General features: G+C 60.3%; 51 protein-coding genes (1 of these 51 running past the window's edge). 26 read left to right on the top strand and 25 right to left on the bottom strand.

Annotation, left to right across the window (positions count from 1 at the left end; all coding sequences use genetic code 11):
• Nucleotides 1–1,395, bottom strand: the 5' portion of a protein-coding gene (gene dnaK / locus ASD32_RS09725) for a molecular chaperone DnaK (protein ID WP_060637836.1). The gene continues 534 nt to the left of window position 1, outside the view; only the first 1,395 of its 1,929 coding nucleotides appear in the window; its start codon is at nt 1,393–1,395; its stop codon lies beyond the left edge, outside the window.
• Between the two features lie 441 nt (nt 1,396–1,836).
• Here dnaK and ASD32_RS09720 point away from each other — a divergent pair, with 441 nt between their 5' ends.
• From ASD32_RS09720 to ASD32_RS29515, 4 genes are all read left to right on the top strand, one after another.
• Nucleotides 1,837–2,556, top strand: coding sequence for a hypothetical protein (locus ASD32_RS09720; RefSeq protein WP_156383133.1), 720 nt, complete (start codon nt 1,837–1,839; stop codon nt 2,554–2,556).
• A 4-nt stretch (nt 2,557–2,560) separates the two neighbouring features.
• Nucleotides 2,561–2,932 (top strand): hypothetical protein, encoded by a 372-nt coding sequence (locus ASD32_RS29530; RefSeq protein WP_156383132.1) that lies wholly within the window; start codon nt 2,561–2,563, stop codon nt 2,930–2,932.
• 479 nt (nt 2,933–3,411) lie between these two features.
• The gene (locus ASD32_RS29520; RefSeq protein WP_156383130.1) at nt 3,412–3,780 is read left to right on the top strand and encodes a hypothetical protein; all 369 of its coding nucleotides are present in this window, start codon (nt 3,412–3,414) and stop codon (nt 3,778–3,780) included.
• 127 nt (nt 3,781–3,907) lie between these two features.
• Nucleotides 3,908–4,211, top strand: a 304-nt coding sequence (locus tag ASD32_RS29515; protein ID WP_210171103.1) for a hypothetical protein, incomplete at its 5' end; no start/stop codon positions are given.
• A gap of 75 nt (nt 4,212–4,286) precedes the next feature.
• On the opposite strand, the gene ASD32_RS09715 is transcribed toward ASD32_RS29515, so the two are convergent.
• Nucleotides 4,287–6,518, bottom strand: coding sequence for a transglycosylase domain-containing protein (locus ASD32_RS09715; RefSeq protein WP_060637834.1), 2,232 nt, complete (start codon nt 6,516–6,518; stop codon nt 4,287–4,289).
• A 402-nt stretch (nt 6,519–6,920) separates the two neighbouring features.
• On the opposite strand from ASD32_RS09715, the gene ASD32_RS30240 reads away from it, so the two are divergent.
• The 4 genes from ASD32_RS30240 to ASD32_RS09700 all read left to right on the top strand — a co-directional run bounded on the left by ASD32_RS30240 (nt 6,921) and on the right by ASD32_RS09700 (nt 8,126).
• Nucleotides 6,921–7,067, top strand: a complete 147-nt coding sequence (locus ASD32_RS30240; RefSeq protein WP_200953590.1) for a hypothetical protein — start codon at nt 6,921–6,923, stop codon at nt 7,065–7,067.
• 114 nt (nt 7,068–7,181) lie between these two features.
• On the top strand, nt 7,182–7,505 hold the full coding sequence (locus ASD32_RS09710; protein WP_060637833.1) for a hypothetical protein: 324 nt from the start codon (nt 7,182–7,184) through the stop codon (nt 7,503–7,505).
• Nucleotides 7,506–7,631: 126 nt separating this feature from the next.
• Nucleotides 7,632–7,829 carry a hypothetical protein gene (locus ASD32_RS09705; protein ID WP_156383127.1) on the top strand — a complete coding sequence of 66 codons (198 nt, stop codon included), beginning with the start codon at nt 7,632–7,634 and terminating at the stop codon, nt 7,827–7,829.
• 30 nt (nt 7,830–7,859) lie between these two features.
• A complete protein-coding gene (locus ASD32_RS09700) occupies nt 7,860–8,126 on the top strand; it encodes a DUF2934 domain-containing protein (protein ID WP_060637831.1) in 267 nt (88 codons plus the stop codon).
• A 56-nt stretch (nt 8,127–8,182) separates the two neighbouring features.
• Here the strand turns inward: ASD32_RS09700 and ASD32_RS30670 are convergent, their stop codons facing one another.
• Complete coding sequence (locus ASD32_RS30670) at nt 8,183–8,335, bottom strand: entericidin (protein ID WP_082546719.1); 153 nt, start codon at nt 8,333–8,335, stop codon at nt 8,183–8,185.
• Between the two features lie 396 nt (nt 8,336–8,731).
• On the opposite strand from ASD32_RS30670, the gene ASD32_RS09695 reads away from it, so the two are divergent.
• Complete coding sequence (locus tag ASD32_RS09695; protein WP_037103743.1) at nt 8,732–8,941, top strand: cold-shock protein; 210 nt, start codon at nt 8,732–8,734, stop codon at nt 8,939–8,941.
• 235 nt (nt 8,942–9,176) lie between these two features.
• A complete protein-coding gene (locus tag ASD32_RS09690; protein ID WP_060637830.1) occupies nt 9,177–9,665 on the top strand; it encodes a hypothetical protein in 489 nt (162 codons plus the stop codon).
• Nucleotides 9,666–9,678: 13 nt separating this feature from the next.
• Here the strand turns inward: ASD32_RS09690 and ASD32_RS09685 are convergent, their stop codons facing one another.
• From ASD32_RS09685 to ASD32_RS09675, 3 genes are all read right to left on the bottom strand, one after another.
• Nucleotides 9,679–10,641: a lysylphosphatidylglycerol synthase domain-containing protein gene (locus ASD32_RS09685; protein ID WP_060637829.1), complete on the bottom strand. Its 963-nt coding sequence runs from the start codon at nt 10,639–10,641 to the stop codon at nt 9,679–9,681.
• Between the two features lie 105 nt (nt 10,642–10,746).
• Nucleotides 10,747–12,135: a dipeptidase gene (locus tag ASD32_RS09680; RefSeq protein WP_060638143.1), complete on the bottom strand. Its 1,389-nt coding sequence runs from the start codon at nt 12,133–12,135 to the stop codon at nt 10,747–10,749.
• Between the two features lie 200 nt (nt 12,136–12,335).
• The gene (locus ASD32_RS09675) at nt 12,336–12,767 is read right to left on the bottom strand and encodes a MarR family transcriptional regulator (RefSeq protein ID WP_060637828.1); all 432 of its coding nucleotides are present in this window, start codon (nt 12,765–12,767) and stop codon (nt 12,336–12,338) included.
• A gap of 415 nt (nt 12,768–13,182) precedes the next feature.
• Between ASD32_RS09675 and polA the strand changes: the two genes are divergently transcribed.
• Complete coding sequence (polA, locus tag ASD32_RS09670) at nt 13,183–16,209, top strand: DNA polymerase I (RefSeq protein WP_060637827.1); 3,027 nt, start codon at nt 13,183–13,185, stop codon at nt 16,207–16,209.
• 54 nt (nt 16,210–16,263) lie between these two features.
• On the opposite strand, the gene ASD32_RS09665 is transcribed toward polA, so the two are convergent.
• From ASD32_RS09665 to ASD32_RS09625, 9 genes are all read right to left on the bottom strand, one after another.
• On the bottom strand, nt 16,264–16,905 hold the full coding sequence (locus ASD32_RS09665; protein ID WP_060637826.1) for a TetR family transcriptional regulator: 642 nt from the start codon (nt 16,903–16,905) through the stop codon (nt 16,264–16,266).
• Between the two features lie 50 nt (nt 16,906–16,955).
• Complete coding sequence (locus tag ASD32_RS09660; RefSeq protein WP_060637825.1) at nt 16,956–20,093, bottom strand: efflux RND transporter permease subunit; 3,138 nt, start codon at nt 20,091–20,093, stop codon at nt 16,956–16,958.
• 11 nt (nt 20,094–20,104) lie between these two features.
• A complete protein-coding gene (locus tag ASD32_RS09655; protein WP_082546741.1) occupies nt 20,105–21,394 on the bottom strand; it encodes an efflux RND transporter periplasmic adaptor subunit in 1,290 nt (429 codons plus the stop codon).
• A gap of 234 nt (nt 21,395–21,628) precedes the next feature.
• Nucleotides 21,629–22,633, bottom strand: coding sequence for an ABC transporter ATP-binding protein (locus ASD32_RS09650; protein WP_060637824.1), 1,005 nt, complete (start codon nt 22,631–22,633; stop codon nt 21,629–21,631).
• Between the two features lie 72 nt (nt 22,634–22,705).
• Nucleotides 22,706–23,761 (bottom strand): Gfo/Idh/MocA family oxidoreductase, encoded by a 1,056-nt coding sequence (locus tag ASD32_RS09645; protein ID WP_060637823.1) that lies wholly within the window; start codon nt 23,759–23,761, stop codon nt 22,706–22,708.
• A complete protein-coding gene (locus ASD32_RS09640; RefSeq protein ID WP_060637822.1) occupies nt 23,761–24,600 on the bottom strand; it encodes a carbohydrate ABC transporter permease in 840 nt (279 codons plus the stop codon). Before ASD32_RS09640 ends, ASD32_RS09645 begins: the two co-directional genes overlap by 1 nt.
• A 12-nt stretch (nt 24,601–24,612) precedes the next feature.
• A complete protein-coding gene (locus ASD32_RS09635) occupies nt 24,613–25,563 on the bottom strand; it encodes a sugar ABC transporter permease (protein ID WP_060637821.1) in 951 nt (316 codons plus the stop codon).
• Between the two features lie 287 nt (nt 25,564–25,850).
• Complete coding sequence (locus tag ASD32_RS09630; protein WP_060637820.1) at nt 25,851–27,110, bottom strand: ABC transporter substrate-binding protein; 1,260 nt, start codon at nt 27,108–27,110, stop codon at nt 25,851–25,853.
• 53 nt (nt 27,111–27,163) lie between these two features.
• Nucleotides 27,164–28,063, bottom strand: coding sequence for an N-acetylmuramic acid 6-phosphate etherase (locus ASD32_RS09625; RefSeq protein WP_060637819.1), 900 nt, complete (start codon nt 28,061–28,063; stop codon nt 27,164–27,166).
• 196 nt (nt 28,064–28,259) lie between these two features.
• On the opposite strand from ASD32_RS09625, the gene ASD32_RS09620 reads away from it, so the two are divergent.
• The 4 genes from ASD32_RS09620 to nagA are packed head-to-tail and all read left to right on the top strand — an operon-like array spanning nt 28,260 to nt 32,119.
• Nucleotides 28,260–29,138, top strand: a complete 879-nt coding sequence (locus tag ASD32_RS09620; RefSeq protein WP_060637818.1) for an N-acetylglucosamine kinase — start codon at nt 28,260–28,262, stop codon at nt 29,136–29,138.
• On the top strand, nt 29,135–29,899 hold the full coding sequence (locus ASD32_RS09615) for a GntR family transcriptional regulator (protein ID WP_060637817.1): 765 nt from the start codon (nt 29,135–29,137) through the stop codon (nt 29,897–29,899). Before ASD32_RS09620 ends, ASD32_RS09615 begins: the two co-directional genes overlap by 4 nt.
• A gap of 40 nt (nt 29,900–29,939) precedes the next feature.
• Nucleotides 29,940–30,962 (top strand): SIS domain-containing protein, encoded by a 1,023-nt coding sequence (locus ASD32_RS09610; protein ID WP_060638142.1) that lies wholly within the window; start codon nt 29,940–29,942, stop codon nt 30,960–30,962.
• A complete protein-coding gene (nagA, locus tag ASD32_RS09605; RefSeq protein WP_060637816.1) occupies nt 30,959–32,119 on the top strand; it encodes an N-acetylglucosamine-6-phosphate deacetylase in 1,161 nt (386 codons plus the stop codon). The genes ASD32_RS09610 and nagA overlap by 4 nt, the downstream gene beginning before the upstream one ends.
• Nucleotides 32,120–32,124: 5 nt before the next feature.
• On the opposite strand, the gene ASD32_RS09600 is transcribed toward nagA, so the two are convergent.
• The 3 genes from ASD32_RS09600 to ASD32_RS09590 are packed head-to-tail and all read right to left on the bottom strand — an operon-like array spanning nt 32,125 to nt 35,128.
• Nucleotides 32,125–32,853: a copper homeostasis protein CutC gene (locus ASD32_RS09600; protein ID WP_060637815.1), complete on the bottom strand. Its 729-nt coding sequence runs from the start codon at nt 32,851–32,853 to the stop codon at nt 32,125–32,127.
• Nucleotides 32,850–33,761 (bottom strand): ROK family protein, encoded by a 912-nt coding sequence (locus ASD32_RS09595; RefSeq protein ID WP_060637814.1) that lies wholly within the window; start codon nt 33,759–33,761, stop codon nt 32,850–32,852. Before ASD32_RS09595 ends, ASD32_RS09600 begins: the two co-directional genes overlap by 4 nt.
• A complete protein-coding gene (locus ASD32_RS09590; RefSeq protein WP_060638141.1) occupies nt 33,758–35,128 on the bottom strand; it encodes an amidase in 1,371 nt (456 codons plus the stop codon). Before ASD32_RS09590 ends, ASD32_RS09595 begins: the two co-directional genes overlap by 4 nt.
• A gap of 192 nt (nt 35,129–35,320) precedes the next feature.
• Between ASD32_RS09590 and ASD32_RS09585 the strand changes: the two genes are divergently transcribed.
• From ASD32_RS09585 to ASD32_RS09575, 3 genes are read left to right on the top strand one after another with little or no spacing between them, the layout of a single operon-like run.
• Nucleotides 35,321–36,067, top strand: a complete 747-nt coding sequence (locus ASD32_RS09585; protein ID WP_060637813.1) for a sulfate transporter family protein — start codon at nt 35,321–35,323, stop codon at nt 36,065–36,067.
• Between the two features lie 52 nt (nt 36,068–36,119).
• A complete protein-coding gene (locus tag ASD32_RS09580) occupies nt 36,120–36,764 on the top strand; it encodes a PAS domain-containing protein (protein ID WP_060637812.1) in 645 nt (214 codons plus the stop codon).
• On the top strand, nt 36,761–37,900 hold the full coding sequence (locus ASD32_RS09575) for an aminotransferase class I/II-fold pyridoxal phosphate-dependent enzyme (protein ID WP_060637811.1): 1,140 nt from the start codon (nt 36,761–36,763) through the stop codon (nt 37,898–37,900). Before ASD32_RS09580 ends, ASD32_RS09575 begins: the two co-directional genes overlap by 4 nt.
• A gap of 11 nt (nt 37,901–37,911) precedes the next feature.
• On the opposite strand, the gene ASD32_RS09570 is transcribed toward ASD32_RS09575, so the two are convergent.
• The 7 genes from ASD32_RS09570 to kdpF form a co-directional block, all read right to left on the bottom strand.
• Nucleotides 37,912–38,607, bottom strand: a complete 696-nt coding sequence (locus ASD32_RS09570) for a response regulator transcription factor (protein WP_060637810.1) — start codon at nt 38,605–38,607, stop codon at nt 37,912–37,914.
• Entirely contained in the window at nt 38,604–41,312 is a 2,709-nt protein-coding gene (locus ASD32_RS09565) for a sensor histidine kinase KdpD (RefSeq protein ID WP_060638140.1), read from the bottom strand. Before ASD32_RS09565 ends, ASD32_RS09570 begins: the two co-directional genes overlap by 4 nt.
• 161 nt (nt 41,313–41,473) lie before the next feature.
• Nucleotides 41,474–42,037, bottom strand: a complete 564-nt coding sequence (gene kdpC, locus ASD32_RS09560) for a potassium-transporting ATPase subunit KdpC (RefSeq protein WP_060637809.1) — start codon at nt 42,035–42,037, stop codon at nt 41,474–41,476.
• A gap of 12 nt (nt 42,038–42,049) precedes the next feature.
• Nucleotides 42,050–44,107, bottom strand: a complete 2,058-nt coding sequence (gene kdpB / locus ASD32_RS09555; RefSeq protein WP_060637808.1) for a potassium-transporting ATPase subunit KdpB — start codon at nt 44,105–44,107, stop codon at nt 42,050–42,052.
• A 45-nt stretch (nt 44,108–44,152) separates the two neighbouring features.
• Nucleotides 44,153–44,320: a hypothetical protein gene (locus ASD32_RS29510; protein ID WP_156383126.1), complete on the bottom strand. Its 168-nt coding sequence runs from the start codon at nt 44,318–44,320 to the stop codon at nt 44,153–44,155.
• A 9-nt stretch (nt 44,321–44,329) separates the two neighbouring features.
• Complete coding sequence (kdpA, locus tag ASD32_RS09550; RefSeq protein ID WP_060637807.1) at nt 44,330–46,033, bottom strand: potassium-transporting ATPase subunit KdpA; 1,704 nt, start codon at nt 46,031–46,033, stop codon at nt 44,330–44,332.
• Between the two features lie 27 nt (nt 46,034–46,060).
• The gene (gene kdpF, locus ASD32_RS09545) at nt 46,061–46,150 is read right to left on the bottom strand and encodes a K(+)-transporting ATPase subunit F (protein WP_037103661.1); all 90 of its coding nucleotides are present in this window, start codon (nt 46,148–46,150) and stop codon (nt 46,061–46,063) included.
• A gap of 556 nt (nt 46,151–46,706) precedes the next feature.
• On the opposite strand from kdpF, the gene ASD32_RS09540 reads away from it, so the two are divergent.
• From ASD32_RS09540 to ASD32_RS09505, 8 genes are all read left to right on the top strand, one after another.
• On the top strand, nt 46,707–50,342 hold the full coding sequence (locus ASD32_RS09540; protein WP_060637806.1) for a FecR domain-containing protein: 3,636 nt from the start codon (nt 46,707–46,709) through the stop codon (nt 50,340–50,342).
• On the top strand, nt 50,342–52,333 hold the full coding sequence (locus ASD32_RS09535) for an adenylate/guanylate cyclase domain-containing protein (protein WP_060637805.1): 1,992 nt from the start codon (nt 50,342–50,344) through the stop codon (nt 52,331–52,333). Before ASD32_RS09540 ends, ASD32_RS09535 begins: the two co-directional genes overlap by 1 nt.
• 258 nt (nt 52,334–52,591) lie before the next feature.
• The gene (locus ASD32_RS09530) at nt 52,592–53,035 is read left to right on the top strand and encodes a helix-turn-helix transcriptional regulator (RefSeq protein ID WP_060637804.1); all 444 of its coding nucleotides are present in this window, start codon (nt 52,592–52,594) and stop codon (nt 53,033–53,035) included.
• Nucleotides 53,036–53,040: 5 nt separating this feature from the next.
• Nucleotides 53,041–54,831, top strand: coding sequence for a hypothetical protein (locus ASD32_RS09525; RefSeq protein WP_060637803.1), 1,791 nt, complete (start codon nt 53,041–53,043; stop codon nt 54,829–54,831).
• 25 nt (nt 54,832–54,856) lie between these two features.
• Entirely contained in the window at nt 54,857–55,072 is a 216-nt protein-coding gene (locus ASD32_RS09520) for a hypothetical protein (RefSeq protein WP_060637802.1), read from the top strand.
• The gene (locus ASD32_RS09515; RefSeq protein ID WP_060637801.1) at nt 55,069–56,265 is read left to right on the top strand and encodes a YcaO-like family protein; all 1,197 of its coding nucleotides are present in this window, start codon (nt 55,069–55,071) and stop codon (nt 56,263–56,265) included. The genes ASD32_RS09520 and ASD32_RS09515 overlap by 4 nt, the downstream gene beginning before the upstream one ends.
• Nucleotides 56,262–57,002, top strand: a complete 741-nt coding sequence (locus ASD32_RS09510; protein ID WP_060637800.1) for a TfuA-like protein — start codon at nt 56,262–56,264, stop codon at nt 57,000–57,002. The genes ASD32_RS09515 and ASD32_RS09510 overlap by 4 nt, the downstream gene beginning before the upstream one ends.
• 77 nt (nt 57,003–57,079) lie before the next feature.
• On the top strand, nt 57,080–57,328 hold the full coding sequence (locus tag ASD32_RS09505) for a hypothetical protein (protein ID WP_060637799.1): 249 nt from the start codon (nt 57,080–57,082) through the stop codon (nt 57,326–57,328).
• Nucleotides 57,329–57,671 lie beyond the last annotated feature (343 nt).

Genomic DNA, 57,671 nt, shown 5'->3' with positions numbered 1-57,671 from the left:
CGGAACGCCACGCGGGGCCGGCGGAATGCCGACCAGGTCGAACTGGCCCAGCAGCTTGTTGTCCTGGGCCATTTCGCGCTCGCCCTGCGAAACGCGGATGGTCACGGCATTCTGGCTGTCTTCGGCCGTCGAGAAGGTCTGCGACTTCTTTGTCGGGATCGTCGTGTTACGCTCGATCAGGCGGGTGAACACGCCACCCAGAGTTTCGATGCCCAGCGACAGCGGCGTCACGTCGAGGAGCAGAACGTCCTTGACGTCGCCCTGCAGCACGCCGGCCTGAATGGCAGCGCCCATGGCAACCACTTCATCCGGGTTGACGCCCTTGTGCGGCTCCTTGCCGAACAGCTGCTTGACGACTTCCTGGACCTTCGGCATGCGGCTCATGCCGCCGACCAGAACGACTTCGTCGATCTCGGCTGCGGTAACGCCGGCATCCTTCAAGGCTGCCTTGCACGGAGCAACGGTGCGCTGAACCAGCTCGTCCACCAGGCTTTCGAACTTGGCGCGCGACAGTTTCATGGTCAGGTGCTTCGGACCGGTCGCATCCGCCGTGATGAACGGCAGGTTGATTTCGGTCTGCTGCGAGGACGACAGTTCGATCTTCGCCTTTTCGGCAGCTTCCTTGAGGCGCTGCAGAGCGAGCTTGTCGTTCTTCAGGTCGATGCCCTGGTCCTTCTTGAACTCGGCTGCGAGATATTCGACGAGACGCATGTCGAAGTCTTCACCGCCGAGGAAGGTGTCGCCGTTGGTCGACTTCACTTCGAAGACGCCGTCGCCGATCTCCAGAACGGAAATATCGAACGTACCACCACCCAAGTCGTAAACGGCGATGGTCTTGCCGTCCTTCTTGTCGAGGCCGTAGGCGAGGGCTGCTGCGGTCGGCTCGTTGATGATGCGCAGAACTTCGAGACCGGCAATGCGGCCGGCATCCTTGGTTGCCTGGCGCTGCGCGTCATTGAAGTAAGCGGGAACGGTGATGACGGCCTGCGTGACCTTTTCACCGAGATAGGATTCTGCGGTTTCCTTCATCTTCTGAAGGATCATGGCGGAGATCTGCGAGGGGGAATAACCCTTGCCCTGCGCTTCGACCCATGCATCGCCATTGTCGCCCTTGACGATCTTGTAAGGGACGAGGGCCTTGTCCTTTTCGACGAGCTTGTCGTCGTACCGGCGGCCGATCAGGCGCTTGACGGCAAACAGCGTGTTTTCCGGATTGGTGACGGCCTGGCGCTTGGCCGGCTGGCCCGCCAGACGCTCGCCATCATCGTTGAATGCAATGATCGACGGCGTGGTGCGTGCACCTTCCGCATTCTCAATGACCTTCGCGTCCTTGCCGTCCATGACGGAGACGCAGGAGTTGGTCGTTCCCAAGTCGATACCGATTACTTTAGCCATGTCGTTCTCTCCTTGCAGCGGACTGTCAGAACCCGGTCAGGCATTCATGCGACAGCCCCTAACGGGATGGTCTGTGGAATATTCGCGGCGAATAGCCACGGTGATGGGGCGTATATAAGGAGCAGTGTTTCGGACTGCAAGGCATCTGAACGCCACGAAGCCGAGGAAATCAACGACTATTATGACGAGCATCACGCGTCGTTACCGAAATCAGCAACCCTACTTATCCAGGCGCTTAAGGTCCTCGCTCCGGAACAGCGGGGACGTCCAGTAGACAGGGCGTTGCCGGCGTGATCGTCTGCCGCAGAAAAAGCACCGCATGTTCATTGGGTTGACCGGAAGATAGGTGTTTCGCCGGTTTTTTTCCAGCCTGAATTTATCCCCGCCGCCTCAGCACCACGCACAATTGTCCGACTGAATTGAAAGCGGATGACGTGGCCAATGATTTCGACAGACCCGGCAGCCCTGAGCCTGCCACAACTAAACTACCGGCAGGCGGCGATGGCCGTCGAAATTCGGACGCTGACCTTATGGTTGGAATGGAAGGCCGGTTTTCGCCCCGAGCAGCCACGTGTCCCGGCGGGCAATCCCGACGGCGGGCAGTGGGTTGGAGACGGCTCAGAAAACCAGCCGATCCTCGTCAACCGCCGCCCGCCGCGCGACGGGGGACAGGTCCTTATCCTTGGACGACGGCAGCCGGTGACGCCCATGCAGGAAGTGCAGCTGGCGATCAGTATCGGCCGGATGCGGGAGGCGCTGCGCGCAGTTCAAAGACGTGACCCGAACTGGCGGCCGACCCCGCAAGCCTACGAGACGGTCGAGGGGATGATCCGCGCCAATGAATTTGTCACACGTGAGGCGACACTCCGCGCACTGCAGTTAACGCTGCTGCGGACCGGCATTGGACCCTATGCACAGGAGTGGATTGCGGCGCCAGCAACCAACAGGCGGCTGAACCGGAGGGAACAGGCGGAAATTGATCGCATCGGACGTACCTATGGTTGCCATTGGTGTGGTATAAAGACACCGGGAACGCCAACGGGACATTTTGTCGGGGACCATCAAGTGCCAAAGTCGCTTGGCAGACCAAGCAGAATTTATCCGCATTGTTTGTGGTGCAGTAAATCTCAAGGTGGATTAATCTCTAACGGAAGGTATTAAATCTGTGCCTGTTGAAAAACTCACAATCACACCTGAATATCTAAGTATATACGTTGCAGGCCATAGAAAGGTTGTCATTCCTCTGCATATGGACAGACAAGGAATATTTTCTTCTCCCGACTGTATCAACATTCCAGCGCTATATTGGAACGATGGAGATACGCACGTTACATTTGGACCAGCCTCCGAGATAATTGAGGCAGGTCAGCCCGATTTCGATGGTATTTTGAATACCGTCAACAAAGAGATTATCCTCTTTGACGCACTTTATCCTCAATTTGCGATTGCACAGGTGCCTTTCGTTAAAACACGCATCCGGATTTGGATTAACCATCCCACGAGTCCCGATCAGGTGACTATCGCTTGGGGTGAATAGTCGAAGTTGAGTGCGGTAAACCCCGAAGCGATCTGACGTCTTCAGGAAGGGATTACCTGATGTCAGTCACGAAAATTACAATCATNCGTTACGATTCCTCTTCATATGGACAGGCCGGGAATATTTTCCTCGCCTGACTGCATCAAAGTTCCTGCGCTCTATTGGAATGACGGAGACACCTCAGTGACATTCGGGCCAATTTTAGAAATTACAGAAACGAGAGAGCCTGATTTCGACGGGATTTTGAACACCCCCAATAACGAACTTATTTTGTTTGATGCTATCGAGCCTGAATTCGCCAGTGCAAAAGTACCATCCACGAAAACGCGGATTCGCGTCTGGATCGATCGCCCGATAGAGCCGGAAAATGTTGTTATCGCTTGGGGTTAGGGACAGCGAGATTCAGCTTTCTGGACATTCACGTTGTACCTTCAGTCAATCGCAAGGCGGACTTTTATCGAATAGGAGGTTTTGACACTATGACCGTACAGCGGATGTCCATCGCCCCGGAATATGTAAGCTTTTATGTTGCGGGCCGTCGGAATGTCAGGATTCCAACGCATATGGATCGAAGGGGAGTGCTCTCTTCAAATGATTGCATTCTCATTCCAGCCCATTATTGGAGCGACGGAGACACGGACGTTACGTTCGGACCAGCCTCCGAGATTACGGAGACAAGAAATCCAGATTTCGACGGCATTCTGAACACCCCCAACAACGAGATTATTTTATTTGATGCCAATAACCCTCAATTCGCTATTTCACGCGTGCCATCCGCGAAAACTCGAATTCGGGTCTGGATGGATCATCCCATCGAGCCTTCAACCGTCGTGATAGCCTGGGGGTAAACAGAGACGCGCGTCGAATGGGTGCTATTCGATAACGCACTATCGGCCGTACAGTTAGTCACAAGGCTGGCTGATATATCAAGGAAGGTAATACTTGACGTCAGTCAAGAAAATTACAATTACNNNNCGTTACGATTCCTCTTCATATGGACAGGCCGGGAATATTTTCCTCGCCTGACTGCATCAAAGTCCCTGCGCTCTATTGGAACGACGGAGACACCTCAGTGACATTCGGGCCAATTTTAGAAATTACAGAAATGAGAGACCCCGATTTCAACGGAATTTTGAACACCCCCAATAATGAACTTATTTTGTTTGATGCTGTCGAGCCAGAATTCGCCAGTGCAAAAGTACCATCCACGAAAACGCGGATTCGCGTCTGGATCGATCACCCGATCGAGCCGGAAAATGTTGTTATCGCCTGGGGATAGCGGCTGTTCAAGCCGACTCGGACATAGAATGGAAAACGAACCCCATCGTCAGGAGCACCAAACGGCGGCGGCAGGTCAACCGCCGGTCAGGATGTCGAACAGAGTGGTGCGGCGGGTCGCACCTGTCGTCTCGCCGACATCGGCAGGTGGCACAAGGCCGGAATTGGCGGCGTCCGCCGGCTGCTGCGAGTTTTGGTCTGCCGCCATCCGGCCGCTGGAGACCGGGGCCTGCGGAAACGCGTCTATGGGACCTTGCGATAGGGCATCGCCGATACTCTCGGGCGCTGTCTGATCGGTATCGAATGTCGGCTGGACACCCGTCGTGCCGAAGACCGGCGCGGGCGACAGGCCTTCATGGGCCGCCGTCATGAAATCATGCCAGGCCTTGGCCGGCAGACCGCCGCCGGTGACCTTCTTCATCGACTTGCCGTCATCATTGCCGAACCAGACGCCGGTGGTCAGGTTGCTGGTGAAGCCGACGAACAGAGCATCGCGGAAAGACTGCGTCGTTCCCGATTTGCCGGCGGCCTGCCAGCCTTTCAGCCGGGCGGCCTTGCCGGTCCCGCGTTCGATCACGCCCACCATCATCTGGTTCATCTCGCTGACGATGGCGGGATCAAGCACGCGGGGCGGGTTGTCATAGGTGTTTTCGTAGAGAACCGTGCCATCTGCCGTCGAAATCCGCCGGATCACATGCGGCGTCGCCTTGAAGCCGCCGTTCATGAACGGAGCATAGGCCGATGTCAGCTCGACCAGACTGACTTCCGATGTTCCCAGCGCAATCGAGGCATTGGACTGCATTTCGGATTCGATGCCGAGCCGGCGCGCCAGTTTGATGACATTTTGCGGTCCCACTTCCATTACCAGCTGGGCTGCGATGGTATTCAGCGAATTGGCAAGCGCATTGGCGAGCGTCACCTCGCCGCGATATTTCTGGTCGTAGTTTTCCGGTGTCCAGTTGCCGATCCGGACGGGCGCATCGTTGCGGATCGACATCGGCGTGCGGCCGATTTCCATCGCGGCAGCGTAGACGAACGGCTTGAACGCCGAGCCCGGCTGGCGCCTTGCCTTGACGGCGCGGTCGAACTGGCTATCGGCGTAATCGCGGCCGCCGACAAGCGCGCGGATGGCACCGGTGCCGTCGATCGAGACCAGCGCGGCTTGAGAGACATCCAGCTTCTGGCCGGATGCGTCGAGGCTTTCGGCCAGCGTTTCCTCGGCCTTCTTTTCCAGATTGAGATCGAGCGTCGTATCGACGATCAGGTCCTGGCTGATCTCGCCGACCATGCCCGGCAGCTGGTCCATGACCATGTCGGCGACGTAATATTGCGCACCGGACCAAAAGCTCTTGGCCTTGGTCGGCGTCTGCGACATCGCGGTCTTGATCTCGCTATCGGTAATGAACCCCTCTTCGCGCATGGCGCCGAGCACAACCTGGGCGCGCTCTTCGGCCGCCTTCGGATCGCGCGCCGGCGACAGGCGCGACGGCGCTTTCAAGAGGCCGGCAAGCAGCGCCGCCTCGCCGAGGTTCACATCCCTTGCGGATTTGTTGAAATAGCGCCGCGAGGCCGCCTCGACGCCATAGGCGTTGGAACCGAAGAACACCCGGTTCAGATACATCGCCAGAATCTGGTCCTTGGTGTATTTCTGTTCCAGCCAGACGGAGAGCAGCACTTCCTGCACCTTGCGCTCCAGCGTGCGCTCCGGCGAGAGAAACAGGTTCTTGGCGAGCTGCTGGGTGATCGTCGAGCCGCCCTGCACCATGCGCCCGGTGGTGACATTGGTCAGCATTGCCCGTGCCAGCCCGAGCGGATCGACCCCGAAATGCGAATAGAAGCGGCGATCCTCGATGGCGATGACGGCTTGCGGAATATAGGGCGACATGTTTTCGAGCGACAGCGCCTCGCCGCCGGTCGTGCCGCGATTGGCGATGATATCACCGTTGACGGCCAGGATCTTGACGTTCGGCGGCCGGTCCGGAATGACCCAGGTCGTGGCGCTCGGCATGCGCGATCCGTAATAGAGCACGAGACCGCCGACGCCGATGGCGCCCCAGATGCCCAGCACAACGCACCAATAGACCAGCGACCGGATCAGACCGGTAAAGCCCCGCCCTCCGGACGAGCCGCCACGCTTGCGGGGATTTCGCGCGCCGGACTTTTTAGGAGAAGGTTTCGAGCCGCCGGATTTTCCGCCGCCGCCGCTGACGCGCTCACCGGCATTCATGCGCAGCTCGCCGTCATCACGACCGCGTCCGCCCTCGAAGGAAGGCTCTATCCTGTGCCCTGATGTCCGATTTCCTGCCATGTCGGGGTGGGTCTGCTCCAGCTGGGCATTGGGGGAGCGCCGGTGCCACATGGGCCGCAACGCACGATTTCGTATCGTGCGATGAAGTGTAAATGCGGCGATTTAAGGGGGCGTTAAATTCAAGCTGTTGAGGACTGTCAGGTCCTGCGTTGCTCAGGTGCACTTGCGCAACGCGGCAATAATGGCCATGTAATGATCCAGCACCACTTGCGGTGCATGAAGCAATGACATCGCTTCAGCGCGGCCAATGCACATCCGCTCGCCAGATTTTTGGAACAAGCGACAAGCGCGTCCCTCACTCTCTGATCCAGCCCGTTGCGACCAGCTCAACCGCCTCACCTGCGGGAAGGCCAGTTTTGCCACGGTTCCGGCCGCTTTACCCAACATGTCAGGAGACCACCCATGCCAGCCATATCAGACAAGCCCTATGAGCCGATCTCGTTTGCAAAGAAGCACCGGATATCGGTGGAAGATGCCCGGACTATCCTCGATGAGGCAGCCGGAGATAAAAAGGCCGCCGACAAGCACGCACGGCGAGTGAGCGTTTAACGCCAGATGACGGGTGCGGCACATTGCAGTGCCGTGCCGCCAACGCGGCGTTCGATTGTTGGGAACCATTCCGCCAGCCAATTCGTTTGGCAGGCGGCAACAGGAGAACCCATCATGGCCGAAACAACGAATACTGATCTTGAATCCTTGCGCGCTGAAGTGGCGCGCCTTTCCAAAATCGTCAGCGCCCAGAGCGCGCAAGCCTATAGCGACGTTCGCGACCGGGCGTCCAACGTCATGGACGCAGCTGCACCGCTCGCTAAAAAGGCAGCCAGTGTCGCCCGCTCGGAAGGCAACGCCATCGCGCAGACCGCCCGTGAGCATCCGGCCGCCGCCGGAAGCGCCTTGACCCTAGCCATTCTGCTGGGCGGTGCCATCGGCTTTCTTTTAGGCGCCGCTTCCCGCGAGCCGGAGCCGGTACGCCGCCGTTACTGGTAAAAACCAGAGCGCAGACGATGAATGAAGGCCTCCTTTCGGGGGCCTTTTTCATGACGGGACATGGAACTTTCCGCCTGAAAACCGGTTATGCGAAGAACGACGCGGACGATCAGTACAGGGGATTTCATGGGCCAGGTCTATCATTTCAACGTAGAGCATGACGAGCTTCTGTCGGAAGCTGAAAGAGCCTTCGATCTATCGGCTCGCCGGCAATCCATGCCTAAAATTACGCATGAAGCGCAGGAAACACCGCGCCGCCCGCAGGTGTTGAAGGCAATTGCCGGTCTCTTTACACCCGCTGCCTTCCGCAGCGAGCCCAATTGAGAACATTCGCTAAACTGCGTGAGGGTTATCATGGACACTGACAGAGAAACGAAAATCCGCCATCGCGCCTATGAACTTTGGCTTGACGAAGGCTCGCCAGAGGGCAAGCAGGACGATCACTGGTCGCAGGCCGAACGGGAAATTGACAGCCTGGACATGGAAGACAGCGCCGAGGACATCAAACCCGACGTGATGCGCGAGGCAGTGCGCGAGCATGCCGATACATTTTTGGTGAAGTCCGATCTTGAGGACGCAGACCAGCGCGAGAGCGCCCCCGGCACACGCGAACAGCCATAGCCCTTAATAAATCAGCTACGCTATAAACCCATGCGCCGGGATGGCGTCCGCCAGTGTCAGTTCGCGTTCGCGCGTGCTATACGATGTGTGGCGTTGTCCAAGGCATTGCTGGACTGAACGCCGTCCCTCTTCAAACCCCTTGCGGTATTTCCACATCCAGACAGCGCAAGCAGGGACGCGCAGATTGCAACAACCACCAATTTCGTCATCGTATGTCTCCTATTGAGCAACCATTTCGCTCATGAAGGGAACATGATGCAGGCAACGGAAAAATCAATTCCGCTCAGCCGCAAAATCTGGAGCGCCCTGACCGTTCCGGCTCACGACGCCAAAACCGCTGGTTTGGAGCGAGAATAAAACGGTGTGACGGTTGTGATTGCCCTTATAAAACCGAGCGAAATCAATGGCTCCGAGAAAAGCAGAATAATAAAACTTGACTAGCTGACCCCGGCAACCTATCTGAGCTTTGGTCGATATTTGTTAGATGACTTTGGTTTTTGCGACATTGTGCGCAATCGGACGAACTTTCCTTCAGATTCGAACAAAAGCTTTTCCGTAACGTTTACGGGATGGTTCAACATAATTTGCTAGAGAAAGGGATCGTTATGGCCACTGGCACAGTAAAATGGTTTAATTCCACAAAGGGCTTCGGCTTCATTCAGCCGGACGACGGCAGCCAGGACGTTTTCGTCCACATCTCGGCTGTTGAGCGCGCTGGTATGCGTGGCCTCAACGACGGCCAGAAGATCAGCTTCGAGCTCGTCAAGGACCGCAAGTCCGGCAAGATGTCTGCAGACAACCTGCAGGCTGCTTAATACCAAATCTGGCGCGATTATCCGCGCCGGAGAAATGCGCTTCCGCGGTTGACCACGGATGTACTGGCAGGAGTGTCGAAGCGTGTTGTGAAAGGTCGGGTTTTCCCGGCCTTTTTGTTTTTTCAGGCATCATGCTTTTTCAAGCTTCCGCTCCCGGCCTTCCGATTTTTCCGGCTGTACCTTCAAATCGCCTCATCCGCGTTGACACTTGCTGCGAACAACAGGAGCAGTGTACATGAAGGCCTTTCTCATCTCTCTTTCGGCAGCTGCGGTTCTGGCAACCTCCCTTGTTTCTGCAAGCGCCCAGGACCAGACGGCCTATGTGGACGACCGCTCGGATGGCCCGGCGCTTATCCGCTCGCTCTACAACGCCATCAACCGCCATGAATATGCACGCGCCTACAGCTATTTCGCCCAGCCCGCCGATAGCTACGAAGCGTTTGTCGAGGGCTATGCAAAGACCGTGGATGTTCAGGTGCTGATCGGTCCGGCGACGCAGGAGGGAGCGGCCGGCAGTATCTATGCGCCGGTACCGGTTGCGATCAAATCGACGGAAAAAGGCGGCAAGGAAAAGATCTTTGCAGGCTGCTACGTCACCCGTATCGTCAATCCCGGCATTCAAGAGCCGCCCTTCTCACCGCTACACATTGAAAGTGCGGAGCTTGAGAAGGTCGAGGGGCCGTTCGAAAAGGCTTTGCCGAAAGTCTGCCATTCGCCCTCATAGGACGGGCGTCGGTTTAGGTGCCGTTTTCCTTACCCGCCTCGGCCTTGCGGCCGGCGACGAATTGGCCGCGCTCGAAAATCACGACGACGGTGAGCGCGATCAGGAACGGGATGATCAGGTAGAAGAGGCGGAAAATGGCAAGCCCCGCCAGGACGCCGGCCGGATCCATTTCCGGAAGGGCTGCGATAAACACCAGCTCCAGAACGCCAAGCCCGCCCGGCGCATGCGAGAGAAGCGCTGCCGAAAACGAGGCGAGAAACACGCCGAGGATCACCATATAACCGGGATTTCCGGCCTCCGGCAGGGCGAAATAGATGATGGCGGCAGCGGCGATCAGCTCGACCGGTGCAATCACCAGCTGGCGCAGCGCCAGCGAGGGTTTGGGATATTCCAGCCGGAACCAGCGGGTGTGCAACGGCCGGAACCCGACCAGACTGCCGACCACATACAGCGCGATCAGCGCCAGAATGATCAATCCAGTCGAGATCGATGCCCCGATCGGCAGGAACGTTGCGAAACGGGCGGTGATTTCCGGTTCGATCAAAAGGACGATGGCCGCCAGCATCAGCGTACCGAGCGCGAACGTGAACGAGCAGAACGCAACCAGAATTCCGGTCTCGCCCGCCGTCAGGCCCTTCGAGCCATAGGCGCGGTAGCGTACGACAGCACCGGAAAAGACCGAGGCCCCCACCGTATGCGACAGCGCATAGGCGGTGAAGGAGCATACGGTAATGAACCATAGCGAGATCCTATGGCCGAGATGCTCAAGCGCCAGATGATCATAGGCCGCAAGCGCCGCGTAGGCGGCAAGCGTAGCGGCGGCGGCCAAGAACCAGCTCTTCAGCGATACGGCTTTCAGGCTATCCATGAAATCGGCGGCCGAAAGGCCATGGAGCTCATGATAGAGGCCATAAAGCGAAAACACGATCGCGGCGAGCCCAATCACCGGCCAGGCAAGTTTGCGTACCGTTTTCATGAGGCAAGTATTCTTGAAATCTGTAGCTGGCAAAATGTCATCTGAACGAAAAGACCACCCCCGACCGGCCGGGTCAAGGGTGCTAACCGTTAACAGCCGCGCTGCTTAAGCCGCAAGCGCGTCGAGAATCCGGATCCAGGAGCGGATGCCCTTGTGATAGGATTGCAGCTCATACTTCTCGTTTGGCGAATGAATCCGGTCATCCGACAGGCCAAAGCCCACCAGAAGCGATTCCATGCCGAGCATTTTCTGGAAATCGCCGACGATGGGGATCGAGCCGCCCATGCCGATCAACACGGCGGGTTTCGGCCATTCGTCCGAGAGCGCCGATTTTGCCGTGTTCAGCAAAGCCGAATCATAAGGAAGCTGGATGGCCGGCGAGCCGCCGTGCTTGTGGAATTCGACCGAGCAATCGGCTGGGATTTTCGAGGTGACATAGGCGCGGAACGCATCCCGGACTTTTTCAGGGTTTTGGGCGCCAACAAGGCGGAAGGAAACCTTGGCGGATGCCTGCGCGGCAATCACGGTCTTGAAGCCTTCGCCGGTATAGCCGCCCCAGATGCCGTTGACCTCAGCGGTCGGCCGGGCCCATGTCAGTTCCATCACCGAACGGCCCTTTTCGCCAGACGGGATCGACAGTCCGATTTCGCCGAGGAACTTTTCCGTGGTCATCCCCAGCGTTTCCCAGGCGGCCTTGATCTGCGTCGGGGTCTCTTCGACGCCTTCGTAGAAACCCTCCAGCGTGACGCGGCCGGTCTCGTCATGCAGGCCGGCCAGGATCTGTGACAGGATATGGATGGGATTGGCAGCGGCGCCGCCGAAATAGCCGGAATGCAGATCGCGGTCGGCGGCGGTGATGACGATTTCTTCGCCGACGAGGCCCCGCAGGCCAGCGGAGATTGCAGGCGTATCGCGATCCCACATATTGGTGTCGCAGACCAGGGCATAGTCAGCCTTCAACTCGGCGGCGTTCGCTTCCAGGAACGGCTTGAGCGACGGCGATCCCGATTCTTCCTCGCCTTCGAACAGGATGGTGACTTCGCAGGGCAGCGCGCCGTTGACCTCCTTGAAGGCGCGGCAGGCCTCGACGAAGGTCAGAAGCTGGCCCTTGTCGTCAGCCGTTCCCCGCCCGGTAATGACCTTGCGGCCACCGTCCAGCTCCTTGATCGACGGCTCGAACGGCGCCGTGTCCCACAGATTGAGCGGATCGACCGGCTGAACGTCGTAATGACCGTAGAACAGCACATGCGGCGCGCCGGGTTTGCCGGCTGCGTGATGCGCCACCACCATCGGGTGGCCGGGCGTGTCGCGTACGGAGGCTTCGAACCCCAGTGTCGTCAATTCGCTCACCAGCCATTCCGCTGCCTTGCGGCATTCCGCCTTGAAGGCCGGATCGGTGGAGATCGACTGGATGCGCACCAGATCGAAAAGCCGCTCAAGGCTCTGTGGGAGATTATCGTCTGCCCGGGTGAGAATGCTGGCCGTATCTGTCATGTCCGAATCCTTCGTTGTCGGGCCGGAACCTACTGCATAATTCCTCAAACCGGAATCGAATTCAGCAATGATCCAGGAGGTCAAAGTGCTGCAGCGGCCCTTGCGCCTCATGCATCACGCGCAGCGCAGCAGACAAGAAGAGTGCTGCTTCAGCACACTGTTTCGATGGATACATGATCAGTGTCCCAAAAGATGGAGGGTCAGTTCTGCGCGCCCTTGGCGATTGCCATGCGCATATATTCCAGCATCAGTTCCCGTTCGAACGTTCGAAAGCCCGACAACAGGGATTGATCGGCGGCAAGCGCGGCCTCTTTTGCCTCGTCCTCCATTTCCCTCGCCTTGACGGTCAGGAAAATCTGCTGGGCGCGCTTGTCGGTCGGGTGTTTCTTGCGCAGGACCAGTCCGTCCCGCTCCATGCGGGCGAGCGTATTGGCCATCGTCGCCTGCTCGATGTCGAGACGGTCGAGCAATTGTTTCTGGGTCAAGCCCTCTTCGCTCCACAGTTCCAACAGAACCGGAAATTGGCCGGGGGCAAAGCCGAGTTTCTGGCCTCTCTCCTGCAGGGCACGGGAGAAACTTTTCGCCAGAAGGCTGGACAGGTATGTTGCTGAATCCATACGGTCGAAGGCCATGTCTATGGGTACCTCTCCCCAAGCTGGAACACAAGTTACATTGCGAGCGATGGACCGGCACGCAGGAACGTTTCACGCTGATTTGATCACAAACAAAAACCGCCATGGCGGAGGCGGGGCCACGGCGGTCTTTGTTGTAAATTGGACAAAGGCCCGGAGAGGGGGGATAGGCCTTTGTCCTTACATCTGGCTTCGGCGGGGGACAGGCCTTTGACCAGATGACGGCGTGTTCAGGTGCCGTTGACTATCATTTGTGGTGCCAAATGTGGCTTTTCAAGGGAGCACACAGGCCTCTGCGCATTACAAATTGGTAACGTTTCTGTGAGGGCCCTCCGTTTTTGCTTTTAGACAAAAATGGCCGCTTGCCGGAATGAAATATGGACGGCCATCGCGGCCCGCGCTATCCCTTGTCGCCATGAAAAAAGGTGATCATCTCTTCCTCATCGACGGCTCCGGTTTCATTTTCCGGGCGTTCCACGCCATCCCGCCGCTGAACCGCAAATCCGATGGTTTGCCGGTCAACGCAGTCTCGGGCTTCTGCAACATGCTGTGGAAGCTTTTGACCGATGCACGCGACACATCCGTCGGGGTGACACCAACCCATTTCGCCGTCATTTTCGACTATTCCTCGAAGACCTTCCGCAACGAGCTCTACGATCAGTACAAGGCGAACCGCACCGCGCCGCCGGAGGACCTGATCCCGCAATTCGGGCTGATCCGCCATGCGACGCGCGCCTTCAACCTGCCCTGCATCGAAAAGGAAGGCTACGAGGCCGACGACCTGATCGCCACCTATGCGCGGATGGCGGAAGCAACCGGCGCCGACGTCACCATCGTATCGTCCGACAAGGATCTGATGCAGCTGGTGACGGCCAATGTGTCGATGTATGACAGCATGAAGGACAAGCAGATCTCGATCCCGGAAGTGATCGAGAAATGGGGTGTTCCGCCGGAAAAGATGATCGACCTGCAGGCGATGACCGGGGACAGCACCGACAACGTGCCCGGCATTCCCGGCATCGGCCCGAAGACGGCAGCGCAGCTGCTGGAGGAATTCGGCGACCTGGAAACGCTGCTTGCCCGCGCCGGCGAAATCAAGCAGCAGAAGCGCCGCGAAAACATCATCGCCAATACCGAGCTGGCCCGCCTCTCGCGGCAACTGGTGACGCTGAAGACCGACACACCGATCGACGTGCCGCTTGAGGATTTCGAGCTGCATGCGCAGGACGGACCCAAGCTCGTCGCTTTCCTGAAGACCATGGAATTCACCACGCTGACCCGCCGCGTTGCGGCGGCAACCGAGACGGATGCGGATGCCGTCGAGCCGGCCAAAGTCCCGGTCGAATGGGGCGCGCAGGCGCATGGACCTGATCTCGACAAGGGCGATCTTGCCTCCCCGTCTTCGCCGTCCGCCCTGTCCACGTCGAAATCACCGGCAGCGGGAAGTGCTGCGGATGCGGCAGCGTCCCTGGCCAGCGTGACGGACAGCGGCCCGCTGGCTGCGACACCGCAGGCTTTGGCGCAGACACGCGCAGAACTTTTTGCAACAGCCAAGATCGACCGCAGCGCCTATGTGGCAATCCGCGATCTCGCAACGCTCGATGACTGGATTGCGAGCGCACGCGAAACCGGCATCGTGGCCTTCGATACCGAAACCACCTCGCTCGATGCGATGCAGGCGGAACTTGTCGGCTTTTCGCTCGCCATCGCCGACAATAGCAAAAACCCCTCGGGCACCGATATCCGCGCCGCCTATGTGCCGCTCATCCACAAGACCGGCGGCAACGATCTGTTTAGCGACGGCGTCAAGCTCGCGCCCGACCAGATCCCGGCTGCGGCCGCGCTGGAGCGGCTGAAGGATCTTCTGGAAGACCCGTCGGTTCTCAAGATCGCGCAGAATCTGAAATATGACTACCTGGTGATGAAGCGCCATGGCGTCAGCATCGTCAGTTTCGACGATACGATGTTGATGTCCTATGTGGCCGATGCCGGCGCCGGCACGCACGGCATGGATTCGCTGTCCGAGAAATGGCTTGGCCATCAGCCCATTCCCTACAAGGATGTGGCCGGCACCGGCAAATCTTCCGTCAGCTTCGATTATGTCGATATCGACAAGGCAACCGCCTATGCGGCCGAGGATGCCGATGTGACGCTGAGGCTCTGGCAGGTTTTGAAACCGCGCCTGGCCGCCAAGAACCTCAATGCCGTCTATGAACGGCTGGAGCGTCCGCTGGTGCCGGTGCTTGCCCGCATGGAAGAACGCGGCATCACCATCGACCGTCAGATTCTGTCGCGGCTGTCGGGCGAACTGGCGCAGGGAGCCGCTGGCCTCGAGCATGAAATCTACGGGCTTGTCGGCGAAAGCTTCAATATCGGCTCGCCGAAGCAGCTTGGCGATATCCTGTTTGGCCGTCTTGGCCTGCCGGGCGGCGCCAAGACCAAGACGGGACAATGGTCGACCTCCGCGCAGGTGCTTGAAGAGCTCGCTCTGGAAGGCCACGAACTGCCGCGCAAGATCGTCGACTGGCGCCAGCTGACCAAGCTCAAATCCACCTATACCGACGCCCTTCCCGGCTTTGTGCACCCGGAAACGAAACGCGTTCACACATCCTATGCGCTGGCGGCAACGACGACGGGACGCCTCTCCTCCTCCGAGCCGAACCTGCAAAATATTCCGGTGCGCACCGCCGAAGGGCGCAAGATCCGCACCGCCTTCATCTCGACGCCGGGACACAAGCTGGTCTCGGCCGACTATAGCCAGATCGAGCTACGCGTGCTTGCCCATGTCGCCGAAATCCCGCAGCTGAAGCAGGCCTTTTCCGACGGTATCGACATTCATGCGATGACGGCATCGGAAATGTTCGGCGTCCCGGTTGAAGGCATGCCGAGCGAAATCCGCCGCCGCGCCAAGGCGATCAATTTCGGCATCATCTACGGCATTTCCGCCTTCGGCTTGGCCAACCAGCTGTCGATCGAACGCTCGGAAGCCGGCGAATACATCAAGAAATATTTCGAGCGCTTCCCCGGCATTCGCGACTATATGGAAAGCACCAAGGCATTTGCCCGCGAAAACGGCTATGTCGAAACCATCTTCGGCCGCCGCGCACATTATCCGGACATCCGCTCCTCCAATCCCTCCCACCGCGCCTTCAACGAGCGCGCCGCGATCAACGCGCCGATCCAGGGCTCCGCCGCCGATATCATCCGGCGCGCGATGGTGAAGATGGAGCCGGCACTGAAACAGGCCGGCCTTTCGCAGCGCGCCCGCATGCTGCTGCAGGTGCATGACGAATTGATCTTCGAAGTCGAGGATGCCGATGTCGAGCGGACCATCCCGCTGGTCGTTTCAGTCATGGAAAATGCGGCAATGCCGGCGCTCGACATGCGGGTACCACTGAAGGTCGATGCGCGGGCTGCGCATAACTGGGACGAGGCGCACTGACGGCAAGATGCAGCCCGTAAGGGCTTGTGCTACGGTTGATTGCGCTAAAAATGTTCAGGATACGACCAACGCCTCGGCCGTTGCCGGCACCTGGCGGAAGCTGTCGAACAGGCGTTTCAGCCCTTCCTTGCCTTCCGTCGCCAGATCGAAGCGGCGGCCGAACAGCAGCCATTCGCTGCACAGGCCTTCCATCATCCAGCGTAGCGCCTTGGTGGCGGACTGAGGCGTCCAGTTTCCGTTGAGAAAGCCCGCGCTGCGGGCACGGTCAAACGCGCTGTCGAGCATGACGGTGTGGCGGTCATCCACCTCCTGCTGCTTTTCCAGGACCGGCAGCAGGTCGTCGCCATAGGGGCAGCGAAGCAGGATGGTGAAGATTCGCTGGCGATGCTCGTCCGCTGCCAGTTCAGTGAGCCAGTCGCCCGCCGACTTCTCGATATAGCAAAGCACCTCGGCGGCTGGCTGTTCGACATCGCGGGCAATCATGTCTTCGATCGGCAGGTTTACGGTATTGTAGAGTTCGAGGAAAAGATCGGTCTTGTTGGCAAAATGCCAGTAGATGGCGCCGCGCGTGACGCCCGCCGCCTTGGCGACATCGTCGAGCGAGGCGGTGGATACGCCCTTTTCGAAGAAAACCCGCTCTGCTGCGCTCAGAATGCTGAGGCGGGTTTCTTCCGCTTCGGCCTTGGTTCTGCGCATGACGCCTCCTCGCCTTGGAAAGGCCCGCCTTTCCCGGCGGGCCACTTCCCTTATTCTGCCGGTGTGACCGTCGTGTCAGAACCGATCGGCTTCAACGTCGTTCTGCGGAACAGCTTCATGACGAACACGAAGAAGACGGGCACGAAGAAGATCGCCAGCACCGTGGCCGAGATCATGCCGCCCATGACGCCGGTACCGATGGCGCGCTGGCTGCCCGAGCTTGCGCCGGTGGCAATCGCCAGCGGCAACACGCCGAGGGTAAAGGCCAGCGAGGTCATCAGGATCGGGCGGAAGCGCAGATGCGCTGCCTCGATGGTGGCATCCAGCAAGGGTTTGCCAGCCTCCATCTGCTCCTTGGCGAACTCGATGATCAGGATCGCGTTTTTCGCCGAGAGGCCGATGATCGCGATCAGGCCGACCTTGAAGTACACGTCGTTGGGCATGTCGCGCAGGGTGACGGCGAGAACCGCGCCGATAACGCCAAGCGGCACCACCATCATCACCGCAACCGGAATACTCCAGCTTTCATAGAGGGCGGCAAGGCACAGGAAGATCAGCAGGCAGGACAGGGCCACGAGAAGCGGCGCCTGGGTGCCTGATGCGATTTCCTCACGCGACTGCCCCGTCCATTCGTAGCCGAAGCCCGGTGGCAGCTGTGCAAACAGACGTTCCATCTCGGCAATCGCCTCGCCGGAGGAATAACCGGCATTGGCCTGGCCGCTGATCGGAACCGACGGGTAGCCGTTATAGCCGACCGTCTGGGTCGGGCCGCTTGTCCACTCGATGCTGGCAAAAGCCGACAACGGAACCATGCCGCCATTCGAATTGCGGACATTGAGCTTCAGAAGGTCGGCGGTCTGCATGCGCCGGTTCTCGTCGGCCTGCACCGTCACACGCTGCAGACGTCCGGCATTCGGGAAGTCGTTGACATAGGACGAACCGAGATTGGTCGAGATCGTCGAGTTGATGTCAGCAAAGGCCACGCCGAACGTATTGGCCTTTTCACGGTCGATCAGCAGATTGACCTGGGCCGCATCCGGCAGGCCATCGACGCGAACGCCCGAGATCACCTGGCTTTGTGCCGCAAGACCGAGGAGCTGGTCTCGCGCGGCGGCCAGTGCCGCAGACCCCTGCCCGCCGCGATCCTGCAGACGGAACTCGAAGCCATTGGAGGTGCCAAGACCCTGGATCGGCGGCGGCGACAGCGCAAAGCTGATCGCATCCTTGATCTGGGACATGGCGCCGGATGCCCGCCCGGCGATGACCGAGGCGACATCGTTGGGTCCGCGCTCCGACCAGTCCTTCAGCGTCACGAAGGCAAGGCCGGCATTCTGACCGGTACCGGAGAACGAGAAGCCGCTGATGGCGATGATCCGTTCGACGGCCGGTTCCTTGCTGAAGATCGCTTCGGTCTGCTCGATAACCTCGGTCGTGCGGTTGCCGGTCGCTTCCGACGGCAGCTGCATGCTGACGATCACGAAGCCCTGGTCCTCATCCGGAAGGAAGGAAGACGGCAGCTGCATGAACAGATAGGCGAGACCGCCGAGCAGCACGACATAGATCAGCATGAAGCGCCATGTGCGCGTCACCATACTTGCAACCCAGCCGCTATAGCCGTGCGAGGCCTTGTCGAAGCCGCGGTTGAACAGACCGAAGAAGCCACGCTTGGTATGGTGATGACCCTTGGGAACCTGCTTGAGGAAGCTGGCGCAGAGCGCCGGCGTCAATGTCAGGGCGAGCAGGGCCGAGAACAGGATGGAGACCACCATGGTCAGCGAGAACTGCTGATAGATCACGCCGACGGCGCCGGGGAAGAAGGCCATGGGAATGAACACGGCCGACAGAACCAGCGTGATGCCGATCACGGCGCCGGTAATCTGCTTCATCGCCTTGCGGGTTGCTTCCTTTGGCGTCAGCCCCTCTTCGGACATGATGCGTTCGACGTTTTCGACGACGATGATCGCATCATCGACGAGAATACCGATGGCAAGCACCATGCCGAACATCGTCAGAACGTTGATCGAGAAGCCCATGGCCAGCATGGCAGCACAGGTGCCCAGCAAGGCGACGGGCACTACGAGCGTCGGGATGATGGTGTAGCGGATGTTCTGCAGGAACAGGAACATCACCAGGAACACCAGCGCCACGGCTTCCAGCAGCGTATGCAGAACCTTTTCGATCGAGATCGCCACGAAGGGCGACGTATCGTAGGGAACGGAATATTCGACACCTTGCGGGAAGAAGGTCGCCAGTTCGTCCATACGTGCCTTGATGGCCGTGGAGGTGGCGAGTGCGTTGCCGGTTGGCGTCAGCTGAACGCCGATAGCAGCGGAGGGCTTGCCGTTCAGGCGCGTCGAGAAGCTGTAGTCCTGGCCGCCGATCTCGATACGGGCGACATCGCGCAGGCGCACGGCAGAGCCGTTGAGATTGGCACGCAGGATGATCGCCCCGAACTCTTCAGCCGAGGTGAGCTGGCCCTTGATGAGGACCGGCGCACTGATCTGCTGCGTGATCGGGTTTGGCTGGGCGCCGATGCTGCCGGAGGCTACTTGAGCATTCTGCGCGGTGATGGCGGCATTGATATCGCCCGCCGTCAGGTTGAGGCCGCGCATCTTGTCCGGATCGAGCCAGATGCGCATGGCGCGCTCGGTGGCAAACATCTGTGCCCGGCCGACGCCTTCGACGCGCTGGATTTCGTTGAGCACGTTGCGGCTGAGATAATCGCCAAGCGAGACGGCATCCATGGACCCGTCCGTGGATGTGAGCGCAAGGATCATCAGGAAGCCGGAACCGGCCTCCTCAACCTCGATGCCCTGCTGGCGCACGGCATCTGGCAGGCGCGCCTCGACACGGCGGACACGGTTCTGCACGTCGATCGACGCATCGCCGGAATCGGTGCCCGGAGTGAAGGTCACGTTGATCGACACGCTGCCGGCGGCGCTGGACGTCGACGAGAAATATTGCATGCCCTCGATGCCGTTCAGCTCATTTTCGATGAGCCGCGTCACGCTCTGGTAGGTCTCTTCGGAGGAGGCACCGGGATAGCTGGTATTGATGGAGATCTGCGGCGGCGCCACGTTCGGATACTGCGAAATCGGCAGCAGCGGCAGCGCGATGATACCCGCGATCATGATGAAAAGTGCGACGACCCACGCAAAGATAGGCCGGTCGATAAAGAAACTAGGCATCGATCAGATCCTTACTTCGCCTGTTCGGCGGGCTTGGCGTCTTCGGCCGGCTTTTCGGCGGCACCATCCGTGCCCGTCTTTTCTGCGGCAGGCTGCGCGTCCGCCGGTTTTTCAGCGGCAGGCTGAGCCCCGGCTGCGGGCTTGGCATCGGCCGGCTTCCAGTCCGTCGGTTCGACCGGCGCGCCGGGGCGAACCTTCTGGAAGCCTTCGACGATCACCTTTTCGCCAGGCTTCAGGCCATCGCGGATAATCCACTGATCGCCGAGAACCTGGCCGGCAGATACCGTGCGCAGTTCAGCCGTCTTGTCTTCCTTGACGATATAGACCTGAGCATTACCGGAGGTATCGCGCTGCACGGCCTGGCTCGGTACGGCGATGGCATTTCTTTCGATGCCCTGCTCGACAATGACGCGAACATACATTCCGGGCAGAAGGTCGCCATCCGGATTGGGGAATTCGCCGCGCAGGGTCACCTGGCCGGTCGTCTCATCGACGGCTGCTTCCGAAAACAGCAGCTTTCCGGCATGCGGATAGGCACTGCCGTCATCCATCAGGAGATTGACCTTGGCTTCATTCTTGTCGCCGGCCAGCGCACCGTCCTGGAGCGCCTTGCGCAGGCGGATAAGATCGGTCGCGGACTGGGTGAAGTCGGCATAGACAGGATCGAGCTGCTGGATCGTTGCGAGATTTTCCGAGCCGTTGGCGCTCACCAGCGCACCTTCGGTAATCAGCGCACGGCCGATGCGGCCGCTGATCGGGGCCGTCACATTGGTATATTGCAGATTGAGCTGGGCTGTTGCGAGGCCCGCCTCGGCAATCGCCACATCGGCGTCGGCCTGCGCCAGCTGCGCAATCGCATCGTCATAATTCTGGCCGGTGGCGACACCGGATTTTTTCAGCTGCTCCTGGCGATCGGCGGCCTGCTTGGCCTGCAGCTGCACAGCCTTGGCGCGGCGCAACGTGCCTTCGGCACTTTCGACCTGCACCTTGAACGATGCCGGATCGATCCTGTAGAGCACATCGCCTGCATTCACATGCGAACCCTGCTCGAACACGCGCTCGATGACGATGCCGGTGGCGCGCGGACGGACTTCCGAAATGCGGGTGGCAGCGATGCGCCCCGGCAGATCGTTGGTGATCGGCAGCGATTCGGTCTTCGTCGTGATCACCGAGACCTGCGGCGGCGGATAGGACGGAGCCGCCTGCTTCTCGCCGTCGTCTTTCTGGCAGCCCGCAATCATCATCAGGCCAGCCACTGTTGCAGCCAATATCGGTCGGTTCATCCGCATCTTTGGTTCCATACGCAAAGACCAGCCGCACGGCCGGCGGTCTTTCTTAAAAGACGTCAGCTGCAGCTGGAGTTTCATGAAAATCAATGTGATACGGAGAATATCCGGGATAGATCTACCCACGCATCAATTATACAAACAGATACGTATGTTAAAATCAAAGGCAGCGCAAGCCATTGATGCGCCGCACAATAAAACGATACCGAATGACTGGTCTCATCAACATTCGGATACAATTGCGCTCGTCTATCCGCGCAGAACCCGGTCGTCGGCACCGAAACGGTGCATCGCCGTCTTGTCCGGCGTCGCATAGACGATGTCATCGACATCATATTGATGCTCGCCGAACAGGCGAACCGTCAAAAGACCGGTCACTTCCGTTTCCAGATAAAGAATGGTATCGGCGCCCAGATGCTCGACATGGATGACCTTGGCCTTCCAGTCGCCGTTGTCGCGCGAGAGCGTGATGTGCTCCGGACGGATGCCGACGGTCTTTGCCTGCTGATCGCCAAGCCTGCTCGCCTCAATAAAGTTCATCTGCGGCGAACCGATGAAACCGGCCACGAACGTGTTGGCCGGCTTGTTGTAGAGTTCCATCGGCGAGCCGATCTGCTCGATCTGGCCGGCATTGAGCACGACAATCTTGTCGGCCAGCGTCATCGCCTCGACCTGGTCATGCGTCACATAAATCATCGTCGCCTTCAGGCTGCGATGCAGCCTCGCGATCTCCAGACGGGTGTTGACGCGCAGGGCCGCATCGAGATTGGACAATGGCTCATCGAACAGGAAGAGCTTGGGTTCGCGCACGATAGCGCGGCCGATGGCGACGCGCTGGCGCTGGCCGCCGGACAGTTCGGCCGGGCGGCGGGCAAGGTAAGGTTCCAGCGACAGCATGCCCGATGCCTTCGCGACCTTGGCATCGACGTCCGCTTTTGGCGCGCCCATCTGCTTGAGGCCAAGACCCATATTATCTTTCACCGTCAGATGCGGGTAGAGCGCGTAGGACTGGAACACCATGGCGATGCCGCGCTTGGCCGGCGGTGTGTTGATCACTTCCTGACCATCGATCTGGACGCTGCCGGACGTCGCATCCTCAAGACCGGCAATGACGCGCAGAAGGGTGGATTTGCCGCAGCCGGACGGGCCGACGAAGATGACGAATTCGCCATCCTCAACGTCGAGGTCGATGCCCTTCAAGACTTCGTGATTGCCGAAGGCCTTGCGGATGGATTTCAGTTGAAGTGATCCCACGTGAGGCGCCCTTTTCGTTGTCGCATATGCCCTTCGTCCCGCTGACCGGCAGCGGCACGGGACAGGCTGTGTTTAGAGTTTGACCGGCTGGCCGGTCCGTACGCTCTCATCGGCCGCAAGGCAGATGCGCAGCGACTGGACGGCATCGTCCATATGCCGTTCAAGATCGATATTTTCAGTGATGGCTTTCAACACATAGGCCTGCTCGAGATCGCAGAGTTCCTGGTGTCCCGGCTCGCCGTCCATCTTCAGGTCTTCGTCCTTGTGGACGAATTTGCCGTCTGCGCCGGTCTCGGCTTTGTGAACGCGAATGACGGCCGTTTTCGTGTGCGTGTCGATGTCGTCGGACTTGGCATTCGGATCCATGACGATCGAAACCGAACCGTTTGGAGACATCACGTCCTTCACGAAGAAGGCGGTCTCGGAGATCATCGGTCCCCAGGCGGCTTCGTACCAGCCGAGCGAACCATCCTCGTAGAGAACCTGCAGATGGCCGTAGTTATACATAGACGGCGCTATTTCATTCGACAGGCGAAGGCCCATGCCGCGCACTTCCACGGCCTTGGCATCGGTGATCTGGCACATGACATCGACATAATGCACGCCGCAATCGACGATCGGCGGCGTGGTCTCCATCAGCGACTTATGCGTCATCCAGGTCGGGCCGCTGGACTGCTGATTGAGGTTCATGCGGAAAACGTAGGGGCCGCCGAGCTTGCGGGCCTCGGCAATCAACCGGATCCAGGAGGGGTGATGACGCAGGATATAGCCGACCACCAGCTTCTTGCCGGCCTTTCTGGCGGCTGCCACGACACGCTCGGCATCGGCCACGGTCGTTGCCAGCGGCTTTTCGATGAACACATCGCAGCCCGCCTCGAACGCCATGACGGCATAGTCGGCATGGCTGTCGGAATAGGTGCAGATCGAGCAGAGATCGGGCTTCAACTCGTTCAGGGCCGTGGCAAAATCCGGGTGGATCGTATAGCCGGCAAGCTCGGGCGACAGCACGGGCTTGGAGCGATTGACGAGGCCGGCGATCTCGAAGCCGGGATTGTTGTGATAGGCCAGCGCATGGCTGCGGCCCATATTGCCGAGACCGGCGACGAGGACGCGAACGGGTTTGCTCATTACTTGACTGCTCCTGCGGTAATGCCGCGGATCAGCTGCCGCGAGAAGATGACATAGAGGATAAGGACCGGGAAGATTGCCAGCGACAGGGCGGCAAGAACCGCGTTCCAATTGGTAACGAACTGGCCGATGAACACCTGGGAGCCAAGCGTGACGGTCTTGGTGGCTTCGCCGGGTGCCAGAATCAGCGGGAACCAGAGGTCGTTCCAGATCGGAATCATCGTGAACACCGCCACCGTTGCCATGGCGGGACGCACCAGCGGCAGGACAAGGCGGAAGAAGATCGCATATTCCGACAGGCCATCGATCCGTCCGGCATTCTTCAGGTCATCGGAAACCGTGCGCATGAATTCCGACAGGATGAAGATGGCGAGCGGCAGGCCCTGAGCGGTGTAGACCAGGATCAGCGCCGTCAGCGTATTGACGAGGCCGGCGGCGACCATGCCCTGCAGGATGGCGACTGTGCCGAGGCGGATCGGGATCATGATGCCTATGGCAAGATAAAGACCGAGCAGCGTATTGCCACGGAAGCGGTATTCCGACAGCGCGAAGGCAGCCATGGCGCCGAACAGCAGTGCAAAGAAGATCGAAACGACCGTGACGATCAGGCTGTTTTGGAAATAGCCGATAAAATCGCCCTGTTTCAGCACCGTCGTATAGCCGATCAGGCTGAACGTCTCCGGTGTCGGCAATGCCAGGGGCGTGCGGAAGATCGCGTTCTTGTCCTTCAGGGAATTGAGGATTGTCAGGACGACGGGAAACAGCGCGATGACGGTATAGCCGGCCAGTGCCAGGTGAACGAAGCCGGAGCGCAGCGGCGAGATGCGTGCTTTTGACATGGATCCGTCCCCTTAGAACTGGTAGCGGCGAACGCGCCGCTGAATACCGAAGAGATAGAGCGAAACGCCGGCGAGGATGATCAGGAACATCACGGTGGCAATGGTCGCGCCCATCGAGCGGTCGCCGAGCTGCAGCTGGAAACCGAAGAAAGTGCGGTAGAGCAGCGTTCCAAGGATGTCGGTCGCTCCATCCGGTCCGGCAAGCGCGCCCTGCACGGTATAGATCAGGTCGAACGCGTTGAAATTACCGACGAAGGTTAGGATCGACACCATGCCGATGGCAGGCAGGATCAACGGCAGCTTGATCTTCCAGAACTGGCTCCAGCCGGTAATGCCATCGCATTCGGCGGCTTCGATCACTTCATCGGGAATATTGAGAAGTGCCGCATAGATCAGCATCATCGGAATACCGACATTCTGCCAGACGGAGATCAGCGAGACCGTGATCAGCGCCGAACCCGGCTTGCCAAGCCAGGGGCCGAAGAAGGCCTTCAGCCCGACGAGATCCATGAAGAAAGGGGTAATGCCCCAGATCGGCGACAGGATGAGCTTCCAGATGAAACCGACAATGACGAAGGACAGGATGGTCGGCATGAAAATCGCCGTCCGGTAGAACGTCGCAAGCCTGAGCTTGGGGATCGACAGCATGGCGGCCAGCGCGATGCCGAGCGGGTTCTGCACCAGCATATGGATGGCAAAGAAGATGAAATTGTTCTTCAGCGCCCGCCAGAAATCAGCCGCCCAGCGCTCTTCGCCGAACAGGACCTGGAAATTGGCAAGCCCGACGAAGGTCGATTGCCCATCGACGGTATTGAACAGCGACAGGCGCAGCGTTTCGATCAGCGGCAGGATCATCACGGCGGAATAGACGATGAAGGCCGGCAACAGGAAGACAAGGATATGCCAGCGTCTCGGCCGGGCCGGAACTTGGATTTTGTCCTCAGACGATATGGCGCTGCTCATGGCTTCTGCCGCTCCGACCCGTTTTCGCCGATCGCCGCGATATGCGGCATGGCCTGCGCTGCCGGTCCCCGCAGCACACGCCATCACCAGCGCGCCTGAGGGCGCTGGCAGGATGTGATTTCAGATTACACGATTTTGCGTTCGGTGCGCTTGCGTCTGCAATACCTCCCCCTTGAGGGGGAGGTCGCGCGGAACGCGCGGGTGGGGGTGATCCATTGCCGAAACAAAAGGTCACCCCACCCCGGCACGATGTGCCGACCCTCCCCCTCAAGGGGAGGGTGACTTTCTTACTTGGCAGGCTTGTACCAGCTGTCGAGGCCCTTCTGGAGTTTCTCGGCAGCGACTTCCGGCGTATCGGTGCCGTTGATCACGTTGGCCGATTCAACCCAGGTCTCGTTTTCGAGGTTCGGGGTGCCGCGCGACAGGATCTGGTAGGTCGAGCGGATGGTCGGCTTGCACTTTTCGCGCCAGGAGACGAATTCCTGTGCGAGCGGATCGGCCATCTTTACCGGTGTCGAGTTCAGGCTGAAGAAGCCCGGCAGCGAGTTGGCATAGATGTCGGCGAATTCCGGAGAGGCGATCCAGGTGAGAAGCTTCTTGGCTTCATCCGGATGCGCGCTCTTGGCATTCAGGCCAACGCCGATGTCGTTGTGGTCGGAGATGTAGCAGGCGTCGCCTGCAGCCTTAACCGGCGGCGGGAAAGCACCCATCTTGAATTCGGCCTGCGTGTTGAACAGGCCGATTTCCCACGAGCCGGCCGGATAGATCGCAGCGCGGCCGAGCGTGAAGAGGTTCTGGCTGTCCGGATAGGTCTGGGCTTCGAAACCGTCGCCGAGGTAATCCTTCCACTTGGCAAGAACCTTGTAGGGCTCGACCCAATCGGCATCGGTCAGCTTCTGCTCGCCCTTGATCAGGGCAGCGCGGCCTTCCTCGCCCTTCCAGTAGGTCGGGCCGATATTCTGGTAGCCCATGGTCGCGGCTTCCCAGAGATCCTTGGTGCCCATGGCGAGCGGGATATAGGTGCCGTCGGCCTTGATCTTGTCGAGAGCCGCGAAGAAATCGGCTTCCGTGACCGGGATGGCGATGCCGAGCTTGTCGAAGGCATCCTTGTTGTAGATGAAGCCATGGATAACCGAGGCCATCGGCACGCAGAACGTTGCTGCGCCATCGTCCGTCGTCCAGGCGGACTTGGCGACCGGCGAGAAGTTCTCCATGCCGGCGAGACCGGTCAGATCAGCCAGATGTTTCTTGTTGTAGAGTTCGAGCGAGGCATCGAACGGGCGGCAGGTGACGAGGTCACCGGCGGAGCCTGCGTCGAGCTTGGCATTCAGCGCTGCATTATATTCGGTCGGCGCGGTCGGCGCGAAGACGACCTTGATGCCCGGGTTCTTGGCTTCGAAAGCCGGAATGAGCTTTTCCTGCCAGATGGCCAGGTCGTCATTGCGCCAGCTCTCGATCGTCAGCGTGACGTCTTCAGCATGCGCAAGCCCGGCGGAGCCGAGGATGCTGGATGCGAGCAGCAAGCCCTTCAAGGTAGTGCGGGTCATTACGTTCTCCCTCATGATGCGCCATTTTTGGCGCGGTTTTAGAACCCTTGGTTTCAATCTGCCGCGACAAGAGACAAGGCGCGGCGCAAGTTTTGATGAGCTTCGGCAAGCGCCGCTTCCGCAGCAGCCACATCCTTGGCCCCGGAGCCCAGAAGAATGGCGATCTTGACCGAACCCGACGATGCCGTGAGATGGCGGCCTGCCTCCGTTGCGCCGATCCCGGCAATATCGGAAACGATGCGGACGGCACGGCCGCGCAGTTTTGCATTGTCGGCCTTCAGGTTGACCATATGTCCGTCATAGACATGGCCGAGCTGGATGCCGACAAGCGTCGAAAACATGTTGAACGCGATCTTCTGCGCGGTGGCCGCGCCCATGCGCGTCGATCCGGAAATCACTTCCGGCGGCGTCTGCAGGAGGATGGCGATGTCGGCATTCTGAAAGAGCAGCGCGCCCGGATTGTTGGCCATGGCAATGACCTTGGCGCCGCGTTCACGGGCTTCATCGGCAGCGGCCAGCGCATAGGGCGTGGAGCCGCTAGCGGACACCGAGATCAGACAATCGCCAGCCCCGATCCCGGCCTCGCGCACATCCCTGCGCGCCAGCTCCATATCGTCCTCGTAACCACCGGCAAGATCGCTCAGGCTCGCGGCACCGCCGGCGAGAAGCACCACCACCTTGTCGAGCGCTATTCCATAGGTACCGGGCAGCTCCAACGCATCGGCCATGGCCATCAGGCCCGAACTGCCGGCCCCGGCATAGGCCAGGCGGCCGCCACCGGACAGTGCCGATGCAGCGATCTCTGCGGCAGCCGCGATCGGCTCGATCGCGGAATCAACGACCTTTGCCGCAGCCTGCTGGCCGGACGCAAGCAGGCGAAGGGCCAGTGCCGGATGCATCACATCCAGTCCCATCGCCTTGTCATGGCGCTCTTCGGTCTTCGCTGACGGCATACGATCAATCTCCTCTGCGCAAATTAATGCCAAAAAAATACCAATTGTCTAGGAAAAATTAACTTCCGGCTGAAGAAAAGTTTTTATTTTTGAAATGATCTAGCTATTTCAGTCTATTAGACGATAAATCCAATTCAAGACCAAAATCCACTTGGTAAATGGTATTTTTTTGGTATCCTTTTTCCCGGAGGTATCGATGCCACATTACATTCTGGGAATTGACGGCGGAGGCACGAGTTGCCGCGCGGCTGTAGCGGGCGCCGATGGGCGTATCCTCGGACGCGGCAAGAGCGGTGCTGCCAATATTCTGACCGATCCCGACAATGCGCTTGCCCATATTGTCGGCGCGGCCACGGCTGCGTTCGAAGACGCCCATATTGCCCCTGGCGAAGTTGGCTCCGCTTGCGCCCTGGTCGGCGTTGCCGGCAGCAATGTCGGCGATGCGGTTCATTATGTGACGGAGCGCCTGCCGTTCGCCAAGGCCGATATCGAATCCGACGGGCTGATCGCGCTGCAGGGCGCGCTTGGTGACAAGGACGGTGCGGTGGCCATTCTCGGGACCGGTTCCATCTATATCTCCCGTCAGGGTGACGCGATCCGCTATATCGGCGGATGGGGTTTCCAGATCGGCGATCTCGGCAGCGGCGCACGTCTTGGTCACGCGCTGCTTCAGGAAAGCGTCCTTGCCTTCGACCGCATCCATCCCTCCTCGCCGCTGACCGAGGCGGTGATGGCTGAATTCAACAATGATCCGCGCGAGGTCGTGGAATTTGCCCGCGCCGCGCGTCCCGGCGAGTTCGGCCGATTTGCGCCCTGGGTTTTCGACCATGCAAGCCGTCAGGATCCCGTCGCGATCGCGCTTTTGCGCAGCAATGCACAGACAATCGACGAGGCGCTCGACGCCGTCGTGGCGCAGGGCAGCCGCAGGCTCTGCCTTTTGGGCGGACTGGCGCCGATCTACCGCCCGTGGCTGGCCGCGCGGCATCAGCCTTTGTTCGTGGAGCCGGAAGCCGACGCCCTGACGGGCTCGGTCGCCCTGGCGGCCAAGCGCTTTGCAGCGGGATTTGCGGCATGACCCAGCATCTCGAAGCGATTTTGCCGCTGGACGGCCTGCAGGCCGGAGGGTCCGGTCCGCTCTATCTCAAGCTCAGGCAATCGCTGGAAGAGGCTATTCTTTCGGGCAAGCTCAATCATGGCGACGCGCTGCCGCCGGAGCGGGATCTGGCCGATTATGCCAGCATCAGCCGCGTCACCGTGCGCAAGGCGGTCGATGATCTGGTCCGGGATGGCCTGCTTGTGCGCCGCCACGGTTCCGGCACCTTCGTCGTCAAGCCGGTACACCGCGTCCAGCAGTCGCTGTCGCGGCTGACCTCGTTTACCGAGGACATGTCACGCCGGGGGCTGGTGACCACGGCGCAATGGATCGAGCGCGGACTGCATCACCCGTCCCCCGATGAAATGATGGTGCTTGGCTTGCCCGCCGATGCGCTCGTCGCGCGGCTCGGCCGTTTGCGCATCGCCGACGACCTGCCGCTGGCGATCGAGCGGGCCAGCATTTCCACGGAGTTCCTGCCGGACCCGATCCGCGTCGGCACCTCGCTTTATGCGGAACTCGACAAGACAAAATCGCGGCCGGTGCGTGCCGTGCAGCGCATTTCCGCCTGCAGCCTGAAGGATCCGGATGCGGCGATGCTCGGCGTTCCCGCCGGCTCCGCCAGCCTGTCGATCGAACGCATTTCCTACCTCGCCTCCGGTCGCGTGGTGGAATTCACCCGCTCGCTCTACCGGGGCGATGCCTATGATTTCGTCGCTGAACTGACTTTGTCGGATTCCTGAGAGCGGCCCAGTTAAGCCCAGTTAAGAGAGACACATGACCATGCAAACCAATATGCGGCGCGAAATCAACGAAATCCCGGAAGCGGCAGCCCGCCTGCTGGAGCAATCCAAGGCTGCGGTCAAGGAAACCGGGGCGGCACTGCGCGCCAAAGACCCGGCCTTTTTCGTAACGATTGCCCGCGGTTCGTCCGACCACGCCGCCTTGTTTCTGAAATATGCGATCGAGCTTTCGACGGGACGCCCCGTCGCCTCGCTCGGTCCATCGCTCGCCTCGATTTACGGCGCGAAGATGCAGCTTCAGGGCGCCGCCTCGATCGCCATCTCGCAATCCGGCAAGAGCCCGGATATCGTTGCGATGGCCGAGGCTGCGACCAAGGCAGGCGCCGTGACCATCGCTTTGACCAATACCCTGCCCTCGCCGATTTCCGAGGCCAGCACCCATCCGCTCGATATTCTCGCCGGACCGGAAATCGCCGTTGCCGCCACCAAGTCCTATGTCAATTCGATCGTGGCCGGCCTTGCCGTTCTCAGTGAATGGACGCAGGACGCTTCTCTGCAGCGCGCGGTCGCCGATCTTCCGGCGCAGTTTGCAAAGGCCGTGAAGCTCGACTGGCAGCCGCTTGCCGACGAGCTTGGCGATGCGGAATCGCTGTTCGTGCTTGGCCGTGGCCCGGCGCTGGCCATTGCCAGCGAAGCGGCACTGAAATTCAAGGAAACCTCCGGCATGCATGCCGAAGCCTATTCGGCGGCGGAGGTGCTGCATGGGCCTGTGGCGCTAGTGGAAAAGCGTTTTCCGGTCATCGGTCTTGCCGCGCGCGATGCGGCGGAAGGCTCGGTCGCCGGCATTCTCGATGGCCTGAGCGCCAAGGGCGCACTGGCTTTCGTCACATCCGACCAGGCCAAGGCGACGAAGACCCTTCCATTCGTTGCCACCGGTCATCCGATCACCGATGCGCTGGCGCTGATCATTCCGTTCTACGGCTTTGTCGAATCCTGGTCGCGGTCGCGCGGACTGAACCCGGATGCGCCCGTCGCACTCAAGAAGGTGACGGAAACGAGATGAACGCACGGACAGCTATCACCGGAGCGCGGATTTTCGACGGCCTGTTCTGGCACGATGGCCAGGCCCTGCTGTTGGACGGCGGCGTGGTCACGGGCATCCTGCCACAGAGCGATCTGCCTGCCGGAACCGAAACGATCGCAGCCGACAACCAGCTGCTGGTTCCCGGCTTCATCGACCTGCAGGTCAATGGCGGCGGCGGCGTGATGCTGAACGACCGGCAGGACGCCGATGCCATCCGCACCATCTGCGCGGCGCACGCGAAATTCGGCACTACCGCCCTGTTGCCGACGCTGATCACCGACACGTTCGACATCCGCGCGCGCGCGATTGCAGGCGGCAAGCAGGCGAAGGCTGAAAAGGTACCCGGATTCCTCGGGCTTCATCTCGAAGGTCCGCATCTCTCGGTCGCCCGCAAAGGCGCGCATGATCCGGCTTTGATCCGGCCGATGGATCAGGCCGATCTCGACGCGATGCTGTCCTGCGCCGGGGTGTTCGATGCGATGATGGTGACCGTTGCGCCGGAAAACGCCACGGAAGCGCAGGTCAAGGCGCTCGCGGACGCCGGTCTTCTCGTCAGCCTTGGCCATACCGATGCCGGCTATGCGACCATTGCCGGCTATGCTGCGGCGGGTGCGCGCACTGTGACCCATTTGTTCAACGCGATGAGCCCGCTTGGCCATCGCGAACCGGGCGTTGTCGGGGCGGCTCTAGATATTGGCAGCCTGCATGCCGGGATCATTGCCGATGGCTTCCATGTCGATCCGGTGTCCATGGGCATCGCATTGCGGGCCAAGACCGGACCGGGCCGCATCTTCATCGTCACCGATGCGATGTCGACGATCGGATCGAACCAGACCAGCTTTCTTCTCAATGGCCGCGAAATCTTCCGCCAGGGCGGCCGTCTGACGCTGGCCGACGGCACGCTGGCGGGCGCCGACATCGACATGCTGGCCTCGGTGCGCTTTGCCCATGAAAAGCTCAATCTGCCGCTGGATGAGGCGCTGCGGATGGCGTCTGCCTATCCTGCCGATGCTGCAGGGGTCGCCGCCCGCAAGGGAAGATTGTTACCCGGCCTCGACGCCGATTTCGTGCTTTTGACCGAAAGCCTCGGCATGGCCTCGACCTGGATTGGCGGAACACGCGTTTTCCAGGCGTAACGCCATCAAGGCGCGGCCACCAGCCGCGCCTTCAATGCCCGCACCATCTGCGCATCCGTTTGCCTGGCACTGGCCGACACGAAGCCGAGCGAGACCAGCCTTGCATCGCGAGCCGGCTTTTCCACCGAACAGGACGAATGAACTTCTGTCACGGATAGGCGTGACAAAAGTTCGCCGACGGTTTCCAGCGTGACGCCGGATCCCGGCATGATCGAGATCTGGCCCCTGGCATGTTTGATGATCGCAGCCAGATGATCGATACCATCGGGAGCCCGTTTTGCGCCGCCTGATGTGAGGATACGCTCGAAACCGAGATCCACCGCTGTTTCGACCGCATCTGCGAAATCCGGCACCAGATCGAAGGCGCGATGCAAGGTCAGCCCCAGGCCCTGGGCGTGATCCACCAGTTCTTTCAACGCCTCTTTGTCCAAGGCTCCGTCCAGCCGGTTTGCGCCGAAGACGACACCGGCCAGACCGGCTGCCCGGGCCGCATCGATTTCAACGCGCATGACAGCGATGTCGCTGGCATCGAAGACGAAATCCCCCGGCCGTGGCCGGATCATCGCATAGACCGGGATGTCAGCCTTTCCCGCCAGCACCATCAGGCCCGGCGACGGCGTGAGCCCACCAACAGAGAGAGCCGAGCACAATTCGATCCTGTCGGCGCCGCCATCGATTGCGGCCTTTAGGCCCGGTGCATCCTCGACGCAGACTTCGAGAAGAATATGGCTCATCTTGTCTCTCCCGCCAGGCCGAGAATGGCAGCGCCAATCAGGCCGGGCTCGATGCGGCATTCGCCGGGAACGACGAGCGGCCGGTCGAATTTCCGCAGAATCCGTGCACGCACGGCCGTGTCGATCGCGGCGATCAGCGGCGTCACATTGGAAAGACCGCCACCGATCGGCACGATCGTCGCACCGGTAATATTGACCGTCAGCGCCAGCGGCGAACTGATGAGATCGACCAGCACATCGATGGTGCGGGCCGCCTGCGCATCGCCGTTTTGCCAGAGCGTGGTGATCTCGTGGCTCTCCAGGCGCTTGCCATGCAGGGTCAGGTGCAGACGCTCCATGCCACGGGCGGCGCCGATCGTATCGACGCAGCCGCGCTGGCCACAACCACAGTCAAACACCGGGATCGCGACGGGGGGCGTACCGGCCATCGCAGCAACCGCAGGCCCATGGCCCCATTCGCCGGCAAAACCGCCCTCGGCATTGATGAGCCGGCCATCGACCACCAGACCACCGCCGACCCCGGTGCCGAGGATGGCGCCAAGCACGATCCGGTAACCGCGCCCGGCACCGGCACCGGCCTCGGCCAGGGCAAAACAATCCGCGTCATTGGCAATCAGAACCGGCAGGCCGAGCAATGCGGAAAGCTCCGCACCCAGCGTGCGCCCATCGATGCAGGGAATATTGGCGCATTTGATCGCCTGCGTTTCCGGATCGACGACGCCGGTGATCGACATGGCAATGCGGTCCGGCTCTTCGCCGGCTTCAGCGATGACATCGCGTAGCGTATCGACGAAGGCAGTGAAATCATCGAGCGGTGTGACGCGGCGTCCAAGCGGCAGGATTTGGTCCGGCGTATGGGCTACGGCGCCCTTGATGGCCGAGCCGCCGATGTCGAAGCAGACGATCATGCATCACCGCGAATGACGGCTTCTGCCGAAAGGGCGGCCGACAGCAGCGCCTCGTCCTGACGCCTCTGACCGGAGATCAACAAGCCGACCGGCATGCCGGCCGCGCCGGTGCCGCAGGGGATCGAGACGCCGCAACCATCGAGGAAATTGCCGATCGAGGTGTTGCGCAGGGTCCGGCCATTGATCTTGAAGAACAGCTCGTCATCGGCCAGCAGCGGTGCAATTGGTGGTGCTACATGCGGCACGGTCGGATGGATAAGCAGCTCGCCGGGCTCCAGGGCGTCGCTGAAGGCGGCGATCAGCCGTTGGCGCGCATCGAGAATGGCAATGTAATCCGCCACCGTGATCTTTTCGCCCGGCCGGGTGCGGGCGACGACGCGCTGATCCATGCGCGCCGCCTCCGGCCCCTCCAGCCGGGCCTTGTGAAGCGCGAACGCCTCAGCTGCGGCCAGTGCGCCGTGGCGCGCGCCGATCTCGAAAATCTCGGCAAAAATCGGGAAGGCGCGGCGGCGGACGCGGGCGCCGGCCTTTTCCAGCCGTAATACCGCAGCCTCGAATGCGGCGACGACTTCCGGCTCGGCATCGTCGAAAACGATGGTTTCGGGAATGACGAGTTTCAGACCGCTCAATTCGGACCGGCCAATATCGGGTGCGGTACGCCCGCGCATCGCGGCATCGATCCAGATGGCATCCGTGGCCGAGCGGCAAAGCGGCCCGAGCGAATCGAGGCTCTTGGCCAGCGGAAAGACGCCGCGCATGGAATACCGCCCGCGCGTTGCCTTATAGCCGAAAATGCCATTGAAGGCGGCGGGAATGCGGATCGAGCCGCCGGTATCGGTGCCGATCGCCACCGGAACCAGCCCGGCCGCCACAGCGACGCCGGATCCGGCCGACGAGCCGCCGGGGATGCGCGGCACATCGCGGGATGCAGGGTTGTGCGGTGTGCCGTAATGCGGATTGATGCCGATGCCGGAAAAGGCGAATTCGTTGAGATTGGTGCGGCCAAGGCAGACCATACCGGCGCTGCCGAGGGCTTCGACCACGTCGGCATCGGCGGTTGCGGGCGGATGACCGGCGAGAACGGCCGAGCCTGCGGTCGTTACAGCGCCTTTCGTATCGAACAGATCCTTCCAGGCGATCGGAATGCCGTCGAGCAAACCGAGCGATCGTCCCGACCGGATACGCGCAGAGGATGACCTGGCCTCGGCAATGGCGCGCCCGCCAAGAACTTCGGTAAATACAGCCTGATCTTCGTAGCTGGCTATCTTTCCCAGAGAGCGTTCTGCCAGTTCCACAGGATCGAGCGCGCCGGACTGCAGCAGCACCGAAAGGCCCGCCACCGATAAGTTTGCGTCCACTCCATCCATCGTCCCGACACTCCAAAGCTGCTTGATACCGTCACCATAACGGCGCGGCGGCGGTTTTGGCAGTCCAAACAGCGGCGCCGCACATGATTTTCGCAGGCTTTTCAAAGCCTCCGGCTCCCACGGCCTTGCCCACCCCCGATCCCCCGCCTACATGCGCATCCAGCGGCAACCATGCGCGCAGGGAGATACCGGATGATACTCGACGCGGCGCGGCTTTCCTTTGCCAATCTTTTCGCGCCGGAAACGCGATCCGTGTTCTGGAAGATGCTGGGCCTGACGCTTCTGGCGCTGGTCGGGCTATGGTTTGCGCTGCGCGAGCTGTTCATCTATCTCGCTTTGCCATGGCTGGACGCGCTTCTGCCGGGAACGCCTGATTGGGCCGGCTGGCTGACATTCATCGTCACGATTTTCGCCAGTCTGGGGCTCGCTTTGGGTCTGGCGCTGCTTCTTGCGCCCGTCACCGCGCTGATTGCCGGCTTTTTCCTCGATGACGTCGCCGAAGTGGTCGAGAAACGCGACTATCCCCAGGAGCCTGCGGGACGTCCCCTGCCGCTGGGCGAGGCCATCTCCGGCACGCTGAAATTCCTTGGCGTCATCATCATCGGCAACATCATTGCGCTTTTCCTGCTGTTAATCCCCGGCGTCAATCTGATCGCGTTCTTTCTCGTCAACGGCTATCTGCTCGGGCGGGAATTTTTCGAATTTGCCGCGATGCGCTATCGCTCGCCCGCAGACGCCCGGCTGTTTCGCGCCAAGCATTCCGGCACGGTTTTCTTGAGTGGGCTCTTGCTTGCGGCGTTTCTGGCCGTGCCGCTTCTCAACCTTCTGACACCGCTTTTTGCCGCCGGCATGATGGTCCACCTGCACAAGAAATTATCGCAGCGCGATCCGGACTTTCAACGGCATCTCAATTCCGGCAAAGCTGCCTTCGGCCGATAACTGTTTAATTTGTCAATATTGACAAATTGTCAATCCAAGTGGATAAGGCGTTATGTCTCATCCGCTCACGCCCTTCATTCCCGTCTGCGATGCCATCGCCACGCTGTTTTCGCCGCATGTGGAAGCGGTTCTGCACGACCTTGAGACCGGCTTTATCTTCCATATCGCCAATGCCTTTTCACGGCGGCGGCCGGGAGACAGCTCGCTCAACGAGGCTGGACTGGCATCGGCGCTCGACGAGGACGTGATCGGCCCCTATGGCAAATCCAACTGGGATGGCCGCAGGCTGAAGGCCATCACTTCCGTACTGCGCGATACAGAAGGCAAACCGGTCGGCCTCCTCTGCATCAATCATGATATCGAGGCGTTTTCCGGCATCTTCGACCAGCTGAAATCGATGATGGATATCGCCGCTCCCCTGCCGAAGACGTCCGCGCTGATGGCGCAGGATTGGCGCGAGGCCGTCAATTCGGTGATCGGGGAATTTCTGACAGAACACCGGACGAGCCTTGCGGGGCTGACCGGCTCCGAGGTGGACGGCCTGTTGGCACGTCTTGAAACACGCGGCGTCTTTGCCATCCGCAAGGCCGTTCCCTATGTCGCCGAGATTTTGAAACTGTCGAGAGCCACGATCTACAACCGTCTTGGCGCGATCCGCCTGAAACAGGACGCCGCCCCGCAAGGAGAGCCGCAATGAACAAGCCGATGCGCGATTTCGTGCTCGAAACCTCCATGTCGAAATGGGAATTCACGGCAAAATACAACATGACGGCCTCGGATGCCGAAAGCATGCGCCTTCCCGACCTTCTGGCGATGGCGAGCGACGAGGACCGCGAAGATTTCGAGACGCTCAGCCTGGGCTATACCGAGACATTTGGCGCGCCGGCGCTCCGGCAGGAAATTGCGCGAACCTACGATACGGTCCAGCCTGATGAACTGATCTGCTTTGCCGGTGCGGAAGAGGCGATCTATGTGGCGATGAAGGTGCTTTTGACTGGCGATGACCATGCTATCGTCATCACCCCCAATTACCAGGCCGCCGAAACTTTGCCGCTGAGCATCTGTGCGGTCACGGGCGTGGCCCTCGATATCGACGATGACTGGAACCTTGACCTCAGCAAGATCGAAGCCGCGATCCGGCCGAATACAAAGCTGATCTCTATCAACTTTCCCAACAATCCGACGGGCAAGATCCTGCCGCGCGCGACATTCGATGCGCTCATCGAGATCTGCCGCAAGCATGGCATCTGGCTGTTCAGCGATGAAGTCTACCGGCTGATCGAGAAGGACGAGGCATTGCGCCTGCCGCAGGCGGTCGATGCCTATGAGCGGGGGATTTCGCTCAATGTCATGTCGAAAGCCTATGGCCTGCCGGGCCTGCGCATCGGCTGGCTTGCCTGCAAGGATCAGAAATTCCTGACACGGTGCGAGCGTTACAAACACTTCCTGTCGATCTGCAATTCCGCTCCATCCGAGGTTCTGGCCCGCATCGGGCTGAAGAACCGCGACACGATCCTGACCCGCACGCGAGCGATCGTGCGATCCAATATTGCGGAATGGAACGGGTTTTTTAGCGATTTCCCGCATCTGTTCGACTGGCGCGAGCCGGATGGCGGTTGCGTGGCGTTCATCCGCTACAAGGGGCCGGAAGGCGTCGAGGAATTTGCACGGCGCGCGGTAGAGGAGGCAGGCGTGTTTTTCCTGCCGTCGAGCGTCTATCATTCGGAGCTGACACCGGTGCCGGAGAATTGCCTCCGCGTCGGCTTTGGCCGCCTGCATATGCCCGAAGGCATCACCGTTCTGCGCAACTGGCTGACCCGCAACAGTCCTTAAAGATAAGCCGGCTAAAGGTCTGCTTCGCGCAGCCGGTATCCGACGCCGGTTTCGGTGGTGATGTACTGCGGCTGGTCCGGCGTCAGCTCGATTTTCTGGCGCAGCTGGCGCACATAGACGCGCAGATACTGCACATCGTCGGCATTGCCCCAGACCTCTTTCAGCAGGAACTTGTGCGTCAGCACCTTGCCCGCATGCTGCACTAGCATACGCAGGATATCGTATTCCTTCGGCGACAACTTGACCTCGCGGCCATCGACCTTGACGATGCGCTTGACCAGATCGACCGACAGGCCGCCGGTCTGGAACAGTGGTTTTTCCCCCTGCTGCTGCAGGCGGTGGCGAAGCGCGACGCGGATGCGCGCCACCAGTTCGTTCATGCCGAAGGGCTTCGTCACATAGTCATCGGCGCCCAATTCCAGCGCCGTCACGATCCCCGCCTCGTCGGTCCGGCTCGACAGGATGACGATCGGCAGCGTCAGGCCCTCCTCGCGCCAGCCGCGCAGCAGATCATGGCCGGCCATATCCGGCAGGCCGAGATCGAGCAGGATCAGGTCGGGCAGATCGGCCTTGACGCTGTCGCGCGCCGCCTTGCCGTTGCCGGCCTCGCTGACGGCATAATCCTGCGTTGCCAGACCGACGCGCAGCAGCCGGCGGATCGGCGGCTCATCATCGACAACAAGGATTTTTACTGCTGACACCGTCATTTCATGTCCTTGAGGTTGGGGGCATCCGTAAGCAGTGGCAGGCTGATGGTAAAGACAGCACCGGACCGGCCGGCGCGATTTTCCGCAGCGATGGTTCCTCCCATTGCCTCGACGAAACCCCGGCAGATGGAAAGGCCAAGCCCGGTTCCGGCCCGCACGTGATCACCCTTGCGCACCCTGTAGAACGTATCGAAGACCCGTTCCAGATCACCCTGCGGAATACCCGGCCCCTCGTCGGAAATCCGGATCAGGATACGCTCTCCGCTGCTTTCCGCGCGAACGCCAACGGTCGAGCCTTCCGGTGCATATTTGGCGGCATTGTCGAGCAGGTTGAACAGCACCTGCTCGAACAAAACCGGATCGACCCTGATCATCGGCAGATCGGCGGGAACATCGACATCGACGTGATGAGCGGCCAGGATCTTGCGTGCCCTTGCCAGCGCGCTGCCGACGATATCGCCGGTATAATGGAAGGCCGCATTCGGCTCCATGGCGCCGGATTCGATCCGGGTCATATCGAGCAGATTGGCAATGAACCGGTTCAGCCGCTCGGATTCGTCCGTCACCGTGGTCAAAAGCTCGGCACGGTCTTCCTCCGGCAAAGCCGATTGATAATCGCGCAAGGTACCGGCGGCGCCCATGATGGCGGCAAGCGGCGTCTTCAGATCATGCGAAATCGAGGTCAGCAGTGCCGAGCGAAGACGCCCGGCTTCCTCGACCAGCCGCGCATTATCGACATCGGCAACCAGCTGCACGCGTTCGATGGCAAGGGCCGCCTGATCGGCAAGCGCATCGAGCAGCCGCTGCTGTTCCGGACTGAGCAACGGGCCCTGCCGGTCATTGTCGAGACCGATGACACCGACGGCGGCGCGGCCGGTGCGCAAGGGCACATAGAGGCGTTTGGCGCCCGGCAGCGTATCGGCACCGCGGCCTGCGGCGCGATTGTGCTCCCAGGCCCAGCGGGCAGCGGCAATATCGGCGTCGTCGAGCGTATCGTCCGGCGGATAGCCGGCTTTAACGGCAATCGTGCCGTCTTCCGGCAGAAGGAGAACGACCCGCACCTTCAGCATGGACGCGAGCTGAAAGGCGGTTGCCCAGAGCACGTCGTCCAGCGTGCCGGTGCCTGCGAGCTTCTTGCTGAACAGATAGAGATCTTCTGTGGTGCGCGCCCGCAGCCGGGCGGCGGCGGCCTGCCGTTGGACGCTGGCCGTCAGGTTGCTGGCGATGATCGCAACGATGAAGAACAGAATGAATGCGACGACGCTGTCGGGATCGCTGATATCCAACGTGTAGAGCGGCTGTAAAAAGAAGAAATTGAGGCACACGGCACTGACGACGCTGGCGTAAAGGGCGGGTTTCAGCCCCTCCGTCACGGCCGTGGTCAAAACGGCCATCAGGAACACCAGCGCGATGTTGCGCACGTCGAGGGACTGGTCGAGCAGGAAACCGACGCCCAAGGCGCAGCCGACGTAAAACGTTGCCAGGCTGTAGGGCCGGAACTTGAATTGGGCCGGTGCAGGCGCCGTCTTGACGCCGGTTGCAACAGATTCGCCCTCGCGGTCGTCCCCGGCGATGACATGGACGCTGATATTGCCGGCACGCCGGATCAGACGGGTGGTCACCGAGCCGTGCAGCCATTCGCGCCAGCCGGAGGTTTTCGGCGTACCGGCAATGATATGGGTGACATTGCTGGACGCGGCGAAGCGGACGATCTCCTCGGCCTCGTCTGAGCCCGGCCGCGTTAGCGCTTCGGCACCCAGCCGCTCGGCCAGCCGCAGAGTCGCGGCGATGCGGTCGCGTGCGGTCTCCGACAGATGGATCGACCGCGCCGTTTCCACATGCAGCGCCACCAACGGCGCGCGCAGGCGGTCCGCAAGACGGGCGGCATAACGCACCAGCGATGCGCTGCGCGGCGCGTCATCGACGCAGACCAGCACCCGGTCGCCGGCGGCCCAGGGACCTGAAATCGCATGCGCCTGCATATGCGTCAAAAGCTGCTCGTCCACCCGCTGCGCGGTCTGGCGCAGCGCCAGTTCGCGCAGGGCCGTCAGGTTTCCCGGCGAAAAATAGTTTTCCAGCGCCCGCTGCGCTGTCTTTGGAATATAGACCTTGCCGTCATGCAACCGCTTGATCAGGTCTTCCGGCGTCAGGTCGATGATCTCGATATCGTCGGCCCGGTCGATGATCGAATCGGGAACGGTTTCACGCACACGGATACGGGTGATCTGGGCGACGACGTCGTTCAGGCTTTCGACATGCTGGATGTTGAGCGTCGAATAGACGTCGATGCCGCGCGCCAGAAGCTCCTGCACGTCCATGTAGCGTTTTGGATGCCGGCTACCGGGCGCATTGGTGTGGGCCAGTTCATCGACGAGAACGAGACCGGGGCGGCGGGCGAGAATGGCATCAATATCCATTTCCTCGAGATGGCGGCCCTTGTAGTCGATCGTCGTGCGGGCGATGACCTCGAACCCATCCGCCAGCGCCTGCGTTTCCTTGCGGCCATGCGTTTCGACAACGCCAATGACCACATCGACGCCATCTGCCTGCTTGGCATGGCCGGATGTGAGCATTTCATAGGTCTTGCCGACGCCGGGCGCTGCACCCAGAAAGATTTTCAGGCGGCCGCGTGTTTCCTGCTGCGCCCGCTGCAACAGGGCATCGGGAGACGGTCTTCCAGCCATATCGCGGACATCGTCCCGCATGCGCGTTCGTCTTTCCTTATCAATGCCGAAAAGCGGCATAATGCCGCTTTCGACCATAGCGCACAGGTCCCAAAAGCCCAGAGGATTTGGGACCTGTGCCGTCAATCAGATTAGCCCGCAGCAGCTCTGCATTGCAGGGCGCTGCCAGGCAGCAAACCTGGCTAGACAGCTTTATCAAGGGCCATGTTCAGCGCCAAGACATTGACCGCCGGCTCGCCGAGTATACCGAGTTCGCGGGCCTCGACGGCCTGATCGACCAGCGCACGGACCTTGGCCTCATCCAGACCACGCGCCTTCGCAACGCGCGGCACCTGGAAATAGGCGGCTTCCGGCGTGATGTGCGGATCCAGACCGCTGCCGGAGGCCGTAACCAGATCCATCGGCACGGCAGCGCCGGGATTGGCGGCTTTCAATGCGTCCGCTTCGGCCTTGATCCGGTCGAGGAGCTTCGGGTTGGTCGGGCCGAGATTGGAACCGCTGGAGGAAGCGGCGTTATAGCCGTCACCGGCAGCGGAGGGGCGGCCATGGAAATAGGTTTCGCCGGTAAAGGCCTGACCGATCAGCGCGGAGCCGATAACGGTCCCGTCCTTTTCGACGAGGCTGCCACCCGCCTGATGCGGGAACAAAGCCTGGGCGATGCCGGTCATGCCGAGCGGATAGGCAAGGCCGGTGATGATGGTGATGGCAACGATCATGACCAACGCGGGCCGCAATTGTTTCAGCATGGGACTATTCCTTTAAACGAGACCAAGGGCTGTGATGGCCATATCGATGGCCTTGATGCCGATGAAGGGCACGATGACGCCGCCGAGGCCATAGATGAGCAGATTGCGCGACAGCAGCGCACCGGCACCAACGGCGCGGTATTTAACGCCCTTCAGCGACAGCGGGATCAGCGCGACGATGACAAGCGCGTTGAAGATGATTGCCGCCAGGATGGCGCTTTGCGGCGAGGCAAGGCCCATGATGTTCAGCGCCGAGAGCCGTGGATAGAACGCCAGGAACATGGCCGGGATGATGGCAAAATACTTGGCGATATCATTGGCGATCGAAAACGTCGTCAGCGCGCCCCGGGTCATCAAGAGTTGTTTGCCGATCTCGACGATCTCGATCAGCTTGGTCGGGTCCGAATCCAGATCGACCATGTTGCCGGCTTCGCGGGCGGCGACCGTACCGGTGTTCATCGCCACGCCGACATCGGCCTGGGCGAGCGCCGGCGCGTCATTCGTGCCGTCGCCACACATGGCGACAAGCTTGCCCTTGGCCTGTTCCTCGCGGATCAGCGACAGCTTGTTTTCCGGCGTTGCCTGGGCAAGGAAATCATCGACGCCGGCTTCGGCCGCAATCGCGGCTGCCGTCATCGGGTTGTCGCCGGTGATCATCACCGTGCGGATGCCCATGCGGCGCAGTTCGGAAAAGCGCTCGCGGATACCGCCCTTGACGATATCCTTCAGGTGGACGACGCCCATCAGGCGGCCATCGCGCGCAACGGCCAGCGGCGTGCCGCCGGATTTGGCGATCTCGTCGGCTATCGCCTGGATTTCGCGGACGGTCTCGGGGCGTCCCGCAGCGTTCAGACTGCTCACATAGCTCAGCACGGCATCGACGGCGCCCTTGCGGATCGACGACCCCTCGATATCGACACCGCTCATGCGGCTCTGCGCGGTGAAGGGCACAAAGGTCGCATGCAGCTGCGCCATATCACGGGCGCGAATGCCGTATTTCTCCTTGGCGAGCACGACGATGGAGCGGCCTTCCGGCGTTTCGTCGGCGAGCGACGCCAGCTGGGCTGCATCGGCAAGGTCCTGCTGCGACACGCCTGAGACCGGGCGAAGTTCTGTGGCCTGGCGGTTGCCGAGCGTGATCGTACCGGTCTTGTCGAGCAGCAGCGTATCGATATCGCCGGCGGCCTCGACGGCACGGCCGGACATGGCGAGCACATTGAACCGCACCAGACGGTCCATGCCGGCAATACCGATGGCCGAGAGCAGCGCGCCGATCGTCGTCGGGATCAGGGTCACGAACAGGGCGACAAGCACGATCACCGGAATGGAACCGCCGGCATAGGTGGCAAAGCTTGGGATCGTCACCACGGCCAGAACGAAGATCAGGGTCATGCCGGCAAGGAGAATGTTGAGCGCGATCTCGTTCGGCGTTTTCTGGCGTTCGGCACCCTCGACCAGCGCAATCATGCGGTCGATGAAGGTGGAGCCGGCAGCAGCACTGATGCGCACCCGGATCCAGTCGGACAGGACCTGCGTGCCGCCGGTGACGGCGGAACGGTCGCCGCCGGATTCACGGATGACGGGCGCGGATTCGCCGGTGATCGCCGCTTCGTTGACGGAGGCGACCCCTTCGATGACTTCGCCATCGGAGGGAATGATATCGCCGGCTTCGACAAGGACGACATCACCGACCTTGAGGCTTGTACCGGAGACCATCTTGAAGCTTTTCAGATCGGTTCCGCTCAAAAGCTTGGCCTGGGTTTCGGTGCGGGTCTTGCGCAGCGATTCCGCCTGCGCCTTGCCCCGGCCTTCGGCGACGGCTTCGGCGAAATTGGCAAAGAGCACCGTGAACCACAGCCAGATATTGAGCTGCAGCGAAAAGCCGAGACCCTCGCCGCCGGTCGCGAGATCGCGAAGGAAGAGGACGGTGGTCAGCGTCGAGACGACGGCAACGACGAACATAACCGGGTTGCGGGCCAGCGTGCGCGGATCAAGCTTGACGAAAGCCGAACCGATCGCCGGAATGAGGATGCGAGAGTCCATCAGGCTCGCAGATTTGGACTGGCTCATCAGAGAACTCCAGTTTCATGTGTGTGTGACATCACGGCGACCGCGTCAGCCGTGGAACAATTCGGTAAAAGCGTGGGCAAGACCGCCGAGTACCAGCAGGACCAGCATGAAGGCGATAATGATGCTGGTTGCCTGCGGGGCGGCTGCTCGCGGCGGATCACCGTCACGAGGATTGAGGAGCCTTTTGAACTTCTGCTGGAACAAGCGGTTCATGGCGGCACCTTAAAAGGTCTGGCCGGAGATCATTGCCAGGTGCTCGACAATCGGTCCGAGCGCCAGCGCCGGGAAGAAGGTGAGACCGCCGACGATCAGGATGACGCCGCACAGAAGGCCAACGAAGAGCGGACCATGGGTCGGAAACGTTCCTGCCGAAGCCGGCACCGTCTTTTTCATCACCAGCGAACCGGCAATGGCAAGCGCGGGGATGATCACCAGGAACCGGCCCATCAGCATGGCGATACCCAGCGTGATATTGTACCAGGGCGTATTGCCGGTGAGGCCGCCGAAGGCAGAGCCGTTGTTGGCGGCAGCCGACGTATAGGCATAGAGGATTTCCGAAAAGCCGTGCGGCCCGGGATTTCCAATCGAAGCCACGCCAGTGGGCAAGAGGACGGCGACGGCGGTGAAGCCGAGCATGGTGGCGGGCAGGATGAGGATGGCGAGAACAGCCATCTTGACTTCCTTGGCCTCGATCTTCTTGCCGAGATATTCCGGCGTGCGGCCAACCATCAGGCCGGCGACGAAGACGGTGAGGATGACGAACATCAGGATGCCATAGAAACCGGCGCCGACACCGCCGACAATGACTTCGCCCAGCTCCATGTTGATCAGCGGGATGAGGCCGCCCAAGGCCGTGAAGGAACCGTGCATGGCATTGACGGCGCCGCAGGAGGCGGCCGTCGTCACGACGGCAAACAATGACGACAGGACAATGCCGAAGCGGACTTCCTTGCCTTCCATATTGCCGCCGTCGAGGCCGATGGCATGGACGAGCGGGTTGCCTGCCGCTTCCGCCCAGTAGGTCACCGTTACGCCGGCCAGGAACAGCACGCCCATCGTGGCGAAGATCGCCCAGCCCTGGCGCTGGTTGCCGACCATGCGGCCAAACACGTTGGTGAAACCGGCACCGATGGCAAAGATCGTCACCATCTGGATGAGGTTGGAGATCGCGTCCGGATTTTCAAACGGATGCGCGGAATTGGCATTGAAAAACCCGCCGCCATTGGTGCCGAGCATCTTGATCGCCAATTGCGAGGCAACCGGGCCAAGCGCAATGGTCTGCTGCGCACCTTCGATCGTGGTTGCCGTTACATAGGCACCAAGTGTCTGCGGCACGCCGAGATACACATAGGCGAGCGTCAGGAGAATGCAGAGCGGCAGGAGGATATAGAGCGTTGCACGGGTCATATCGACCCAGAAATTGCCGATAGACTTGCCCGATGCGCGCGCGAAACCGCGAATGAGCGCTACGGCGATGGCCATGCCGGTTGCGGCGGACGCAAAATTCTGCACCGTCAGACCGGCCATCTGCACGAGATAGGACATGGTGCTTTCGCCACCATAGTTCTGCCAGTTGGTGTTGGCGACGAAGCTGGTGGCCGTGTTGAACGAAAGCTCGGGTCCGACAGCCGTCATCCCGGCGGGATTGAACGGCAGGACGCCCTGAAACCGCTGCAGCGCATAGAGAATGACAAAGCCTGCGAGATTGAAGAGGAGCATGGCGAAGACATAGCTCGACCAATGCTGCTCTTCCTGCTCGCTGGTGCCCGACAGCCGGTAGAGGCCGCGCTCGACCGGCACAAGAAGCGGCGACAGCAGGGTGCGCTCACCGCCGAAAACGCGCGTCATATAGGCGCCGAGCGGTTTGACGAGTAAAATGACGATCCCGCAGAAGATGAGGATCTGGATCCATCCGTTGAGTGTCATGGCAATAACTTTCCGAACCTGGCGTTGTTAGAAGCGCTCAGGGCGAATGAGGGCGTAGGTCAGATAGGCGAGGAGAAACACGGTCACGCCGGCTCCGAGCACATAATCGACAAGCATTCTCGTAATCCTTCGAACTAGAGACGGTCGCAGGCCCGCGTATAGGCAAACGACAGCGCGAAAAACAAAACGCCGATCCCGATCAAGACAATATCCATCATCGATCCAGGCTCCTTTTGTTGAATTTCATCTTCCCTCCTCTTCCAAGCAGGGCTGCGACGCGAAAGAGGCCCCGCTTGATCCTGCACGACACATGATCCGGGGCCTGAATTCCACGCCGACTATGCTGCCGAACCGCATTAGCGTTCGAGACGGGGCGGGTAAGAGAAATATAAAAATCCCATAGGGGTTTTGGGGCGCCGAAGGCATGGAAAGGTTGAGGCCGACATGCGCGCGGCGCGTTGCGCCAAGGGCTTCTTGACTATTTCACATGCCCAAATTGCAGATTACACAGATGCAACCACACTTCCCACGTAACCCTGGGAACAACCTCTAGTATTTCAATGTGTTTCTTTATTTCTACATTTGCCACCCAAAGAATAAACATCGCCGTCGTTCCACTTGACTTTTGCAATGCTCAAATTCAGTGATGATCCGTGCATTTTGGGGAAACTGCATGAAATATGCATCTATGGGTATAGCCTTGGGAGCGCTCAGCTTCGCGACGTCAGCGCAGGCCGACCCTTTGCCGCGTCCTTCTCCCGCCGCCGGATCAGTCATTGCCCGCAAATCCGGCGAGGAAGTGCGCTTCGTCGATATTTCCGGCTGGCGTTATGTCGATCTGCAGCAGGACCTTTTGAGCGGCGACGTGCTGCGCACCAATGCCACCGGCCAGCTTGCCGTTCTCTTTTCCGACCGGACCCAGGTCCGGCTTGGCCGCAACACGTCGCTGTTGGTCAAGCGGATGGGCGGTAGCGGCGATGCCGGGCTGGAGCTGCAATCGGGCACCATTTGGGCCCGTGCCGAGCGCGGCGGAAGCGGTGTCGTGATCGATACGCCGGCCGCAGCGGCCGCCATCCGTGGCACGGACTGGACCATGACCGTCGGTGCCGATGGCAAGACGTCGGTGATCGTGCTGGAAGGTCTGGTCGAACTCAGCAATGCTCAGGGAAGCGTTCGTGTCGCCCAGGGCGAAGCGGCGGTGGCTGCGATCGGCCAGGCGCCCTCGAAGATCATCATCGCCAAGCCGAAGGACAGGGAACAGATGCTGTTCAACCTGTCGCTGAGGAGCGCCTTCCAGTGGATGCCGGCAACGCCATTGATCGTGCCGCAGATGCGCAAGGAGCGGAGCCGCATCGAGGCGGAAGAGGCGAGCCGCCGTTCAACCGAAGACTGGCTGAGCCTGTCGGAGATTTATCTGGCGCTGAATGGCAAGGAAAAAGCGCTGGCCGCACTCAGCAAAGCTCGGGCGAAAGGCCTGCAGGGCTCAAGGTCTGCGCGCGCCGACCTGATCGACGCCTTGATTGCCGGATCGGAAAACCGCTACGCGGATGCCGCCAAACTGTTTGAAAGGGCCAGACCCGGTCTTGATGCCAAGCGCGGCGCCATCGCTGCCTATGGCGGCTATTTTGCCCGGTCTCTTGCCGATCCCAACCATGCCGAAAATCCGCCGGTGGTGGCAAACAGCAGCTATGCCGCCATGGCAAAGGCCTGGACCGCCGGTTTTCGCCAGGACATCCCGACGGCGCTTGCCTTGATCAAGCAAAGCCAGCAGGCAACGCCCGGCGACCCGACCTTGCCGGGATTTCGCTCGCTGATCGGTATTTTGCTGGCCGACGAAAAAGAGGTCGTCGATGGATTTGAGCAGGCTCTGGCGATCGATCCCAACGATCCGACCGGGCTGGAAGCGCGCGCGAGCTACAAGCTCTATATCCTGAAAGACCGGCAGGGAGCGCTCGAGGATCTCGATCGCGCACTGAAAACGGCACCGGGGTCGAGCAGTATCTGGAATCTGATCGGCCTTGCCGAGGGGGACCGGGATGCCAATCGCGAGGCGGAGGCTGCCTTCAAGAAAGCGATCGAACTCGATCCGCTCGATCCTGTCGGCCATGCCAATCTCGCCATCCAATATCTGATCGAGATGCGCATGGCGGAAGCCAAGCGGGAGATCGATGAGGCCTTGCGGGTCGATCCATCCTTCGACATCGCGCTCATTGCCCGCGGCCAGTACTATCTGCAGCGCGGCGAAATGGACAAGGCCGTCGAGGACCTGCTGGCCGGTTCGACTGCCAATCCTGGCTATTCCCAGGCGCAGCTTCTGCTGGCCGCAGCACATTATGAAAAGGGCGACCGGATACCGGCGGCACAGGCACTCGACAATGCCGAGCGCCTGGATCCAAACGACCCGGTCATTGCGTCCGCCCGGACATCGATCGCGATCGACGACTATGATGCGGACGGGGCCATCAAGAATGCGCAGGCGTTTTTGAGATTGGGCCGCGCCCGGGGCGGTGATTACAAATCCTTCAGCGCCAACCAGAGTGCCGGCTCCGTCCTCAACGATGCGTTCCGCCTGCAGGGGCTCGATGCCTGGGGGCAATATTACGGCGATGTGGTCTTTGATCCCTTTTCCGGCACCTCCTATCTCGACCAGTTCGTACATGGCAGCGTCAATCCCTTCGCTACCACCTATGCCTATGGCGGCAACACGACGGATTACGTGCAAAACGGCAGAAGCTATTCCTCGTTCATACAGGGATTGATGCTCGATCCGCATATGCTCGCAAGCAGCGAGCGCAAGGTGAGCCTGGTACGATCGCCCTTCATCGAGGCTTCGCTGGGCACCGGCTTCAACACCAGCGGCGGCGATACGGACTGGCTGGCGGAAGGACAGGTTCAAGGCTACGCCAATTCACTCTTTCCGGTCAGCTACAATATCAACGCGCAATGGGAGACGACGCCGTTCTCCGGCCGCTTTGCCGATGCTTTCGGAGATTACGACGGCAATGCGAAGATCGTCTCGGCCAATGGCTACATCACCGCGACGCCGACGCCGGACGATCGCGTCGTGCTCTATGTCAATCATCTGACGACCGGTTTTTTGCAGAACATGGCACTGCTTCCCCAAACCTCGACACCGTTTTTCATTGACCGCGACGACGGATCAAAAACAACGGCGGCAGGGATCGGCTGGAGCCACACGATCGAACATCGCAATATCATCAATGCGGCGCTGTTTTATTCCGACGAGCGGGCGGATACCGGGTATGTTGCCGGAAATGGCGTGATCGACCTGTCTCCTACCGAGACGAGCAAGCAGAAAACCTATATCGGGGCGATCAACCACAGTATCGGCTATGATGACATCACCTGGCGGTATGGCCTGGAAGGCGGCTGGGTCGATGCCTATTCCCACCAGGAAATCAATGGCATTCCGCTGTCTGATCCGCTGGAGGGGCGTTACGATGTTGCGAAAGCCTATGTCGATGTCCTGCACGATATCAACGACAAGCTGCGAGCGGAATATGCTGTTTTCGGAACCTATATCGATGGGGACAATCTTGACGTCCACCGCCTGGAACCACGCGCCGGTTTGGCCTGGACGCCGATAGAGGGGCATTGGCTGCGGGCTGCCTTCATGCGCAACAGCTACGATTTCAGCACGCCGACCTTGTCGCCGATCGGCGTTGCCGGGATACAGCCGAACGCTTACGGGATCGGGATCGACGGCCGCGCCGATACCTTTGCCTTTCGCTGGGATGCCGAATGGTCCGATCGCTTTTTCACCGCCGTCGATTTTCAGCATCAGGACCTGCAAAAAGTCGCCATTGCATTCCCGCAGACATCCTTTCTTCCCTTTCTTTCAGGCTCCCCGCTGGAAACGTTTCAGACGAACGAGGGCCATGTCGATCGGGCGAGCCTGACCGCAAACCTTGCTCTGGGCCACGGCTTTGGACTGTCGGGTACGATTGCCCGGACAAGCTCTGAGGACGACGATCCACGGAGCCGCACCTTCGGCGACAACCTGCCCTTCATTCCAGAAACATCCGGGCAGGTGGCAATCACCTGGGTCAATCCGGCCAATATCAAAGTGATGCTCGCTGCAAACTATGTGGGAGAACGCGATACCGGGTTGAAGACCAAGCTGGATGGCTACTGGACCGTCGATGGCAATCTGACCTGGGAGCCCTTCGACAAGCGCTTCGAGGTACAGCTGGCAGCCTACAATCTGCTGGATGAGGATTTTGACGTGGCTCCCTTCACGCCGGGCTGGGGCCGTTCCTTCAAGGGCTCGATCAAAGTGCGCTTTTGATGAGCAAACCGGCGAAAAAGCCTCTTCTGGCTGAAAACCGTACACAAAACAGTACGCCCGCCCGCCGCATCCGGCGGCGGCGGCTGGGCCTTGCCGCGCTCATCGCATTGGTCATCTCAGCCCTCGCGCTTGCCTCCTTTACATCGCCTTTCCTACTCGCCGAACTGCGTAGCTTCGACTACCTCTCCACCCTATCCCCGCCCCCGCTTCCCGAAGACGGCCCGGTCATTGTCGCGATCGACGAGCCCTCGATGGCCGAGATCGGCAGTCAATGGCCATGGCCGCGCGCGCTGCATGCCCGATTGATCGAGGCGCTGCGCACCGCCGGGGCAAAAGCCATCGGCATCGACGTCATCTTTGCGGAGTCTTCCGCCGCGCCGGAAAACGATATTATCCTTGCAGATGTGCTGGGTCCCGACGTCATCCTCGCCGGCGACGAGACGCTGATCGAGACGCCGCAGGCGGACCAATATGTGCGCACAGAACCGTTGGCGGAATTTATCGCGCGCGGTGCGAGAACAGGAATTGCCTCGGTTCAGCTCAGTGGCGACGGCACCTTGCGGCAGGTGCCTGGCTATGCCGATGGTTTTGCCGCTGAGCTCGCCGGAATTTCCGGCCGGCCGAGACAGCCGGTACCCAATGCAGCCCTCCTGCAAGTCTTCGGTCCGGCGCGGACCTATCCGACGGTGTCCTATTATCAGGCGCTCGATCCCGGCCAATTCCTGCCGGACGGCTTTTTCCGCGACCGCGTCGTCATTGTCGGTCTCAGCCTGCAGAACGCGCCGACGCTCAAGGCCGGCGGCGCCGATTCGTTTGCCACGCCGTTTACCGTGAAATCCAACCGTCTGGTGGCGGGCGTGGAAATCCAGGCGACGATCTTTGACAATATCACCCATGGCCTGTTCATCACCAAGGCGGGCCAGGCGGTGGTGATTGCCGCCATTGCGCTCGGCGCCTTGCTGGCTGGAGCGGTGGTTTTCCGCGCAACGGGATGGCCGGCAGCCCTTGTCAGTCTTGCCGTGCTTGCCCTGCTCGCCGCCGCAAGCGTCACGCTCTTGCGGCTTGGCCATATCTTCATCTCGCCGATCGGCCCAGCGCTTGCCTATTTTTCCGTTGCCGCCGGACAGACGGCACTCGACTATGCCACCGAGCGCCGCAGCCGCCGCGATATCACCCGGGCATTTTCACGCTATCTGTCGCCGGCGCTGGTCGCGCGTCTGGCCGATGATCCCTCGCAGCTGAAGCTGGGCGGTGAGCGCCGGACATTGACCATCCTGTTTTGCGACATTCGCGGCTTCACCACCATTTCCGAGGCGTTGAAGGACGATCCCGAACAGCTGACCACCCTGATCAACCGGCTGTTGACGCCGCTATCCGATATCGTTCTGGAAAGTGGCGGCACGATCGACAAATATATCGGCGATTGCCTGATGGCCTTCTGGAACGCACCGCTCGACGACCCCCGCCATGCAAGCCACGCGGTCGGCGCGGCCCTCAAAATGCTCGATGCGATCGACGATCTGAACGCGGAGCTGCAACGGGAGGCAGCGGAAGCGGGTATCGAGGCACGCGTATTGAAAATCGGCATTGGCATCAATACCGGCGACTGCGTGGTCGGCAATATGGGATCTGCGCGCCGGTTCGACTATTCGGTGCTCGGCGACGCCGTCAATCTTGCCTCACGGCTGGAAGGGGAATCAAAGAATTACGGCGTGCCGCTGCTTCTGGGCGAACAGACGGCGGCGCTGAGCGCTGCGGATTTCACTATCGCCGAACTCGACAGCATCACCGTCAAGGGCCGCACCGCCTTATCGCCTGTTTTCACCGTGCTTCCAGCGACCGAGGCTGGGCCACTGGAAACCCACCGGCAGCTGATTTCCGCCAAATATGCCGGCCATTTGAACAGCGGCGACGAGGCTTTTGCCCAACTGGAACATGCGATTCCCCATCTTGCGGGCTACTATCATCTGCTCCGCTCGCGCCTGTCCTGATCATTTGCGGCAGACATCGGGGCGGCCTATCCCTGCTATTTTTAACAATATCGCCGCTTACTCTGAAACTCTTGAAGCCATGAACGGCCCGGGAACCTTGAGTTCGCAGGGTGCCGCCATTTCTGCTCAAAAATATTATCTCATAGGTTGCAATTCTTATCTCAACGTCCTGCTTCAATGTTGCATTTCGCGTGGAAATTGGCATGCTGCACATTGCCGCCGCATGATGGCGTCATGGCAATTGCAGGAGAATGAAACTTGGCGAAGAGCGAACCTCATCAAATCGATATTCATGTCGGCAACCGGCTGAGGTCGCGACGGCTGGTTTTGGGACTGAGTCAGGAAAAACTGGGCGACCGCCTCGGCATTACCTTTCAGCAAATCCAGAAATACGAGAAGGGCACAAACCGCGTCAGTGCCAGCAAACTCCAGGTTGCAGCCCTGGTGCTCAATGTCCCCATTGGCTACTTCTTCGAGGATCACGAACCCACGGCCCCGGACGGATTGGCCCAGGAAGTCGATGAGATGGGGGCATTCCTCGTTTCGCGCGATGGCGTCATGCTCAACCGCGCCTTCACGTCGATCAAGAGCAAGCAGGTTCGCCAATCCATCATCACCTTGACCAAGGCGCTGGCAAACGCGGATGATCCCGTCTCGCGGACGGCCGATGCGGAGCATATCGCACCCTCCATTTCCGGGTGAAGCCCATGTTCCTGCAGACATTCGGTGGGTTACGCCTGCTCGATGCTGCGGGACAGGAATGCCGGTATCCTCGCAAGGGTCTGTTCCTGCTTGCCTATCTGGCAACCGGAACCAGCGCCGAAATCAGCCGCAGCGAAGCGGCTGACCTTCTCTGGGGAAGCGAGGAGCGGGCGCTTGCATTTACAAACCTGAGAAAGCTGATTTCGCGTCTGCCCGCCGCCTATGCCTCGATGCTGACCGTAGCACCTGGCCATCTTCGTCTCGACCGCCGGCAACTTCGTTGCGACGCAGAAGCGATCAAGAGCGCAGACATCTCCCTACACTCCCTCGCCGAACTGATGAGCCGGCCTTTTCTTTCGGAGTTCGACGATGCCGGAGGTGCGGCCAGCCGGTGGGTGAAGGTGCAACGCCGTTTATATCTCAACGTGATGCGCCAAAAACTGCTGGAACAATCTGCGGAAGTTCCGGCATCAGCGGACGCGCCGGCCGCCCGGCAGGCAGCCTTTCTCATTCTTGAGCATTGGCCGGGCGATCAACTGATACGCCGGACGCTTTCGGCCGGGCCGCCGCCGCAGCCGGTTGAAGGTCAGATCGAGCCCCTGTTCGCGGCGACTGCGCAACCCGATGCTTTGGAGACTTTACCCGCATTCGGCATGTCACCCCGGGTCGCGCTTCTGCCGCCGAGCGGCGGGCTTTCTTCCGCAGCTGATCTTTCAAGAGCCAGCGCGCTCATCGATGACGTGGCGATCGGCCTCTGTTCGCTGCGCAATCTTTCCATCATCGCGCCCTACACGGCCGAGCGCATTCGCAACAGCGACGACAAGGCTCTCATGCTCGGCAAGCATGACATTTCCTATGTGGTGGATACGAAGCTGACGGAGGACGGGCTCTTCGTTCAGATCATCTTCGTGCCGTCGGATCATGTGATCTATGCCGAACGCTTCGACATTGCCGGCCTGCTTTTGTCCTCGCATCGAAAGACGCTGGCAGGGGTGGTCAAGGATCGCATTCTTGCCGAGCTGAAGCGCAACGAGACTGCGCATGATGACTACACGGTCAAACCGGACGCCTACCGGCGCTATCTCTTCGGCATACAGCAGATGAGCCGGCTCACATTGCCCTCGGTTCGCAGCGCCCGAAAATCGTTCCGGGAAGCGCTGCAGCACAATACCGATTTTTCCCATGCCTTTAGCGGCCTTGCCAAGACCTACTCCATCGAATGGGTTTTAACGGCCAGGGGAGATCCGGAATTGTTGCGCCGCGCCGAGGAAAACGCGCGATCGGCAATCGAAAGCAATCCCGATATCGCTTACGGTTACAAAGAACTCGGGATGGCAAAGCTCTATCTGGGCGCGCTCGACGAAAGCCTGGAAGCGTTGGCCCGCGCGGAGGAACTCAGCCCCCATTATGCGGACGCGATCTACAGCTTCGCCGACGTTCTCATTCACGCCTCCCGGCCCAAAGAAGGGCTGGAAAAGATTGAACACGCCATCTCCCTCAACCCTCTGGGACCTGATGAATATTTCTGGTGTGCAGCAGGTGCCAGCTATTTCGTCGGCGCGTTCGACAAGGCCGTGTCCCGGATCGACAGCATGTCCAACCAGGCCTCGGCGCATCGGCTGCTGGCGGCAAGCTGGGCCATGCTCGGCGATATCAAGCGCGCGCATCACTTCCGCCGCCAGGACCGCGAGGCCAACCCGCAATTTGATCTGCAAAAATGGCTTGCAGTCGTCCCGATCAAGGAGGCTTGGCAGAAAGACATGTATCGAGAAGGTTTAATGAAAGCCGGCTACTGAATTCTCAACAACGAAGGAGAATGAAATGTCTAAAGTCGTGGTCATTGGATTTCTAGGGGACGCAAAACTCTATCTGGCGGATATGGATTTGGGAACGATCTCCGAACTTGAAAATGGCAGGGATTTGCTGGTGTCACCAAGGCAGATCGAGGCTTTGGGCGGCGCGGTGATCAAGGACGTCGATTTCGCCGTTGCCATTTCCTCCGCCGCGCCCGTTTCCGCAGGGCTCTTCGACGCTTGACGCCGGATGACCAAGGATGGAGCGACAGGGTCTGCACCCCGGCCGAAACCTATGAACGGGTGTCGCCGCTCCTTCCCGGCTTCGGCATCACCCGCGTCGCCCGCCATACGGGCCTGGATCGTATAGGCATTCCGGTCTGGTGCGCCTATACGCCGAACGCTAAATCCATTGTCGTTGCGCAGGGCAAAGGGCTGACCGATGACGAGGCCCGCACATCCGCCGTCATGGAAGCCCTGGAGCGTGCGGTTGCCGGCGACCCATACGGCACTAGACTTCAAGCATCGGCACATTCGCTGGAACGTGCGGGAAAGCGGTTCGACACGCTCACATGCCTGATTGCAGCCGGCCGGTCGCCAGCACCCGGCGACGAAGTCATCACATGGATCGCAGGCACGGACCTGATCTCGGGAGAGATAATCCATGTACCTCTCGATGCCGTCACCCTCGACCGGACACTGACCGAGTGCCGTTACTGGCAGTCATCCAATGGCCTGGCCTCAGGAAACACCATGGAAGAGGCGCTTTTTCACGGATTGAACGAACGCATCGAGCGTGATGCCTATGTCCTCTGGCAGGTATCGAGCGCTGGATCGCGTCAATCGTCCTCTGTGGGCCCGAAGTCACTGGAGCTGCCCGAACTCTCATCCCTGGTTGCGCAAATTGAGGCTGCGGGATTTGTGCTGCGATTGTTCGACATGACGAGCGATATTGGCGTCCCGTCCTTCAACGCGCTGATTGCGCCTCTCGACGTCCTCTCCGCCCGCCGCCCACGTTTCGTCGATGTGAATTATGGAGCGGGCACCCATCCCTTGGCGGCCAAAGCCATGCTCCGCGCGATTACCGAGGCGGTGCAGTCGCGCATGACATTCGTCAGCGGCGCCCGGGATGATATCTATCCACCTATCTATAAGCGGCCTCTGCCGGAGGAAACCCGCGACCTGTTGAGAGTGGAGCCCCGTGCTCGACCCAAACCCTCGATGCAAGGCGCAAACCCCGGGCAGCCCGGTAGCAGCCATGACATTCTCGGCATTTTGAAGCGGCTGGAGCTCGGGCCGATCATCTCCGTGCCGCTTAGCGACCCCGCATGGCCCTTCGCCGTGGCAAAGGTCCTTGCGCCACGGCTGGAAAACCCGGAAGGCCAGCGCGCCCAAAGATTTGGCCAGCGGGCGCTGATCAAGGGGTCGTTCGGATGAAGGTGCTTTTTGTTGGCCCGACATTGCCTGATGCCGTCAATCATGCCACCGGTATCGCCATCCGGGGACCAGCTGTTCAGGGCGATATTTTTCGCGCGGTGGAAGAAGGCGCCACCGTCATCGGCATTGTCGATGGCGGCTTCGAATATACCGCGCCGGTCTGGCATAAGGAAGTACTCTACGCTTTGAATGCGGGAGCGCGTGTTCTCGGGGCGGCCAGCATGGGAGCGCTGCGCGCTGCGGAATGCCACTCTTTCGGAATGATGGGCATCGGCCGCGTTTTCGAGGAATATCGCGACGGCAACCGTGTCGATGATTCCGACGTGGCGCAGATCCATGGGCCCGCAGCCCTCGGCTGGATCCCGCTCAGCGAGCCGCTGGTCAATATCACCGCCACGCTTGACCTCCTGGTGCACAAACAACTCGTCTCGCCAACGGAGGCCAAGCATCTGGAAGCTGTCGCCCGTGCCATCTTTTTCAAGGAGCGGACCTGGCGCTCAATCATCGCGCGTGCACTCATCCCGAATGAGGAAAGAAGGAGTACAATCCCGGTTGCAGTCCAGGCACATTCCGTCAACCTGAAGCGTGCAGACGCAATCGCCCTTGTCGAAACGATGTCACGGCTTGACGCAAAGCGATCAACATCATCGCCCGCCTGGACGTTCGAGCGCACAACTCTCTGGAATGAAATGCAGAAATACCATTGTGCGGCGAACACATCCGGCCATCCATCTTAAAGTGTGTCACGCCTGTGTCACGCGACAGCACCCCCCAATATCGCTTAGAGTCTCTGCAAATCATTGCGGAGTCGATTATGACAGCAGCTTATGCAACCCTTGCGCTCGATGATACCAACACATCGACTGACACTGAAATTGAAGAGTTCCACGCGATTACCCGCCTGGTTGTGTTCGCCAAGGAAAGTGCGGCACTTCTGGATGCGCACCAGACAGTTTATTGCCTGGATCTGGCATTGGAACAAATCGCCAGAGAACTACGCCACCGCGCCGACAGCTCGTCAGATATCGTGCCCTATTTCAAGGCCGTGATCAGTCGGCAATAGTTGTTTGCAGATTTGAAGCTCGGACGTTGAGGATATGCGTTCTGCTCTCGGGAGGCGGCGAGATCGGTTGGGGCGCTGAGTGAAAAAAGGACGCTCTTATCGAAGAAAGAATTGGCGAATTTTACGCCTGCCGGGCGCTTATGGGCCGGTGAGACGTCTCAACTGCGCGCGTGATATGGAATGTGACGCGGCGCGCTGTGCGTATTCCACAGCTTAACGTCCCTTCGCCGACCGACGTCGCATTGCTCACGGTTTCCTCCCGCTCATTCCCCAAAACGGGAAAAAGTCCGCGGACATTTCTGTCTTGCGGGCTTGTTGTGTTTGGTTGCGGGGGCAGGATTTG

It is taken from the genome of Rhizobium sp. Root483D2 (assembly GCF_001426685.1).
Classification (GTDB): Bacteria; Pseudomonadota; Alphaproteobacteria; order Rhizobiales; family Rhizobiaceae; genus Pararhizobium; species Pararhizobium qamdonense.
This window is presented reverse-complemented; position numbering and strand designations above follow the sequence as displayed.

What these genes read in the sequence shown, in the direction of transcription:
- ASD32_RS09720 (WP_156383133.1), top strand. Translation starts at nt 1,837, where the DNA reads ATGATTTCGACAGACCCGGCAGCCCTGAGCCTGCCACAACTAAACTAC.
- ASD32_RS29520 (WP_156383130.1), top strand. Translation starts at nt 3,412, where the DNA reads ATGACCGTACAGCGGATGTCCATCGCCCCGGAATATGTAAGCTTTTAT.
- ASD32_RS09715 (WP_060637834.1), bottom strand. Translation starts at nt 6,518, where the DNA reads ATGGCAGGAAATCGGACATCAGGGCACAGGATAGAGCCTTCCTTCGAG.
- ASD32_RS30240 (WP_200953590.1), top strand. Translation starts at nt 6,921, where the DNA reads ATGCCAGCCATATCAGACAAGCCCTATGAGCCGATCTCGTTTGCAAAG.
- ASD32_RS09710 (WP_060637833.1), top strand. Translation starts at nt 7,182, where the DNA reads ATGGCCGAAACAACGAATACTGATCTTGAATCCTTGCGCGCTGAAGTG.
- ASD32_RS09705 (WP_156383127.1), top strand. Translation starts at nt 7,632, where the DNA reads ATGGGCCAGGTCTATCATTTCAACGTAGAGCATGACGAGCTTCTGTCG.
- ASD32_RS09700 (WP_060637831.1), top strand. Translation starts at nt 7,860, where the DNA reads ATGGACACTGACAGAGAAACGAAAATCCGCCATCGCGCCTATGAACTT.
- ASD32_RS30670 (WP_082546719.1), bottom strand. Translation starts at nt 8,335, where the DNA reads ATGACGAAATTGGTGGTTGTTGCAATCTGCGCGTCCCTGCTTGCGCTG.
- ASD32_RS09695 (WP_037103743.1), top strand. Translation starts at nt 8,732, where the DNA reads ATGGCCACTGGCACAGTAAAATGGTTTAATTCCACAAAGGGCTTCGGC.
- ASD32_RS09690 (WP_060637830.1), top strand. Translation starts at nt 9,177, where the DNA reads ATGAAGGCCTTTCTCATCTCTCTTTCGGCAGCTGCGGTTCTGGCAACC.
- ASD32_RS09685 (WP_060637829.1), bottom strand. Translation starts at nt 10,641, where the DNA reads ATGAAAACGGTACGCAAACTTGCCTGGCCGGTGATTGGGCTCGCCGCG.
- ASD32_RS09680 (WP_060638143.1), bottom strand. Translation starts at nt 12,135, where the DNA reads ATGACAGATACGGCCAGCATTCTCACCCGGGCAGACGATAATCTCCCA.
- ASD32_RS09675 (WP_060637828.1), bottom strand. Translation starts at nt 12,767, where the DNA reads ATGGCCTTCGACCGTATGGATTCAGCAACATACCTGTCCAGCCTTCTG.
- polA (WP_060637827.1), top strand. Translation starts at nt 13,183, where the DNA reads ATGAAAAAAGGTGATCATCTCTTCCTCATCGACGGCTCCGGTTTCATT.
- ASD32_RS09665 (WP_060637826.1), bottom strand. Translation starts at nt 16,905, where the DNA reads ATGCGCAGAACCAAGGCCGAAGCGGAAGAAACCCGCCTCAGCATTCTG.
- ASD32_RS09660 (WP_060637825.1), bottom strand. Translation starts at nt 20,093, where the DNA reads ATGCCTAGTTTCTTTATCGACCGGCCTATCTTTGCGTGGGTCGTCGCA.
- ASD32_RS09655 (WP_082546741.1), bottom strand. Translation starts at nt 21,394, where the DNA reads ATGGAACCAAAGATGCGGATGAACCGACCGATATTGGCTGCAACAGTG.
- ASD32_RS09645 (WP_060637823.1), bottom strand. Translation starts at nt 23,761, where the DNA reads ATGAGCAAACCCGTTCGCGTCCTCGTCGCCGGTCTCGGCAATATGGGC.
- ASD32_RS09640 (WP_060637822.1), bottom strand. Translation starts at nt 24,600, where the DNA reads ATGTCAAAAGCACGCATCTCGCCGCTGCGCTCCGGCTTCGTTCACCTG.
- ASD32_RS09635 (WP_060637821.1), bottom strand. Translation starts at nt 25,563, where the DNA reads ATGAGCAGCGCCATATCGTCTGAGGACAAAATCCAAGTTCCGGCCCGG.
- ASD32_RS09630 (WP_060637820.1), bottom strand. Translation starts at nt 27,110, where the DNA reads ATGACCCGCACTACCTTGAAGGGCTTGCTGCTCGCATCCAGCATCCTC.
- ASD32_RS09625 (WP_060637819.1), bottom strand. Translation starts at nt 28,063, where the DNA reads ATGCCGTCAGCGAAGACCGAAGAGCGCCATGACAAGGCGATGGGACTG.
- ASD32_RS09620 (WP_060637818.1), top strand. Translation starts at nt 28,260, where the DNA reads ATGCCACATTACATTCTGGGAATTGACGGCGGAGGCACGAGTTGCCGC.
- ASD32_RS09615 (WP_060637817.1), top strand. Translation starts at nt 29,135, where the DNA reads ATGACCCAGCATCTCGAAGCGATTTTGCCGCTGGACGGCCTGCAGGCC.
- ASD32_RS09610 (WP_060638142.1), top strand. Translation starts at nt 29,940, where the DNA reads ATGCAAACCAATATGCGGCGCGAAATCAACGAAATCCCGGAAGCGGCA.
- nagA (WP_060637816.1), top strand. Translation starts at nt 30,959, where the DNA reads ATGAACGCACGGACAGCTATCACCGGAGCGCGGATTTTCGACGGCCTG.
- ASD32_RS09600 (WP_060637815.1), bottom strand. Translation starts at nt 32,853, where the DNA reads ATGAGCCATATTCTTCTCGAAGTCTGCGTCGAGGATGCACCGGGCCTA.
- ASD32_RS09595 (WP_060637814.1), bottom strand. Translation starts at nt 33,761, where the DNA reads ATGATCGTCTGCTTCGACATCGGCGGCTCGGCCATCAAGGGCGCCGTA.
- ASD32_RS09590 (WP_060638141.1), bottom strand. Translation starts at nt 35,128, where the DNA reads ATGGATGGAGTGGACGCAAACTTATCGGTGGCGGGCCTTTCGGTGCTG.
- ASD32_RS09585 (WP_060637813.1), top strand. Translation starts at nt 35,321, where the DNA reads ATGATACTCGACGCGGCGCGGCTTTCCTTTGCCAATCTTTTCGCGCCG.
- ASD32_RS09580 (WP_060637812.1), top strand. Translation starts at nt 36,120, where the DNA reads ATGTCTCATCCGCTCACGCCCTTCATTCCCGTCTGCGATGCCATCGCC.
- ASD32_RS09575 (WP_060637811.1), top strand. Translation starts at nt 36,761, where the DNA reads ATGAACAAGCCGATGCGCGATTTCGTGCTCGAAACCTCCATGTCGAAA.
- ASD32_RS09570 (WP_060637810.1), bottom strand. Translation starts at nt 38,607, where the DNA reads ATGACGGTGTCAGCAGTAAAAATCCTTGTTGTCGATGATGAGCCGCCG.
- ASD32_RS09565 (WP_060638140.1), bottom strand. Translation starts at nt 41,312, where the DNA reads ATGCGGGACGATGTCCGCGATATGGCTGGAAGACCGTCTCCCGATGCC.
- kdpC (WP_060637809.1), bottom strand. Translation starts at nt 42,037, where the DNA reads ATGCTGAAACAATTGCGGCCCGCGTTGGTCATGATCGTTGCCATCACC.
- kdpB (WP_060637808.1), bottom strand. Translation starts at nt 44,107, where the DNA reads ATGAGCCAGTCCAAATCTGCGAGCCTGATGGACTCTCGCATCCTCATT.
- ASD32_RS29510 (WP_156383126.1), bottom strand. Translation starts at nt 44,320, where the DNA reads ATGAACCGCTTGTTCCAGCAGAAGTTCAAAAGGCTCCTCAATCCTCGT.
- kdpA (WP_060637807.1), bottom strand. Translation starts at nt 46,033, where the DNA reads ATGACACTCAACGGATGGATCCAGATCCTCATCTTCTGCGGGATCGTC.
- kdpF (WP_037103661.1), bottom strand. Translation starts at nt 46,150, where the DNA reads ATGCTTGTCGATTATGTGCTCGGAGCCGGCGTGACCGTGTTTCTCCTC.
- ASD32_RS09540 (WP_060637806.1), top strand. Translation starts at nt 46,707, where the DNA reads ATGAAATATGCATCTATGGGTATAGCCTTGGGAGCGCTCAGCTTCGCG.
- ASD32_RS09535 (WP_060637805.1), top strand. Translation starts at nt 50,342, where the DNA reads ATGAGCAAACCGGCGAAAAAGCCTCTTCTGGCTGAAAACCGTACACAA.
- ASD32_RS09525 (WP_060637803.1), top strand. Translation starts at nt 53,041, where the DNA reads ATGTTCCTGCAGACATTCGGTGGGTTACGCCTGCTCGATGCTGCGGGA.
- ASD32_RS09520 (WP_060637802.1), top strand. Translation starts at nt 54,857, where the DNA reads ATGTCTAAAGTCGTGGTCATTGGATTTCTAGGGGACGCAAAACTCTAT.
- ASD32_RS09510 (WP_060637800.1), top strand. Translation starts at nt 56,262, where the DNA reads ATGAAGGTGCTTTTTGTTGGCCCGACATTGCCTGATGCCGTCAATCAT.
- ASD32_RS09505 (WP_060637799.1), top strand. Translation starts at nt 57,080, where the DNA reads ATGACAGCAGCTTATGCAACCCTTGCGCTCGATGATACCAACACATCG.